Here is a 57671-nt window from a genome sequence, read left to right as displayed (position 1 = left end):
GGTTGATCCACACCGTTCCAGCCTGGATGCGGGCGGCGACTTCCCGGGCCGCAGCCAGGTCGGGGGACCATACGGAGGCGCCCAGGCCGACGTCGAGCCCGTTGGCCTTTTCCACCGCCTCATCGACCGTGCTGTAGCGGATGATCGGCAGCGCGGGCCCGAACTGTTCCTCGGCCACCAGCGGGTTGTCGTTATCAATGTCCGCCACGAGGGTGGTGGGGTAGAAGAAGCCGGGCTGGCTGGTGTCCGGGTTGCCGCCCAGGAGGATGCGGGCGCCGGAGTCCTTGGCGGCCTGAACGAGGTTGGCAAGGATGTCGTACTGCGCCTTGTTCTGCAGCGGGCCCAGGACGTTGTTTTCGTCCAGCCCGTTACCCATAGGCATGGCTTTGGCCACGGCGATCAGTTCTTCGCAGACGGCGTCGTAGATGGAGTCGTGGACGTAGAGGCGCTTGAGGGCTGCGCAGGTCTGGCCGGTGTTGAGGAACGCGCCCCAGAAGACGTCCTGGGCGATGGCCTTGGGGTCGGCGTCGGGCAGGACGATGCCGGCGTCGTTGCCGCCCAGTTCAAGGGTGAGCCGCTTGACCGTGTCGGCAGAGGATTTGATGATGGCGCGGCCGCCGGCGGTGGAGCCGGTGAACATGATCTTGCCGATTGCGGGGTGATCGGTCAGGCGGGCGCCTACTTCGCGGCCGCAGGAGACGGCGGAGAGGATGCCTTCGGGGAGTTCCTCGTTGAGGACCTTGACCAGGGCCAGCACGGACAGGGGAGTGTTGCCGGAGGGCTTGACCACCACGGCGTTGCCCATCCGCAGGGCGGGGGCGAGCTGCCAGACGGCGATCATCATGGGCCAGTTCCACGGGCCGATGGCCGCGACGACGCCGATGGGCCGGTAGTGCAGCTCGGCCCGGGTCTCGCCGTCGTCCACGATGGTTTCCGGTTCCAGTGGAAGGCCGGCCGTCGCGCGCAGCCAGGCGACGCAGGCGCCGACTTCGAAGCGGGCGTTGGGGCCGTTCAGCGGCTTGCCCTGCTCCCGGGAGAGGAGCCGGGCCAGTTCCTCGGCGGACCGTTCGACGGCGTCGGCTGCTTTGAGGAGCGCGGCGGACCGGGCGGCGTGGCCCAGGGCAGCCCAGGCCGGCTGGGCGGCGACGGCGGTGGCCACGGCATTTTCCAGGTAGTCGAGGTCGTGAATGGGGGCCTCGCCCACTGCTTCGCCGGTTGCCGGATCAAAGATGGTGCGGCCGGTGCCGGCTGCGGGGGCAATGGACGCGAGGAGCGCATCGTAGGTTTCCAAGGGATACTCCACTTCGAGTAGGCAGGACGCCAGCCGGTCGGCGTAGCGGGTTACTTCAAGTCTGGTTTGCACCCCGTCCGGGCTCTTGTCTCTGGGCGCAGGACAGTTGTGCGGGAGCGAAGGCTGAGCAGCCGGACGGAGCCGGACGGGTGCCAGCAACGGAGCACCAAGAGAACGCGAATTTCGTCCTACCCCTTGTGAAAGCGCTTTCCGACTGCTTGAATCGATTCATCGTCGTGATGGTGCCGGATTCTGACTCCACCCATGCTGGGGGTGGCTGGGCGCCAGGGGGCCGACGCCATGAATCGACATACAAAGGAGTCATGTCCGTGAAAAACTCAAAGCGAGCGGCTGTAGCAGTGGCCGGCGTCTGTGTCCTGGGAGCCTTCGGCATCACAGTCCCTGCCCATGCGGCGTCAGTGGACCGTACCCAGGATTCGGCACTGTCGGTGCTGGGTGCGTTGAAGGTGGTCCCCTCTCCAGATGCCCACGTTTGGTTCATCTCGCCGGAAGGAAACGACGACAACGCGGGTACGCAGGACGCGCCGTTCAAAACGCTGATGAAAGCGCAGGCAGCAGCAGCGGCCGGAGACACCGTCTATATCCGGGGCGGCAGCTACAACCAGTTCGAAGTGCGCGAAACCGATAACCCGTTCGAAGACGTTTATCACTACGTCAATGACATTTATAAGAGCGGGATCACTTACGCCGCGTTCCCGGGGGATAATCGGCCCGTCTTTGATTTCAGCAGTGTGCCCACCGATCAACGTGTGGCCGCGTTCTACGTGGAAACGCAGGTGACCGACGTGAACTTCGTCGGCTTTGACGTAACGGGCGTCAAGGTGGGAGACCAAAAGCAATCAGAGGCTTTCAGGATTGCCGGTGGTGCCAACTTCGTAAACATGGCCGCCCATGACAACGAAGCCATCGGCTTCTACTACACCATGGACGGGACCGGGGTGGTACTGAACAGCGACGCCTACAACAACATCGGTCCCACGGCCCGGTCAGCGGGCAATACGGACGGGTTCGGTGCCCACGCAAAAGACGTGTGGTTCATCAACGACCGGGCATGGCATAACAGCGACGACGGCTTCGACAGCATCACATCGGAGGGACGGGTCGCCTACGTCAACGACTGGTCCTTCGACCACCATGGCAACCAAAACGGGGTAGGCGACCAAAATGGATTCAAGGTTGGCGGATATGCCTACCGCACCACAGGGCTTCCCCAGCCCATCCCGCTGCACACGGTCATCAATTCCATGGCTGCGGACAACGGTGCCAACAACTTCTATGCCAATCACCAGCCCGGCCAGTCGGCCTATTGGATCAACAACACAGCCTACAAGCCAGGGTACGGCGCCAACTTCAACATGCTGGAGCGCGTAAGCCCCACAAGCCCGGACAACATTCCCGGCTACCGGGAGGTCCTGCACAACAACGTGGCCTACACCGGGGCGCCGACCTCGAACGACAACACTCCGGCAGAAAACGAGACGAACAATTCGTGGACGATTGACGGTGGTCTCCAGGTAGCTGCAGGTGACTTCGAAAGCCTCGACATGCAGCAACTTATGGCACCACGGAAACCAGACGGTGCTCTCCCCGATGTTTCCTTCATGAAGCCGGTGGCCGGCAGTGCGTTGCAAACCCATGGCCTGGGCTACCTCGCTGACCAGGGCAATCCCTATGCAACCTTGCAGAAGCTCGTAGATGTCTATGGCAGCTCAGGTGACATCGACAACCAGGGCCTGCGGGACAGCCTCCTGAACAAACTGGAAGACCACCAGTTGGGCGCGTTCATCCAGGAGTTGAAGGCCCAGTCGCAAAAACACGTCAGCCAGTACGCCGCCAACACCTTGATCCTGGTGGCGAACGCGCCGGCGGGATAGGCGAAACCGAAGGCTGCGAACGTCAGGAAGGCCCGCACTGGCCCAGTTTTGGGGCGCGGCAAACGGCGGGAACCCGGGGTTTCCGAGTTCCCGCCGTCAAAACTGGGCCAGTTTGGCGCTAGTGGCCCGCGTAGGGGTCGGCGATGCCGATGTATTGGGTGGTGGTGTATTCGGCGATGCCTTCGGATCCGCCTTCCCGGCCCAACCCGGACTGTTTGACGCCGCCGAAGGGTGCTGCGGCGTTGGAGATGACGCCGGCGTTGAACCCGACCATGCCGAACTCGATCTGTTCGGCTACGCGCAGGAGGCGGTTGAAGTCGCGGCTGTAGAGGTAGGACGCGAGCCCGTATTCGCTCGCGTTGGCGAGTTTGATGGCCTCTTCTTCGGTGGTGAAGGTGGTGATGGGGGCGACGGGGCCGAAGATTTCCTGGCCCAGGATCGCCGCGTCGTTGGGGACGTCGGCCAGGACGGTCGGCTGGTAGAAGTAGCCGGGCCCGTCCACAGGGGCCCCGCCGGTCACCGCTACCGCCCCGGCATCAACTGCAGCCGTCACGAGGGCGTGGACGTCGTCGCGGGCGCCCCCGTCAATGAGGGGCCCGACCTTGGTGTCCGGGTACGTTCCGCGGCCGGTGGCGAGGGCGCCCATGGCCGCGGCGAACTTCCGAATAAATTCCTGCGCCACCGACTCGTGGACCAGGAACCGGTTGGCGGCGGTGCAGGCCTCGCCCATGTTCCGCATCTTCGCGGCCATGGCGCCTTCGACGGCGGCATCCAGGTTGGCGTCCTCGAACACGATGAAAGGGGCGTTCCCGCCGAGCTCCATGGAAGTGCGGAGCACGTTCTGCGCGGCGTCGGCCATCAGGCGCTTTCCGACCGGGGTGGAGCCGGTGAAGGAGACCTTCCGCAGCCGGGAGTCTTTGAGCAGCGGACCGGAGATCCCGGAAGCAGAGGAGGAGGCCACCACATTCAAAACCCCGGCGGGGAGGCCGGCGTCGAGCATGGTCTGCGCGAAGTACTGCGCCGTCAGCGGGGTGAGCTTGGCGGGCTTGAGGACCATGGTGCAGCCGGCGGCGACGGCGGGGGCGACCTTGCGGGTGGCCATGGCGAGCGGGAAGTTCCAGGGGGTGATGAGCAGGCAGGGCCCGACGGGTTTGTGCTGGACCAAAATCTTGTTCTTGCCCTCGGGGGTGGTGAGGTAGCGGCCGTAGTCGCGGACGGTTTCCTCGGCGAACCAGCGCAGGAACTCCGCCCCGTAGGTGACTTCGCCGCGGGCCTCGGCCAAGGGCTTGCCCATCTCCAGGGTCATCAGCAGCGCGAAGTCCTCGGCCCGTTCGGTCACCAGGTCGAAGGCGCGGCGCAGGATCTCCGACCGCACCCGCGGCGCGGTCCGTGCCCAGGACGCTTGCACGGCGTCGGCCGCGTCCAATGCCGCCACCGCGTCGTCGCTCGTGGCGGACGCGAGGGTGGCCAGCACCTCCCCGGTGGCGGGATCATGCACATCGAACGTGCCACCGTCGGACGCGTCCCGCCACTCGCCGTTGATCAGCAGGCCGGTGGGCACCCACGCGAGCAGGGAAGCCTCGCGCTCCGGTGAATGGGCAGGGGTAACCGCAGAAGTGACTGTCATTGCATAAGTCCTAAAAGTTGGTCAGTAGCTGGGCGGGGTGTCGCCGTCGGTTGGCTTCACGAACTTGGCAGCAAGGGCTTCGGAGCCGCGGGCGAGGAGGGCGACGTCGGCGCCCACCAGGATGAAACCGGCGCCGTTCGCGAGGTAGCGCTTGGCGGTGTCGGGGTTGAAGGCGTTGACGCCGGCGGGCTTGCCGGCTGCTTTGGCGGCGGAGAGGCAGTGCTCGACGGCGGCGCGCACCTCCGGGTGTTCCTGCTGTCCCAACAGGCCCATGGAGGCGGCGAGGTCGGAGGGTCCGACGAAGACAGCATCCACTCCGTCCACCTTCAGGATGTCCTCCACTGACTCCACTGCGGAGGTGGATTCGATCTGGACGGTGACGCTGATGGTCTCATTGGCGCGGGCCAGGTAGTCCGGGACCCGATTCCAGCGGGCGGCCCGGGCCAGGGCGGAACCCACCCCGCGGACGCCCTGCGGCGGGTAGCGGGTGGCGGCCACCGCGGCTTCGGCCTCGGCCACCGAGTTGACCATGGGGATCAGCAGGTTCTGCACGCCCAGGTCCAGGTACTGCTTGATCAGCACGGTGTCGTTCACGGGCGGCCGGACCATGGCATGGACCGGGTGGCCGTGGATGGCCTGGAGCTGGGCCAGGATGGATTCGAGCCCGTTGGGGCTGTGCTCGGCGTCCACCAGCAGCCAGTCCAGGCCGGACCCGGCGCAGAGTTCGGCGACCAGCGGGCTGCCGGAGCAAACCCACATGCCGGCGAGGGGCCGGCCCGCCTGGGCTAAGGCGTCCCGGAAGGTGTCCTCTATTCGAAGCGGCATGTCACACTCCCCAGGGGGCCGTAGTCGGCGTGGACGGTGTCGCCCTTGTAGACCCACATGGGCCGGGTGAAGGACCCGGCCAGGATGATGTCCCCGGCCTTCAGGGCGTCACCGTGGGCGGCGATCTTGTTGGCCAGCCAGTGCACTCCGTTGGCGGGGTGGTCCAGGACGCCGGCGGCCACGCCGGTCTCCTCCACGGTCTGGTTCTTGTAGAGGATGGCCGAGACCCAGCGCAGGTCCACAGCGTCCGGCTTGACCGGGTTTCCGCCGATCACCATGGCACCCATGGCCGCGTTGTCGGAGATGGTGTCCACGATGGTCCGGCCCTCCATCTCGATCCTGGAATCCAGGATCTCGAGGGCCGGAACCACGTAGTCGGTGGCATTCAGGACATCGAAGATGGTGACGCCCGGGCCCTTCAGCCCGTCCTTCAACACGAACGCCAGCTCCACCTCCACCCGCGGGTGCGTGTACCGGTCCCACTGCACCGAGCAGCCGGTGTCCAGCACCATGTCATCGAAGATGGCGCCGTAGTCCGGTTCGGTGATGCCGGTGGCGGCCTGCATGGCCTTGGACGTGAGGCCAATCTTGCGCCCCACCAGGGTCCGGCCGGCGTCCTCGTTGCGGCGCCGCCACAGCTGCTGCACCGCGTATGAGTCCTCCACCGTCATCTCCGGGTAGCGGGCGGTCAGGCGGGGAACAGGGGTGCGGGTCCGGCCGGCTTCCACCAGCTCGTCTGCGATGGCCTCAATCGTCGTCGGCTCCAGCATGGCTAGACCTGGACTCCCAGCTTGAAGCCCGTCCGGTCACCTTCCGGCGAGCCCTCCTTGCGGGTGTAGGAGAAGCCATCGGCGCCCACGGTGACTGCCATCTCGGACTTTTCCTCGCGGACGATCACCGGCTGCGGGTTGCCATCCAGGTCCAGGACCAGGGAGGCCTCGGTGTACCAGGACGGGACCACGGGGTTGCCCCACCAGTCGCGGCGCTGGTTGTCGTGGACGTCCCAAGTGATGGTGGGGTTGTCCGGGTCGCCGGTGTAGTAGTCCTGGGTGTAGATCTCGATACGGTGGCCGTCGGGGTCCAGGATGTAGAGGTAGAAGGCGTTGGAGACGCCGTGCCGGCCGGGGCCGCGTTCGATCCGGTCGCTGATGCGCAGGGCGCCCATCTTGTCGCAGATCTGGATGATGTTGTGCTTCTCGTGCGTGGCGAAGGCAACGTGGTGCATCCGCGGGCCGTTGCCGCCGGTCAGGGCGGTGTCGTGGACGGTCTGCTTGCGGTGCATCCACGCGGCGTAGGTGACGCCGTCGGAGTCCTTGATGTCCTCTGAGACGCGGAAGCCCAGGTCTTCCAGGTATTTGCGGCCCTTGGGGACGTCCGGGGTGACTTGGTTGAAGTGGTCCAGCCGGACCAGTTCACCGGCGGAGTAGAGGTCGTAGCGCTGGGTGAGGCGTTCCACGTGCTCCACGTCGTAGAAGAACTCGTAGGGGAAGCCCAGCGGGTCCTCGACGCGCACGGAGTCGCCGATGCCCTTGGTGAAGCCTTCCTTGCGGCGCTCCACCCGGCAGCCGAGTTCCTTGTAGTAGGCCTCGGCGGCGTCCACCTCGGCGGGGGACTTCACCCGGTAGGCGAAGGCGGCGACAGCGGCGATGGGGCCCTTGCGCAACACCAGGTTGTGGTGGATGAACTCCTCCAGGGAGCGTAGGTAGATTGCGTTCTCGTCCTCTTCGGTGACGTGCAGGCCCAGGACGTCCACATAGAACTCGCGGGACTTGGCGAGGTCGGTGACCACGATTTCCATGTAGGCGCAGCGGACGATGTCCGGAGCCGGGACGGTGGGGGTGGGAACGAAGTTGGTCATTGGATTCTCTCTTCTTTGAAAGGGGGCTTGGAAAGTACGACGGCGGCCGGCTGGCTTAGGCGCCGAACTTAGGGGTGTGGACGGAGCCGAGCGTGATGTGCACGGCCTGCTGGTCGGTGTAGAAGTCGATGGAACGGTAGCCGCCCTCGTGGCCCAGGCCCGAGGCCTTGACGCCGCCGAACGGGGTGCGCAGGTCGCGGACGTTGTGGCTGTTCAGCCAGACCATGCCGGCCTCCACGTTCTGGGAGAAGTTGTGCGCCCGGGTCAGGTTCTGGGTCCAGATGTAGGCGGCCAGGCCGTACTTGGTGTTGTTGGCCAGGGCGAGGGCCTCGTCATCGTTCTCGAACGGGGTGATGGCCACGACGGGTCCGAAGATTTCCTCCTGGAAGATCCGGGCGTCAGGGGCGACGTCGGCAAACACCGTGGGTGCGATGTAGTTGCCTTCGGGCAGGTGGTCCGGGCGGCCGCCGCCGGCCAGGAGCCGGCCCTCGGACTTGCCGATCTCCACGTAGGATGCCACCTTCTCGTAGTGCTCCGGGTGGACCAGGGCGCCCACCTGGGTCTTGGGGTCGTGGGGATCGCCCACCACGATGTTCTTGGCCCGGGCGGCGTATTTCTCGCAGAACTCGTCGTAGATGGCGCGCTCAACCAGGATGCGGGAGCCGGCGGTGCAGCGCTCGCCGTTGAGGGAGAAGACGCCGAACAGCGCGGAGTCAATGGCGGCGTCCAGGTCCGCATCAGCGAAGACGACGCAGGGGGACTTGCCGCCAAGCTCCATGGACAGGCCCTTGAGGTTCGCGGCGGCGTTGCGGAAGATCGTCTGGCCCGTGGTGGTCTCGCCGGTGAAGGAGATCAACGGAACGTCCGGGTGCTTGACCAGCGCGTCGCCGGCTTCCTCGCCAAGGCCATTGACCAGGTTGAAGACACCGTCCGGGAGGCCGGCGTCCTTGAAGATGGTGGCCCACAGGGAGGCGGAGAGCGGGGTGAACTCGGCGGGCTTGAGAACCACAGTGTTGCCGGTGGCCAGTGCCGGGGCGAGCTTCCAGGACTCCAGCATGAACGGGGTGTTCCACGGGGTAATGAGGCCGGCGACGCCGATCGGCTTGCGGTTCACGTAGTTGATCTGCGAGCCGGGGACCTTCATCGCGTCATCGAACTGGGCCACGATCAGGTCCGCGAAGAACCGGAAGTTCTCGGCTGCGCGCAGGGCCTGCCCCTTGGCCTGGGTGATGGGCAGGCCGGTGTCGAAGGTTTCGAGTTCGGCCAGGCGGGCTTCCTGCGCTTCGACCGCGTCGGCGATTTTGTTGAGGACGCGGGCACGCTCACGCGGCTTCATCTTCGGCCAGGGGCCGTTGGTGAAGGCTTCGCGGGCAGCGGCGACGGCCAGGTCGATGTCTTCCTTCTGGCCTGCTGCGGCGGTGGCGTAGTTGCGGTTGGAGACCGGGTCCAGGACGTCGAACGTCTTTCCCGAGACCGAGTCCACGAACTGGCCGTTGATGCAGTGCTGGATGTGCGTGGGCAGATCCTCGGGAACGTAGTGCTTGGCGGTTTCTACAGAGGCAGTCATCGTTGAAGTCCTTACTGTGTTCTTTGCGTACAGGTGGTGTGTGCGTTCTGCCGGGCAGAGCGGCTAGGTGGTTTGGGCGAGGTAGGCGTCGAGAGTGGCGGTCCGGTGGAGGCGGGCTGCTTTTTCGATGGCGTCTGCGTCAGCTCCGGTTTCGATGAGCTTCAGCAGGTTCTCGTGTTCGTCCACGGAGTCGCGGGCGCGGCCGGGGACGAAGCGGAAGGTTGAGGAACGGATGGCTGCGAGCCGATTCCAGCCGCGGTGGACGAGGTCCAGGATGTGCGGGTTGGGGCAGTGCTCGAACAGGACGCTGTGGAAGTCCTGGTTGAGCTGGGTGAACCGGACGGGATCGAAGTGCTCAAGGCATTCGCGCATCTCCTGGTTCACGGCGCGGGCCCGGGCTACAGCGCCGGAGTCGATCAGCGGAGCGGACATTGCGGTGGCGGCACCCTCGACGATGCTGAGTGTCTGCATCGTGTACAGATACTCGGTGGGGTCGATCCCCGCCACCGTGGCGCCGACATTCCGTTCGAAGGTCACCAGGCCCTCGGCCTCGAGCCGCCGGATGGCTTCCCGGACCGGGACCACGCTGAACCCCAGGTCCTTGGCGATCGAACCCAGGACCAGCCGGTAGCCGGGGGTGTACGTGCCTTCCACGATCCGGGCCTTGACGGCCTGATAGGCCTGCTCCGCCTTGCTGCCGACCGCGGCGTTGGAAACCGGCACCCCGGTCAATGTTGTGTCAGTCATTGGTGTTCCCTGCCCACTGCTTGTACCTGTTCTGCCATTCGGCGTTCATCGGGTAGAGGCCGTCCACGCTGTTGCCCTGCTTGACCATCTCGAAGATGAAGGCCTCTTCCTTCTCCTGCTGGATGCAGTCGTCCACCAGTTCCTCGGCGACGGCCGGCGGGATCACCAGGATGCCGTCCGAGTCGGCCACGATGATGTCGCCGGGCTGCACGGTGGCGCCGCCGCAGGCGATGGTGATGTCCGTGTCCCAGGGGATGTGGCGGCGGCCCAGGACGGCTGGGTGCGGGTTGGCGAAGTAGGTGGGCATCTCCAGGTCCGCCACGGCTGAATAGTCGCGGACGCCGCCGTCGGTGATGATGGCGGCTGCGCCGCGGACCTGGGCGCGCAGGGCCAGGATGTCCCCTACCGTGCCGGTGCCCTTTTCCCCACGGGCCTCCATGACCAGGATTTCGCCTTCGTTGACGGAGTCGATGGCCTTCTTTTGCGCGTTGAAGCCACCGCCGTGGGTCTTGAACAGGTCCTCGCGGTTGGGGACGTAGCGCAGCGTGCGGGCCAGGCCCACCACGCGCCGGTCCGGTCGGGTGGCCTGCAGCCCGTCGATACTCACGTTGTTAAGGCCGCGTTTGCGCAGCTGCGAGGACAATGTTGCGGTGGCCACCGACTCAAGCTTGGCCTTCAGCTCGGGGGAGAGGGCAGGAGAAACTGTGGCAAGTCCTGCGGCTTCGCGGGACCCGTAGGCCTCCTCCCGCTGCAGGTCATCAACCTTGGGCCGGGCACCAAAGTCAGCGAACGGCGTCGTGCCTTCCTCAACAGTGGTGACCAGGCGGCCGGTGGACAGCGCACCATCAAAAGTGTCCACCTCCACCTCCAGGATGTCTCCGGGCTTTGCGACGGAGGCGCCGGCTGGGGTGCCGGTAAGGATGATGTCCCCCTCTTCGAGGGTGAGCAGCTGGGACAGGTCCGCCACAAGGCGGGCGAACGGGAAGAGCAGGTCTTCCGTGGTGTCGTCCTGGACCGGCTCGCCGTTATGCCAGGTGCGGATGCGCAGCTTTGAAGGGTCGACGGCGTCTGCCGGAATCAGTGCCGGGCCCACCGGGGTGAACCCGTCCCCACCCTTGGACCGGAGGTTGGAACCCTTGTCCGCGTAGCGCAGGTCGTAGACGCCGAGGTCATTGCTGGCGGTGACGGCGGCGACGTGGCTCCAGGCGTCCTCGATCGAAACGCGGCGGGCGGCCTTGCCGATCACCAGGGCAATCTCGCCCTCATAGCCGAGCAGTTCACAGCCGGCCGGCCGCTCAACAGGGCTTCCGCTCACGGCCAGGGAGCTGGAAGGCTTGAGGAAGTAGGAGGGCTGCGCCGGGGCACGGCCACGCTGCGCCGCCCGGCTGGGGTAGTTGATGTGCACCGCGATCACCTTGCGTGCTGCTGCCAGGGTGTCGCCGTTGACCTGCTCCAAAGCCTTCTCCTCATCAGGTACGAAATCGTATACGATCACTATTACCGCTTTCGCGGGATCCGTCAACCCCTAAATCCCGGGAGATTTCAGGCCTGATTGTTGCCACTTGTCGCCCTCGTCACATGCGGCGTACAGTGGAAATCAAGTTAGTTTTCGATTATCGAATCGTCTGTTCAGATATAGAACACGCTCTGCTGAGAACAAGCCACAACGAAGTGAGGAAAGCCCGTGCAGTTCCACCACCACGGATACGTATCCGGAGACCCCCGCGTCCAACCGGCCGCCGGCGTCGGACTTAACCGCCCCGAGGAGCTCCCGGAGGAAGTGGACGTCCTCATCGTCGGCTCCGGTCCGGCTGGGATGCTCGCCGCCGCGCAGCTGTCCATGTTCCCCAACGTGACCACGCGCATCGTCGAACGCCGTCCCGGCAGGCTTGCCATCGGCCAGGCCGACGGCATCCAGGCGCGCAGCGTGGAGACGTTCCAGGCCTTCGGTTTCGCGGAGCGGATCATCGCCGAGGCGTACCGCATCACCGAAATGGCGTTCTGGAAGCCGGACCCGGCCAACCATGCCAACATCATCCGGACCGCCCGCGCCGTCGACGACGAGATGGGCATCAGCGAGTTCCCGCACCTGATCGTCAACCAGGCCCGCGTCCTGGACTACTTCGCCGAATTCGCCGCAAACTCACCCACCCGCCTCAAGCCCGATTACGGCTACGAGTTCCAGGGCCTGGAGGTGGCGGACAGCGGCGACTACCCGGTGACCGTCACGCTCCGCCACACTGCCGGACCCAACGAAGGCCGGGACCGGATTGTCCGCGCCAAGTATGTGGTGGGTTCCGATGGTGCCCGCAGCAAGGTCCGCCAGGCAATCGGCTGCACCCTGGCCGGCGACCAGGCCAACCACGCCTGGGGCGTCATGGACGTGCTCGCCGTCACCAACTTCCCGGACATCCGCACCAAGTGCGCCATCCAGGGCGAAAAGGGCAGCATCCTGCACATTCCACGCGAGGGCGGCCACCTGTTCCGTATGTACGTGGACCTGGGCGAAGTTGATCCCAACAGCCAGCACTCGGTGCGGGACACCTCCATCGAGGAGATCATCGCCAAGGCCAACGAGATCCTGCACCCCTACACCCTGGACGTACGGAACGTCGCGTGGCACAGCGTCTACGAAGTGGGGCACCGCCTCACGGACAGGTTCGACGACGTCCTGCCGGCGGAGCGCGGCACGCGCACCCCGCGCGTGTTCATCACCGGCGACGCCTGCCATACGCACAGCGCCAAGGCCGGCCAGGGCATGAACGTGTCCATGCAGGACGGCTTCAACATTGCCTGGAAACTGGGCCACGTCCTGGAAGGCCGCAGCCCCGAGAGCCTGCTGAGCACCTACTCCGAGGAGCGCCAGGTGGTGGCCAAGAACCTGATCGACTTCGACAAGGAATGGTCCACCATGATGGCCAAGAAGCCGGAGGAGTTCGAGCACCCCTCCGACCTCGAGGACTTCTACGTGCAGACGGCGGAATTCCCGGCCGGCTTCATGACCCAGTACACGCCGTCGCTGATCGTTGGCAGCAGCGACCACCAGGACCTGGCTGCCGGGTTCCCCGTGGGCAAGCGCTTCAAGTCCGCACCCGTGATGCGGGTGGGCGACACCAACCCCATCCACCTGGGCCACCACGCCACCGCCGACGGGCGCTGGCGGATCTACGTCTTCGCCGATCCCGCCTTGCCCGGCACCAACTCCGCCACGGACAAGCTTGCCGACTGGTTTGCAAACTCGCCCGAGTCCCCGCTGGCCGCCACCCCCGCCGGCGCGGACCTGGACGCCTGGTTCGACCTTAAGGTCATCTACCAGCAGCCGCACACCGCCGTCGACATCAACGCCGCGCCCGCCGTCTTCAAGCCACAGGTGGGCCCGTTCAAGCTGACCGACTACGAAAAGGTGTACGCCACAGATCCCAAGGCCGACATCTTTGACCTGCGCGGCATCGACCGCAACGGCGCCGTAGTGGTGGTCCGCCCGGACCAGTACGTGGCCAACGTCCTGCCGCTGACGGCAACTGCTGAGCTGGGGGCGTTCTTCGGCCCCCTGCTCAAGAGCGGGGAACCGGGCGCGCAGCCGCGTCAGGCGGTGGCGGCCGCCCGGTAGTCCGCTGCCGGGTACACGCCGAGGATCCGCACCTCGGTGGTGAAGAAGTCCAGTTCCTCGAGGGCCAGCTTCAGCGGCAGGTCCTCGGGGTGGCCTTCGACGTCCGCCATGAACATGGTGGCGGCAAACTCGTTGCCCACCATGTAGCTTTCCAGGCGGGTCATGTTGACCCCGTTAGTGGCGAAGCCGCCCAGCGCCTTGTAAAGGGCGGAGGGAACGTTGCGGACGCGGAACAGGAAGCTCGTCACTGCCGGGCCGGGAAGTTCATCCCGGGCCGGCAGTGCCGTTTCCCGGGCCAGGACCACAAAGCGGGTGGTGTTGGAGGGGTCGTCCTCAACGCGGGACGCCAGGACATCGAGGCCGTAGATCTGTGCGGCCAGCGGGGGAGCGAGGGAGAGCTTGCGGGGATCGTTCCACTCGGCCACCTCGCGGGCGGACCCGGCGGTGTCACCCGCGATGACCGGCTTGAGCCCGTGTTCGCGGATCAGCTTCCGGCACTGGCCCAGCGCGTGGATGTGGCTGTGCACCTCGGTGGCGCCGTCAATGGTGCTGCCCGGGATGCCCAGCAGGTCGAAGTGGATGGGCAGGAAGTACTCGCCCACAATCTGCAGGTTGGACTGCGGCAGCAGGATGTGGATGTCCGCCACCCGGCCGGCGATCGAGTTCTCGATGGGGATCATGGCCAGCTCCGCCTCGCCGCTGGTCACCAGCTCAAAGGCGTCCTCGAAGCTGGCGCACGGGACGCTTTCCATGTCCGGGAACATCTGCTGACACGCGATATTGGAGTTGGCGCCGGGCTCACCCTGGTACGCAATCTTGGAGTTGGCGCCGGGCTCACCCTGGTACGCAATCTTGGAGGCCATGATCCGTATGGTTTCACGCGCCGGCGTCCGATACGAAAACAGGCCCCGTGATGCTACGCGGGGGTGACGCGCAGCCAGAGGTATTGCCGGGGAAGGAGCGTCACGCCGTCGTCCAGCTGCAGGGCTGCCTCGGAGAGAAGGTCGACGGCGGCAGGGGAGTACCCGCCGAAGGTTTCCGCCGGGAGCGTCTGGGCTGAGTCGCTGAAGTTGGCGAGGGCCAGGACGTTGCTGCCGCCCTCTTCCCCACCCGGCCGCTGGTACGCCAGGACCGACCGGTTGTTCGTGGCGAAATCGATAAGCGTGGTCCCGGCGAGCTCCGGGGTGGCGCTCCGGACTTCGATCATCCGCTTCAGGCCCGCGTAGACGGCACCTTCCGGCGTGGCCGGGTCCAATCGGCGGGCGTATTGCTCCGTGGGGAAGTGCGGGCGGTGCACCCATCGGCTGTCCTCGCCGTGGCCGGGTTCGGATGCGTAACCGTAGTCGTTGACCTGCCCCACCTCATCACCCAGGTACAGCAGGGGGATGCCGCCGGTGCTGAACGGCACCGAGTGGGCCAGGAGGATCCGCTCCACCGCCTCAGCCGGGGCAACCTCCATGCCGCACAGGGACGCCGTCGTGCCCGAAATCCGGCAGTCGCCTGTCTTGGGGTTGTCCTGGAAGGGGACGCCGCGGGCGAAGCTGCCGGGGAACCGGTTGACGTAGAAGGAGTTCAGGAAGCGCCTGTGGTCGAAGCCGTTGATGCCCAGCTCGGCGGCGTCCTCGTCCGCGAAGGTCCAGCCGATGTCGTCGTGGCTGCGGACGTAGTTCACCCACGCCGTGCCGTCCGGGATGTTGTGCCGGCGTTCCAGTGCCTGGGCCAGGAGTGAGCCGTCCCGTGTGGCCAGCGACTCCCAGATCAGGGCCATCTGCAGCGGGTTGTAGGAGAGCTGGCACTCCTTGGGGTCGATGTAGAGAGCCACCTCGTCCGGGTGCACGATCGCCTCGGACTTGAACAACAGCGACGGCGCCGCCAGCCTGCACACGGCGTTGAAGGCGCGCAGCAGCGTGTGCGCCTGCGGAAGGTTTTCGCAGGGCGTGCCCAGCTGTTTCCAGATGAAGGCCACGGCGTCCATGCGCAGGATGTCCACGCCCTGGTTGGCCAGGAACAGCATCTCGGCCGCCATGGCCCGGAAGACCTCAGGGTTGGAGTAGTTCAGGTCCCACTGGTACGTGTGGAAGGTTGCCCACACCCACCGGCCGTCGTCCATTTGGATGAAGGAGCCCGGGTGGTTTTCCGGGAAGATTTCGCGGACGTTTGCCTCAAAAGCATCCGGCATGGTCCGGTCCGGGAAAATCCAGTAGTAGTCGCTGTACTCCGGATCGCCTGCCGCTGCCTTCCGCGCCCAATCGTGCTCGTCCGAGGTGTGGTTGAAGATGAAGTCCACCACCAGGCTGATGCCGTTGTCCTTGAGCTCCGCGGCCAGGGAGCGCAGCTGCTCCATGGTGCCCAGTTTGGGGTTGACCTCGCGGTAGCTGGACACCGCGTAGCCGCCGTCCGAGTGCGGTTCGGGTGCCAGGAACAGGGGCATGAGATGCAGGTAGGTCAGGCCCAGCTCCTTGAAGTACGGGATCCGGGCCCGCACCCCTTCGAGGCTTTCGGCGTAGCGGTCCACGTAGCAGACGCCGCCCAGCATCCGGTTGGACTGGAACCAGTCCGGGTTGCCTTCCCGCTCTGCATCGGTGGCCTTCAGCTCGGCGGAACGCTCCTGCCACGACCGGGCGCACTGGAGGACCAGGTCAGTGAGCTGGTCCAGCCAGTCGTTGCGGTCGCCGTACAGGGAGTGGAACAGGCTGCGGAGCGTGGGGAAGTGCTCCTCAAGGCGCCGGTCGAAGTCCGGGTCCGGGTGCAGCCCAAGGCCCCGTTCGCGGGATACGGCGGACAGCACATGCCGGCGCGCTTCCTGGTCCTCGTTCACCGTTTCCTGCATGTTGACCGGCCTTTCCGCACTTCCACCGGCCTCCCTGGCCGCGCACCTGTAGGGAAGTATTCCACGTCACAAGCGGAAGGCGTTCGACGGCGGCGGGACAGTTACGTTCATTGGATCCCGGGCGGGCCGGAGGCAGGGGATGCCCGCCCCGGGCCTAAGCTTTACCCAGACCCACGAACGCCGGAAAAGACAGGAAAAACATGACGCGCACCTACACCATCGATTCCATTCCCGGTGACGGCATCGGCGTTGATGTCACCGACGTGGCCATGGAGTGCGTGGACGCGGTAGCCGGGCTGCACGGTTTCTCTGTTTCGTGGCGGGTCCGCGACTGGAACAGCGACCTGTACGTCAAGACGGGCCGGATGATGCCGGTTGACGGCATCGAGCAACTGAGCAGCGGCGACGGCATTTATTTGGGAGCCGTGGGAACGCCCGACGTCCCGGATGACGTGACCCTGTGGGGACTGCTGATTCCCATCCGCCGCGAGTTCGACCAGTACATCAACCTTCGCCCCATGAAGCTGCTGCCCGGCGTGAAGGGGGCGATGCCAGGGATCGAGGACCTGGACATCGTGGTGGTGCGGGAGAACGTTGAGGGCGAATACTCTCAGATCGGCGGCCGCTTCGGCGCGGGGACGGATGCCGAATTCGCCGTCCAGGAGAGCGTGTTCACCAAGGCAGGCGTTAGAAGGGCGGCTCGCTACGCTGCGGAGGTCGCTGCCGGACGCGGCGGCACGCTGGTCTCAGCCACCAAATCCAATGGCATCATCCACACCATGCCGTTCTGGGACGAAGTGGTGGCCCGGACGGTGGCAGAGTTCCCGGGCGTCACCGTGGACAAGGTGCTGATCGATGCGCTCGCGGCACGACTGGTCATGAAGCCCACCAGCGTCCGCACGATTGTGGCGTCGAACCTGTTCGGCGACATCCTGTCCGACCTGGTGGCCGGAGTTGCCGGCTCCATCGGCATCGCTCCCAGCGCCAACCTGAACCCTGAACGCCGATACCCTTCAATGTTCGAGCCGGTCCACGGTTCTGCCCCGGATATCGCCGGCAAGGGCATCGCGAATCCCGTGGGGGCCCTGTGGGCCGCGGCCATGATGCTGGACCACCTGGGGGAGGAGGCCGCGGCGCGATCCCTGAGCTCCGCTTTCGAGTCCACGCTCGCGGAAGGGATTGCGACGCCGGATCTTGGCGGTTCAGCCACCACGCTGGAGTTCGCCAAGGAAGTACGCAGCCGGTTGCGGTAACTGCGCCTGAAGCACCACCACTAAAGCACGTTGCGGATGGCCTGTTCGAAACTGGTGACGTGCTCCAGGGCGAGCTTGCCGGCCCGGTCCGCATCGCCGTCGGCCACTGCTTCCAGCAGTCCAACGTGCTCGGCGATGTGGGATGCGACGGAGGGCACCTTTTCCAGCACCATGCACCAGATCCGTGTGGCGAGGTTGTCGTAGCGGATCAGGACGTCCTCGAGGTGCGCGTTGGCCGCCGCCCGGTAGATCAGGCGGTGGACTTTGATGTCGTACCGCATGAGGTCGTAGGGGTCATAGTCGTCGCCCATCCGGGAGATCGCTTCCGCGGTCTCCCGGATTTCCGCCCGAAGTGCCGGCGTTGCCAGCTTGGCTGCCCGGCGCGCGGCCAGGGGTTCCAGGGATTCGCGCAGTTCGGAGACGTCGGCGAGCTCGGTGATGTCGACGATGGTGGCGAACGTTCCGCGGCGCGGGTAGGAGACTACAAGGTGGTCGCTTTCCAGGCGCTTGAGTGCTTCCCGGACCGGCGTCCGGCCAATCCCGAGTTCGGCGGCGAGCTTGCCGTCGTTGATGGCCTCGCCCGGCCGGATGTCCAGCATGATGAGCCGGTCGCGGAGGTGCCGGTAGGCCTGTTCGGAGAGCGAGAGGTCGCCCTCCCCGGCGAGGTGGTTCTCTAATGTGACGCTCATTCCGAGCCTTCCCAGGAGTGCTATTGACGTCCAAGTGATCTGGAACATACTATTACGACAGTTCTAATATATCAGTTACAGATCAGTTATAGGTCAGTAACTCCGAAGGGCTTTGAAGGAGAACAATGCAGGACGTACTGAACGCCTCGCTCGCCACAGTTGACGCCGACGTCGCCGCCGCTGTGGCACGTGAACTGCACCGCCAGCAGTCCACCCTGGAAATGATCGCGTCGGAGAACTTCGCTCCATCCTCCGTCATGGAGGCCCAGGGCTCGGTCCTCACCAACAAGTACGCCGAGGGCTACCCGGGCAAGCGCTACTACGGCGGCTGCGAGCACGTGGACGTCATCGAGCAGCTGGCCATCGACCGCGTGAAGGCCCTGTTTGGCGCCGAATTCGCCAACGTCCAGCCGCACTCCGGCGCGCAGGCCAACGCCGCCGCCATGTTCGCCCTGCTGAACCCGGGCGACACCATCCTGGGCCTCTCCCTGGCCCACGGCGGCCACCTGACCCACGGCATGAAGATCAACTTCTCCGGCAAGCTCTACAACGTGGTCCCGTACCACGTCCGCGAAGAGGACCTCCGGATCGACATGGCCGAGGTGGAAGCCCTTGCCCTCGAACACAAGCCCAAGCTGATCGTGGCCGGCTGGTCCGCCTACTCCCGCCAGCTGGACTTCGCCGAGTTCCGCCGCATCGCAGACCTCGTAGGCGCCTACCTGATGGTGGACATGGCGCACTTCGCCGGCCTGGTCGCCGCCGGGCTGCACCCCAACCCCGTCCCGTACGCGGACGTGGTTACCACCACCACCCACAAGACCCTGGGCGGCCCCCGCGGCGGCGTTATCCTGGCCAAGGAAGAGTACGCCAAGAAGATCAACTCCGCTGTCTTCCCGGGCCAGCAGGGTGGCCCGCTGGAGCACGTTGTCGCCGCCAAGGCCGTGGCCTTCAAGCTCGCAGCAGCCCCCGAGTTCAAGGAGCGGCAGGAGCGCGTTCTGGAAGGCGCCAAGCTGCTGGCCGACCGCCTCCTCCAGGGAGACGTCGCAGCCGCAGGCATTTCGGTGGTCAACGGCGGTACCGACGTCCACCTGGTCCTGGTGGACCTCCGCAACTCCGAACTCGATGGCCAGCAGGGTGAGGACGCCCTCCACCGCATCGGCATCACCGTCAACCGCAACGCCGTCCCGTTCGACCCCCGCCCCCCGATGGTCTCCTCCGGCCTCCGGATCGGCACCCCCGCCCTGGCCGCCCGCGGCTTCGGCGCCGCCGAATTCACCGAGGTTGCAGACATCATCGCCACGGCACTGATCGCGGCTGCCGCTTCTGGCACAAACAGCACGGGCACCCTGCCCGGGGACACCGCCGTCGAACTCCGCGCACGCGTGACCACCCTGGCCGAAAAGTTCCCCCTCTACCCGCACCTCACCGCCGACGCCACCCTGGCCGACGCCGAGGCAGACCTGATTGGAGCCGCACAGTGAGCGCCCCGCACCTTCCTGAGCACCCGGACTTCCTCTGGCGGAACCCGGAACCCAAGTCCTCCTACGACGCCGTGGTTGTCGGCGGCGGCGGACACGGCCTGGCCACCGCCTACTTCCTGGCCAAGAACCACGGCATGACCAACATCGCCGTCCTGGAAAAGGGCTGGCTGGCCGGCGGCAACATGGCCCGCAACACCACCATCATCCGTTCCAACTACCTCTGGGACGAAAGCGCGGCCATCTACGAGCAGGCCCTCAAGCTGTGGGAGATCCTGCCGGAAGAGCTCGAGTACGACTTCCTCTTCAGCCAGCGCGGCGTGATGAACCTGGCCCACACCCTGGGCGATGTGCGCGAAAGCATGCGCCGCGTGGGAGCCAACAAGCTCAACGGTGTGGACGCCGAATGGCTGGACCCGCAGCAGGTCAAGGAACTCTGCCCCATCCTGAACATCAGCGACAACATCCGCTACCCCGTCATGGGTGCCACCTACCAGCCCCGCGCCGGTATCGCCAAGCACGACCATGTTGCCTGGGCCTTCGCCCGCAAGTGCGACGAGCTGGGCGTTGACATCATCCAGAACTGCGAGGTGACCGGCTTCCTCAAGGACGGCGACCGCGTGGTGGGCGTCAAGACAAACCGCGGCACCATCAACACCGAAAAGGTGGGCCTCTGCGCCGCCGGCCACAGCTCGGTCCTGGCCGAGATGGCCGGATTCCAGCTGCCCATCCAGTCCCACCCCCTGCAGGCCTTGGTGTCCGAACTGCACGAGCCCGTCCACCCCACGGTGGTCATGTCCAACCACGTGCACGTCTACGTTTCCCAGGCGCACAAGGGTGAACTGGTCATGGGTGCCGGCGTGGACTCCTACAACGGCTACGGCCAGCGCGGCTCCTTCCACGTCATTGAGCAGCAGATGGCCGCCGCCGTCGAGCTCTTCCCGATCTTCGCCCGGGCTCACGTGCTCCGGACCTGGGGCGGCATCGTGGACACCACCCTGGACGCCTCGCCGATCGTCGGCACCACCCCGGTGGAGAACATGTTCGTGAACTGCGGCTGGGGAACCGGCGGCTTCAAGGGCACCCCCGCCGCCGGCCTGACCTTCGCGCACACCATCGCCACCGGCGCTCCGCACAAGCTGAATGCGCCGTTCTCGCTGGAACGCTTCGAAACCGGCGCCCTCATCGACGAACACGGCGCTGCCGCCGTGGCCCACTAGCCGCCGCCACCAGAAAAGGACTAACGCACATGCTGCTGATCCCATGCCCCAACTGCGGCCCGCGGGACGAAACCGAATTCCACTACGGGGGACAGGCCCACGTCGCCTACCCCGAGAACCCCAACGAGCTGACCGACACGGAGTGGTCCCGCTACCTCTTCTACCGGGAGAACCCCAAAGGCATCTTCGCTGAACGCTGGGTCCACAGCACCGGCTGCCGCCAGTGGTTCAACATGCTCCGCGACACCGTGAGCTACGACATCAAGGCTGTCTACCCGATGGGATCGAAGCGGCCTGACCGCTCCCCGGACGGCGCACCCGAAACCGGGACTGCCAGCACCGGCCCCGAGAGCACCACCACGGGAACTGCCGCACCCAGCACCTCCACCACGAGCATCCTCAGCACCACCGCCCCGGAAGGAGCGACCAAGTGACTTCGCAGAACGCCCGCCTGGCTACCGGCGGCCGCATCGACCGCACCATCTCCTGGCGCTTCACCGTGGACGGCGAGGAGTTCACCGGCCACCCCGGCGACACCCTGGCTTCCGCGCTGCTGGCCAACGGCCGCATCGCGGCCGGCAACTCCCTGTACGAGGACCGCCCCCGCGGCATCATGTCCGCCGGTGTTGAAGAAGCCAACGCGCTGGTCCGCGTGGAAGCCCGCTTCCCCGGCCACGTGGCCGAGTCCATGCTCCCTGCCACCACCGTTTCCTTGGTGGACGGGCTCCAGGCCCTCCAGCTGAACGGCCTGGGCAAGCTCGATCCCGCTGATGACCGCGCCGAATACGACAAGAAGTACGTCCACACGGACGTCCTGGTGGTCGGCGGCGGCCCCGCCGGCCTCGCCGCGGCCCGCGAAGCCGTCCGCACCGGCGCCCGCGTCATGCTCCTGGACGACCAGCCCGAACTGGGCGGTTCCCTGCTCTCCGGTTCCACCGCCGAAGGGCTGGCCGAAACCATCGAAGGCAAGCCCGCCCTGGAATGGGTGGCCGACGTCGAAGCCGAACTGGTCTCCGGCGCCGAGTCCACGGTCCTGAACCGCACCACGGCGTTCGGCGCCTACGACGCCAACTACGTCATCGCCGTCCAGAACCGCACCGACCACCTCACCAGCCCCGCAGCCCCCGGCGTCTCCCGCCAGCGGATCTGGCACATCCGTGCCAGCCAGGTTGTTCTGGCACCGGGTGCCCACGAGCGCCCGCTGGTGTTCGAGAACAACGACCGCCCGGGCATCATGCTCGCCTCGGCCGTCCGCACCTACCTGAACCGCTACGCAGTAGCTGCCGGCAAGCGCGTGGTCATCAGCACCACAAACGACAGCGCCTACGCCGTTGCCGCCGACCTCACCGCCGCCGGCGTGAAGGTGGCTGCCGTCGTGGACGCCCGCCCCAAGCTGACCGCCGTGGCAACCGCCGCCGTCGAATCCGGAATCCGCGTGCTGATCGGCAGCGCGGTGGCCAACACCTCGGCTGACTCCGCGGGCCGCCTGGACGGCGTGACTGTCCGCAGCATCAACAACGACGGCGAGCTCACTTCCGGCGTCGAACAGATCGCAGCAGACCTGCTGGCTGTGTCCGGCGGCTGGAGCCCGCTGGTCCACCTGCACTCCCAGCGCCAGGGCAAGCTGCGCTGGGATGAGGAGCTGGCAGCCTTCGTGCCCAGCACCGAGGTTCCCGCCCAGCAGACCATTGGTGCCGGCCGCGGCTCCTTCGCCACCGAAGACTGCGTCGCCGAAGGCATCTCCGCCGGCGCGAAGGCGGCCATCGCCGCGGGCTTCGAGTCCGCCGTCGAACCGTCCGCGTTCGGCGACCCGAAGGCCTCCGCCCCCACCCGCCAGCTGTGGCTGGTGCCGGGTGAGAGCGGAACCCCTGATGACTGGCACCACCACTTCGTGGACTTCCAGCGTGACCAGTCCGTGGCGGACGTCCTCCGTTCCACGGGTGCCGGCATGCGCTCCGTGGAACACATCAAGCGGTACACCTCCATCAGCACCGCCAACGACCAGGGCAAGACCTCTGGCGTCAACGCCATCGGCGTCATCGCCGCGGCCTTGCGCACCGCCGGCGAAGCCTCCCGCGGAATCGGCGACATCGGCACCACCACCTACCGCGCCCCGTTCACCCCGGTGGCCTTTGCCGCACTGGCAGGACGCCAGCGCGGGGAACTGTTCGACCCCGCCCGCATCACCTCGATCCAGCCGTGGCACGTTGCCAAGGGCGCACTCTTCGAGGACGTCGGACAGTGGAAGCGCCCCTGGTACTACCCGCAGGGCGGGGAGGACATGGACGCTGCAGTGCTGCGTGAATGCGCCGCCGTCCGCGACTCCGTGGGCTTCATGGATGCCACCACCCTCGGCAAGATCGAAATCCGCGGCAAGGACGCGGGCGAGTTCCTGAACCGCGTTTACACCAACGCGTTCAAGAAGCTCGCCCCGGGCTCGGCACGCTACGGCGTCATGTGCCTGGCTGACGGCATGATCTTCGACGACGGCGTGACCCTCCGCTTGGATGAGGACACCTTCTTCATGACCACCACCACCGGCGGTGCCGCGAAGGTGCTGGACCACCTGGAGGAATGGCTGCAGACCGAATGGCCCGAGCTGGACGTGCAGTGCACCTCGGTGACCGAACAGTGGAACACCATTGCCGTCGTCGGGCCCAAGTCCCGCGAAGTGATAGCCAAGGTGGCCCCGGAACTCGCCGCCAACGGCGGACTGGACGCGGAGAACTTCCCGTTCATGACCTTCCGCGAAACCACCCTCGCCTCCGGCGTCCGCGCCCGGGTCTGCCGGATCTCCTTCTCCGGTGAACTCGCCTACGAGATCAACGTTCCGGCCTGGTACGGGCTGAACACCTGGGAGGCAGTGGCCGCCGCCGGTGCCGAGTTCAACATCACCCCGTACGGCACCGAAACCATGCACGTGCTGCGCGCCGAGAAGGGCTACCCGATTGTCGGGCAGGACACCGACGGTACCGTCACCCCGCAGGACGCCGGCATGGAATGGATCGTTTCCAAGGCCAAGGACTTCATCGGCAAGCGCTCCTACACCCGGTCGGACGCCCAGCGTCAGGACCGCAAGCACCTGGTCAGCGTCCTTCCCGTGGACGGCTCGCTGCGCCTGCCGGAAGGCACCCAGCTCGTGGAAAAGGGACGCTCCACCAACCCCGCCTACGGCCCCGTGCCGATGGAAGGGTTCGTCACCTCCAGCTACCACAGCGCAGCGCTGGGCCGCTCGTTCGGCCTGGCCCTGATCAAGAACGGACGCAACCGCATCGGCGAAACGCTGGTGGCAGCCGCCGGCGACCAGCTGGTGGACGTGGTTGTGGCAGAAACAGTGCTTTTTGACTCTGAAGGGACCCGTAAAGATGGCTGAGACAGCAGCATCCCCGACCTCCGCAAAGACCAATGCCGAGAAGAACCTCGCCGCCCGCGTCAGCCCGGCCCGCCAGCTGGCGGACGAGTTCGCAGCAGGCTCCCTGGCCGGCACCGTTGAAATCTCCGAGGTGCCCTTCCTGACCATGGTGGGCCTCCGCGCACCGGCCGGATCCGCCGCGGCGGAGCGCCTGGCCGGCGTCACCGGCGGCCTCCCCTCCGGCTCCGGCGCGGTGGCCGGCAACGGCGACGTGTCCGTGCTGTGGCTTGGCCCCTCCGAATTCCTGGTGGTGGCACCCACCGAGGCGCACGAATCCCTCGGCGGGGACCTGATCCCCGCCCTCCGGGAAGCGCTGGGCAGCGACGCGGGCCAGGTGGTGGACCTGTCCGCCAACCGGACCACGTTCGAACTGACGGGCCCCCGGGCCCGCGCCGTCCTGGAAAAGGGCAACTCGCTGGACCTGCACCCGCGGGTCTTCAAAGCCGGCACCGCCTTCTCCACCGAAATCGCGAACATCCCCGCCATCCTGTGGAAGACCGGTGAGGAGTCCTTCCGGATCTTCCCGCGCGCTTCCTTCGCCGAGTTCCTGGGCCGGTGGCTGCTGGACGCCATGCGGGAGTACGCCTCGCCAGAGGTCCCCTGATGGCGCTCAGCGTCCTTGACCTCTTTTCCGTCGGCATCGGGCCCTCGTCGTCACACACGGTGGGCCCGATGCGGGCGGCCAAGCTGTTCGCGGACGGGCTGAAGGGCGACGGGCAGCTGGCCTCCACCGTGCGCGTCCAGTCGGAACTTTTCGGTTCCCTGGGCGCCACGGGGCGCGGCCACGGCTCGGACAAGGCCGTGGTCCTGGGACTGCAGGGCCTGGAACCGGAGACCGTGGACACTTTCACTGCCGACGACCAGGTGGCGGCCGCGGCCCTGAACGCTGAACTGCACGTTGCAGGCAGCCACCGGGTGGACTTCAACTGGGAAGAGGACGTGGTGCTCCACCGCCGCAAGTCTCTTCCCGCCCACCCCAACGGCATGACCTTCCGGGCCCTGGACCACACCGGAGCAGTCCTGAGCGAGCGGAGCTTCTACTCGATCGGCGGCGGCTTCGTGGTGGACGGCGACGCCGAGGGTGCGGACAAGGTGGTGCCTGACGACACCGTGCTGCCGTACCCGTTCTCCACGGCGGATGAACTCCTGCAGATCTGCAGCCGTGAAGGTATATCCATCTCCGAGGTCATGCTGGCCAACGAACTGACCTGGCGCAGCGAAGCGGAACTCCGCGAACAACTGCTGGGGCTGTGGGCCGTCATGCGCGAATGCGTGGAGAACGGCTGCAACGCCGAAGGCATCCTGCCGGGAGGACTGAACGTCACCCGGCGGGCGCCGGCCCTGTTCCGCACCCTGACGGCTTCGGCCGCCACCGCCGAAGCCGCGGCAGCGTCGCCGTCGCCCGTCCAGGCACCGGCGGATCCGCTGCTCGCCATGGAATGGGTAAACCTCTTCGCCCTGGCCGTGAATGAGGAGAACGCCGCCGGCGGCCGGATCGTCACCGCCCCCACCAACGGAGCCGCTGGCATCGTCCCGGCCGTCCTGCACTACTACGTGAAGTTTGTTCCAGGGGCTAACGACGACGGTGTGGTCCGCTTCCTGCTGGCGGCGGCCGCCGTCGGAATCCTGTTCAAACTGAACGCCTCCATCTCGGGCGCCGAAGTGGGCTGCCAGGGCGAGGTGGGCTCCGCCTGCTCGATGGCTGCGGCCGGTCTCTGCGAAGTGCTCGGCGGAACGCCGGCACAGGTGGAGAACGCCGCCGAGGTGGGGATCGAGCACAACCTGGGCCTTACCTGCGATCCCGTGGGCGGCCTGGTGCAGATCCCGTGCATCGAGCGGAATGCGATCGCCAGCGTGAAAGCGATCAACGCGGCCCGGCTGGCCCTGCACGGAGACGGCAGTCACAAGGTCTCGCTGGACAAGGCGATCAAGACCATGCGCGACACCGGAGCCGACATGAAAACCAAGTACAAGGAAACCTCCCGAGGAGGCCTCGCCGTGAATGTGATCGAGTGCTGAGCCATGACTGTTACTGAAACCCATCTCCCCGCATCAAAGGCGCCCGCCACCGTGGAACACGTCCTGACCCTGGACTGCCCGGAAGGCCCCGGCATTGTGCACGCAGTGTCCGGGTTCCTGCTGGAACACGGCTGCGACATCATCGACAACAAGCAGTTCGGTGAGCGCTCCGAAGGCCACTTCTTCATGCGCGTGCACTTCGTCTCCGAAGGCGACGATTCCACGCTGGAGGAGCTGCGGACCTCGTTCGCCCCGGTGGCGGAAAAGTTCGGCATGCGCTGGCAGCTGGAACGCCAGGGCTCCAAGCGTAAGGTCCTGATCATGGTGTCCAAGTTCGGGCACTGCCTCAACGACCTGCTGTTCCGGTCCCGGATCGGCGAACTGCCCGTGGAGATCGTTGCGGTGGTGTCCAACCACCGGGACCACGAGGCCCTGGTGGAGTGGCACGGCATCCCGTTCCACCACATCCCGGTTACGGCCGACACCAAGCCCGCCGCGGAAGCGGCACTGATGGCGCTGGTGGACGGACTGGACGTGGAACTGGTGGTGCTGGCCCGTTACATGCAGGTGCTCAGCGATGACCTGACCCGGAAGCTGGACGGGCGGGCCATCAACATCCACCACTCGTTCCTGCCCAGCTTCAAGGGTGCCAAGCCGTACCACCAGGCCTACGCCCGCGGCGTCAAGACGGTCGGTGCGACCGCTCACTACGTCAACGCCGAGCTGGATGAGGGACCCATCATCTCCCAGCAGGTGGTGGACGTGGACCACACCTACGGGCCGGAGGACCTGGTGGCCGCCGGCCGCGACACCGAATGCAAGGCCCTGTCCAACGCCGTGAAGTGGCACTGCGAAGGCCGGGTCATCCTGCAGGGCAACCGCACCGTGGTGCTGCGGTAGCGGAACAAGCCTCCACACGAAAGCGCGGCCGGCTGTCCCAAGGGACAGCCGGCCGCGTTGCTGTATTACCGGCCCATTTTGCATTGCCGCGGGACGGGGCGGGAGAGTTGGGGAAACACCAACCCCTTTGAGGAGATCCCAGGATGAATGACCGGCCGATGGGCGACCAGGTACTGGAACTGGACGACGTTTCGTTCCGCCGGGATGGCAGGGAAATCATCAGCGGGATCTCGCTCTCGGTCAAAGCCCGAGAACACTGGGCATTGCTGGGTGCGAACGGAGCCGGGAAGAGCACCCTCATGGCGCTGTGCGGGGCTGTCAACCACCCCAGCTCCGGCACGGTCTCTGTCCTGGGCGAACGCCTGGGCCGGGTGGAAATGAAGGCGCTTCGCCGGTCCATCGGCCATGTAAACCCGCGCCACCAGATCCTTGCACCTCTCACCATCCGCCAGGTTGTACTGACCGGGCTGACCGGCAGTAACGAACTGTCGCCGCGATGGGAGCCCACCCATGCCGAGCTGGCCAAGGCTGACGCCCTGGTGGAACAGTTCGGCCTGGCACCCAAAGCCGGACTGCGCTGGCCCACCCTCTCCCAGGGCGAGCGTGGGCGTGCGCTGATCGCCCGGGCGCTCATCTCCTCCCCGGAGTTGCTGCTGCTCGATGAACCCTGCACCGGTCTGGATATCGCTGCCCGGGAGCAACTGCTGGAGACCATCGACGACCTCGCTTACACCCACCCGCGCATGGCGTCCGTCCTGGTCACCCACCATCTCGAGGAACTGCCTGCCACCACCAGCCACGCGCTGCTGATCACAGCCGGGCAGGCCGTGGCCGCCGGGCGCGCTGCCGAGGTCATCACGAGCGAAAACATCACTGCCGCCTTCGGGCACCCCATCGACGTCGAGTACCGGCACGAGCGCTGGACCGCCCGCACGGGCCGCAGCAGCAGGCACGGAAGCCACCGGCGGCATGCGGAAGAAGTCGCTGTTCCCTGAGAACCACCGACTCGTAAACCGAAAGACCCCTGCCGCGAAGCCACCCAGCTTACGGCAGGGGTCTTTTTCGTGTGCAGCAATGCCTTACCGCTTCCGCCGGGAGCAGGCACTGCGCTGACATACAACAACTGGGCGCTGGCGGACAACGGGCTGCCGCGCCGCGCTGCCAGTCTGGATTCCATAGCAATTTTCCCCAACTCATGACCGTTAAGAAGGATCAAATGAGTATTTCGAATTCCGAGCCCCGGACCACTGACGCTCCGGTCAAGGAGCGCTCAACTGCCCTCCGCGCCGGCAGCATCGGCGTCCTGGGTATCCTCTTCTTCGTCCTGTCGGCACAGGCGCCCCTGACGGGGATCGTGGGTGCCTCGCCGCTTGCCGCCGCGCTTGGCAACGGTGCCGGCGCACCCGGCGCCTACCTGATCGTGGGCATCGTCATCGTGATCTTCGCAGTGGGCTTCGTGGCCATGAGCCGCAAGATCCAGGCCAACGGCGCGTTCTACGCCTACGTCACTGCTGCGTTCGGCAGGAAGACGGGTGCCGGCGCCGCCTGGCTGGCCCTCCTTGCCTACAACACCGTCCAAGCCGCCATGTACGGGCTTTACGGTTCCGCCTTTTCGGGACTGCTGGCCTCCATTGGACTTCAGGTTCCGTGGTGGCTGCTGGCCCTGGCCACCATGGCCGGGGTCCAGGTGCTCGGTTCCCTGAACATTGAACTCGGCGCCCGCGTCCTGGCCCTGCTGGTGGGGCTCGAGGTGGCAATCCTGCTGCTGTTCGGCTTCACCGTCCTGTTCAGTGGCGGCGGCCCCGAAGGCATCAGCGTGGCCGCGTCCTTCTCGCCCGAAGCGATCGGCGCCGGTGCGCCCGGCGTGGCCATCATGTTCGCCGTGGCGTCCATGTTCGGCTTCGAGTCCACCGCCATCTACTCGGCGGAAGCCAAGGATCCGCACCGCACAGTGGCCCGGGCAACCTACCTGTCCGTCGGCGTCATCTCAATCTTCTTCGCCTTCATTTCGTGGATGCTGGTTAGCTACTACGGCCCGTCCCAGGTGATGGGTGCTGCAGGTGCCGCCCTCGAATCAGGGGACGCCACCTCGTTCGTGATCGGCCCCCTGGTGGAGCTGTTCGGCCCGTGGGCGGGCGTCGTGGCGGGCATCCTGCTGGTCACGTCGCTGCTGGCGGGCATCATCGCGTTCCACAACGGCATCAACCGCTACCTGCACTCCCTGGCCCTGCAGGGCTCCATGCCCGCCGTCCTGGCCCGGACCAACCGGCACCGCGCACCCGCCGTCGCTGCCTGGATCCAGTCCGCTGCCGCCGTCGTGCTGGTGCTTCCGTTCGCCATCCTTGCCCTGGACCCGGTCCTGACCCTCTTCTCCTGGTTCAGCGGCCTGGCCGTGGCTGCGCTGCTGGTCCTCTACATGCTGTGCTCGGTCGCCGTGGTCAGCTTCTTCCGCCGCGAACGTGCCGGCGCCCAGCTCTGGCAAACCAGGATCGCCCCGGTGCTGGCAACGGTGCTGCTCGGGTGGGTCCTGTTCCTGGTGGTCAGCAACTTCACCGCCCTGATCGGTGGCAGCGCTGAAACCGCCACCGCCCTGCTGGCCGTCGTACCGGTGGTCTTCCTGGCCGGGGTGCTGGTGGAATCCGTGATCGAGCGGCGGAGCCACGCCACCGCCGCCCGTCCGGTGCTCAGCCGGCCGTAAGGCGTTCCTGCCCCACCGCCTGTTCCGAAGCGCCTGCACCGGCCCGGCGCGGACCACCACGTCCGCGCCGGGCCAATGCGCGTGCTGCCAGGAAGACCGCGGCCACGAGCAAGGCGGCCACCCCTGCAGCCCAGGAACTCCGCGGCCAGGCCCCGGCCAGGCCCAGGAATGCCGGAACCGTGGCCGTCACCTGGCTTGCCAGGACCAGCGCCCAGCCAGCGAACGGTTCCAGCCGTACCGCGCCCAGGGCTGAGGAGGCGAACAGCAGACCCCACAGCACCGACCAGCACACCCAGAGCACGGCGAGCAGCGGGTCGGTGCCCAGCCAGGTTCCCGCCAGCAGCAGCCCCACGAAAGCCACCATGCCGCAGAACCAGCCCAGTCCCTTCGAACCCAGCCCCAGCAGGACGTCCAACCCGGCATAGACGTAGGTCAGTCCGAACAGGAACATGCCGGCCGCCGTCATGAGGGCTTCGGTGCCGGTGCCGGCGCCGGAAAGATGCACGACGCCGAGCACCAGTTGGGTACCGCCGAGCACCAGGCTGAACGCGGCTCCGTCGCGGCGGGGGAGCTGCCCGAGCGCCGCCAGCCCGTTGACCAGCAGCGCGGCGCCGGAGAGGAGAAGGCAAATGTAGGGCATCAGTGCCTCCTTCCGGTGCTAGGGCGAGGCTTGGCGGTTATCGAATAATGGAATTTTGCTGTCACATTACGGAGGTTAGTGGAGCTGGGGGGATCGGCCTACTGGTGCCCGGTCGTAATCGGATAGGTTGAAACGTGAACCTTCGAAGCGACGGTGCTTTCCTGTGCCGTCTTTCATGTCGGCAAAGTTAGGAACTGTTCATGGACGCACGGCTCGAATCCATCAAGGACACTGTCCTCGCGCGGAACCCCGGCGAAGCGGAGTTCCACCAGGCGGTGGTAGAGGTGTTCGAAAGCCTTGGTCCGGTCCATGACAGGCACCCCGAATTCCTTGAGGCTGCCATCCTGGAGCGCCTCTGCGAGCCCGAACGGCAGATCATCTTCCGCGTTCCCTGGACCGACGACTCCGGCCGTGTCCAGATCAACCGCGGCTTCCGGGTGGAGTTCAACTCGGCGCTGGGCCCCTATAAGGGCGGCCTGCGCTTCCATCCGTCGGTATACCTGGGCATCGTCAAGTTCCTCGGCTTCGAGCAGATCTTCAAGAACGCCCTCACCGGCATGCCCATCGGCGGCGGCAAAGGCGGCTCCGACTTCGATCCCCGCGGCCGCAGCGATGCCGAAGTCATGCGGTTCTGCCAGTCCTTCATGACCGAGCTCTACCGCCACATCGGCGAGTACACGGACGTGCCGGCAGGCGACATCGGCGTGGGCGGCCGTGAAATCGGCTACCTCTTCGGCCAGTACAAGCGCATCACCAACCGCTACGAGTCCGGTGTCCTTACCGGCAAGGGCATCTCCTGGGGCGGCTCCCTGGTCCGCCCGGAGGCAACCGGCTTCGGAACCGTCATCTTCACCCAGGAAATGTTGAAAACCCGCGGCACGTCCTTGGACGGCCAGCGCGTGGTGGTCTCCGGGTCCGGCAACGTGGCCATCAATGCGATCGCCAAGGCGCAGACCCTCGGCGCCACCGTTGTGGCCTGCTCCGACTCGTCAGGCTACGTGGTGGACGAGGCGGGGATCGACGTCGACCTCCTCCGCGAGGTGAAGGAAGTGGAGCGAGGCCGCCTGAAGGACTACGCGGAACGCCGCGCCGGAGTCTCCTACGTGGACGGCGGCTCAGTCTGGGACGTGGACGCCACGGTGGCGCTGCCGTGCGCCACGCAGAACGAGCTCGACGGCGATGCTGCCGCCCGCCTGGTGCGCGGCGGACTGCTGGCGGTCGGCGAAGGGGCAAACATGCCCTCCACCCGCGACGCAGTGGCGGTGTTCCAGGAAGCTGGGGTGCTGTTCGGACCCGGTAAGGCTGCCAATGCCGGCGGCGTGGCCACGTCGGCCCTGGAGATGCAGCAGAACGCCAGCCGCGATTCATGGTCCTTCGAACACACGGAGGAACGGCTCACGGAGATCATGGTGGGCATCCACGACCGCTGCGCCGCCACCGCCGACGAGTACGGCGAACCCGGAAACTACGTGCTGGGTGCGAACATCGGCGGGTTCGTGAAGGTGGCCGACGCGATGCTGGCGCAGGGGCTGATCTAGGCGGGTTGCTTCAGCCGTCCCGCCGCCACTGGCTGGGCGAAACACCAAACGCGTCCCGGAAGGTGCGGCTGAAATGGGCGGCATCCAGGAACCCCCAGCGCGCTGCTACCGCCCCTACCGGTTTGCCCGCGTGCAGCGGGTCCCGGAGTTCGCGCCGGGCCCCTTCGAGCCGCTGTGTCCGGATCCAGCCGGCCACCGTGGTTCCGGACTCATGGAAGACGTTGTGCAGGTGCCGGGTGGAGATGAAATGCGCCGCGGCAATGCTCGCGGGGGAGAGCAGGGGGTCGGAGAGGTTCGCTTCGATGTACTCCCGGACCGAGACGGCCAGCAGCGCCTGCGGCTTCATCCGGTCCGGGATGATGTCCATTTCCGCGTGCAGCATGGTGGACACCAGATCCAGGGCGTTGGTGGCAAGCCGGGCTCCGCTGGGCCCGTTCAGGACGTCCAGGTTGGCTGACAGCTCCCGGATGAACTGGCCAACTATTCCGCTGAGGCCCCCGCTGCCCATGCGGACCGCTGCGAGCTGTCCCACATAGTCGGTGGGCAGGGACAGTGCGTCGCAGGGGAACATCAGCACCATGATCCGGGTCTGTTCCTCGAATGCGAGGGTGTATGGCCTGTTGGTGTCATAAATGGCCAAGTCGCCGGGTTGCAGGACCGCTTCGCGGTTGTCCTGGATCAGCAGGCCGGTGCCCTCCAGTTGCAGGTTCAGCTTGAAATAGCGCTCGTGGGCCTGGGCGATCAGCGCCGGCGTGCGGTGCACCTCATGCGAGGTGGCGGTCACCTCCACGACGGACATCCGGTCCAGCACGCGGGAGCGCATCCGGCCCCGGAAGCCGTCGACGTCGGCCGTCCGGGCGTTGAGCGGCACAAAGGACTCGGCCACCATGTGCTTCCAGTGATCGAATGACGTGGCCACGCTGGATGTCAGATCCTGGCGTGGGGGACTGGCGGTTGCGCCGGTTTTTGCGGTTGCTGGCATGGATCTTCCTCGCGACGGATGGCCACTCGACGTTCCCCGTTGGCGTGCCCTGCGACACAGTGCTTTCAGGTTAACGCCCGGCGAAACGTTTTTCAACGGTTGGCGAAAATAAGAAGTCGTGCTCTTCCAGCCACGCTTCAGCCTGCCGTGCCATGATCGGGCAATGAAGTCCACGACGGTTACCGGCGACCATCACCGGAACTTCAACTCCCGGGCGCACCATTCGCGGCTTCGGGTGCTGGTCATGCTGGTCATTGGCCTCGCTGCGGCGCTGTTGGTCGGCCCTTCGGGGGCCTGGGCCTACGCGCCAGCGCTCGGGTGGGCAGCGGCCTCGGCCACCTACCTGGTCTGGGTGTGGAGCGTCATCGGGCGGCTCGGGCCCGCGGCCACCGCCGCCCATGCCCGGCGGGAGGATCCGGGCCGCGTCTTTTCGGACGCCCTGGTGCTCACTGCCACGGTGGCCAGTTTTGCGGGGGTGGCCTTGATCCTGCTTGACGCCTCCAATGAGCAGGGCGGAGCAAAGGACGCCACGGTCGGCATGGCACTGGGCAGCATCGCCCTGTCATGGTTCCTGGTGCACACGCTGTTCACCCTCCGGTATGCCGCCATCTACTACCGGGACGGCACCGGCGTCGATTTCAACGAGGAATCCCAGCCCCGCTACTCGGACTTTGCGTACCTGGCCTTCACTGTCGGCATGACCTTCCAGGTCTCGGACACCAACCTGAAAACCAATGCCATCCGCTCCACGGTCCTGCGGCAGGCGCTGCTGTCCTACCTCCTGGGCGCCATCGTCCTGGCCACCACCATCAACCTGGTTTCGGGGCTCATTCACTAGCCGATAGAAGCTGCGCCCTCAGGAGCCGGCCTGCCTGGGGCCGGGGATTTATCCTGAGCGCATGGTTGAGATGAGAGTGAACTGGCACCGGCAGCACAAAGAGGGCCTCAGTGCGGGCGACAGGGCCGCGGACAGGCTCCGGAACGGCATGGGCAGTTGGCCATTCGTGGGCATCTTCGTGGGCTTCATGGTGCTCTGGGCGGCGGTGAATTCCTACGTCCTGGCCACTAATGCATGGGACCCGTACCCCTACATCCTGCTGAATCTGTTCCTGTCAATGCTTGCTGGGCTGCAGGGTGCCATCCTGCTCATTGCGGCCAAGCGCCAGGATGCCATCGCCTCTGCCATGGCCCAGCATGACTATGAGACAGATGTGCGCGCGGCCGCCCAAATCGAAATGCTCATGGACATCAACGCCGAACAGCTGAAGTTGTTGCAGGAGCTCCGGGACTTGCGCGACAAACCCTAGAAACGCCAATGGGTGCAGCCCCCGCTGGAGCTGCACCCATTGTTGTAAGACGCGGACTAATCCTTCTTGAAGGCGTCCTTGACGTTCTCGCCGGCCTGCTTCAGGTCCGATTTGGCCTGGTCGGTCTTGCCTTCGGCCTTCAGGCTCTCGTCACCCGTTGCGCTGCCGGCAGCTTCCTTGCCCTTGCCGCCAAGCTTCTCTGCGGCGTTGCCGATCTTGTCATCCAAACCCATGGAGGTGCTCCTTACAGTTGGTGCTCTCCCTGGCCAAAGCCAGAGCCTGACCCCTCCATACTAAGCATGCTTTCGACTTTGGTGCCCATCCGGCGTCGTACTTTTTTGTGAAACGGGTCAGGAGCATCCCAGAAGTGCCAGGTAGCCCTCGAGTTGTTCCGCGTGGCCAAAGTCCAGCCGTCCGTCCGATGCCAGGGCTGCCTCGATCTGCGCTCCGAGCAGCATGTTGAGCAGTTGGCCGGCAAGGACGGAGTCGTCGACGGCGGCGCTCACGTCCCCGCTGTCCCTCGCCTCGGCGAGGAAGCGGCGGATGGAGGCCAGCCATTCGTCCATGGACTGCTGGTGGATCGCGGCTTTCTGGCGGTCATTGATGGCCCTTTGCCAGAACGGAACCACGATCCTCGCCTCGTTCACGCGTTCCTCGTCAAGGGGGAGGACTTCGAGGCAGAAAGCCCGCAGCGCGTCCAACCCGGCCTTGCCCGCAGTCACCCGAGCGATGCGCTGATTGGTCCGGTTGAACACGTGGCTGAACGCAAATTCCAGCAGCGTGTCCTTGGTGGGGAAGTACGGCTTCAGGGCACCGTTGGCGAAGCCTGCCTCCGTGGCGATCTCCCGCATGGTGGCGCTTTCCAGGCCCTGACGGGCAATGATCCGCCAGGTGGCATCCACGAGTTCCAGGCGGCGCTCGTCATGGTCAACAATCTTCGGCACCGCGGCCACTCCCCGGAAATATTCGGCTCAACCTCTTGTGAGCCATGTTACGGACCTTTATTCTCTACAACTATAGAAAATAAACCAGCGGCCGGTGACGGCCCTGACAAAAGGCTCTCCCATGACTCTTGCACCCACCGAAACTGCCTCCGCCTTCCGCCTGGCATCAGCGCCGGAAATCCTGGATGTGCGTTCCATCCTGCACGCCGAAGGCCATCTGGGCCCGCAGCACCGGATCGCCTACCTGGGCCTGCTGGACCCCGCCCGGGGTGGTGGCCCTGCCACGGCGGACCGGCGCTTCCGCGTCTTTATCCACGACGTTTCCGGGGCTGCGCCGCGCGACGCCGTCGTCTCCACCGCCCAGCAGAAGGTGCTCTCCGCCGTCGAACTCGACACCGCGGTGACCGGCGAACTGCCCGTCCTGGAGGAGGAGTTCGAGGTGGTGGAGTCGCTCCTGGCCACCGATGAGCGATGGCTCAAGGCGCTGGCGGACCGCGGGCTCGCTGTCGAAAAAGTCCGGGTGGCCCCGCTGTCCGCAGGCGTCTTTGAGTATGCGGAGGAAAAGGGCCGGCGCATCCTTCGCGGGCTGGCCTTCGTGCAGGACTTCCCGGAGGACAGCGCCTGGGCGCACCCCGTCGACGGCCTGGTGGCGTACGTGGATGTGGTCAGCAAGGAGGTCACCCAGGTGATCGACCTCGGCGCCATCCCCATCCCCGCCGAACACGGCAACTACACGGACCCGGAGCTGACCGGCCCCATCCGCGAAACCCAGAAGCCCATCAGCATCACCCAGCCCGAAGGGCCGAGCTTCACCGTCACCGGCGGCAACCACGTGGAGTGGGAAAAGTGGAGCGTGGACGTCGGCTTCGATGTCCGCGAAGGCGTGGTGCTGCACAACCTGGCCTTCCAGGACGGTGGCCGGAAGCGGCAGATCATCAACCGCGCCTCCATCGCCGAAATGGTGGTCCCGTACGGCGACCCGTCGCCCATCCGGTCCTGGCAGAACTACTTCGACACCGGCGAATACCTGGTGGGACAGTACGCCAACTCGCTGGAACTGGGCTGCGACTGCCTGGGTGAGATCACGTACCTCAGCCCCGTCATCAGTGACGCGTTCGGAAACCCACGCGAAATCCGCAATGGCATCTGCATGCATGAGGAGGACTGGAGCATCCTCTCCAAGCACTCCGACCTGTGGAGCGGTGTCACCTACACCCGCCGCAACCGCCGGCTGGTGATCTCCTTCTTCACCACCATCGGCAACTACGACTACGGCTTCTACTGGTACCTCTACCTGGACGGCACCATCGAATTCGAGGCCAAAGCCACCGGCATCGTCTTCACCTCCGCGTTCCCCGACGGCGGCTCGGACAACATCTCCCAGCTGGCCCCTGGCCTGGGTGCGCCCTTCCACCAGCACCTGTTCAGCGCCCGGCTGGACATGGCCATCGACGGGTTCACCAACCGTGTGGAGGAAGAGGATGTGGTCCGGCAGCCAATGGGCCCCGGCAACGAGCGCGGCAACGCCTTCTCCCGCAGGCGCACGGTGCTTTCGCGCGAATCCGACGGCGTCCGTGAAGCCGACGCCCGCGCCGGCCGGACCTGGATCATCTCCAACCCCGAATCCCGCAACCGGCTGGGCGAGCCCGTGGGCTACAAACTGCACCCGCACAACCAGCCCACGCTGCTGGCGGACCCGGAATCGTCCATCGCCCGCCGCGCCGCTTTCGCCACCAAGGACGTGTGGGTCACGCGGTACGCGGACGACGAGCGCTACCCCACCGGCGACTTCGTGAACCAGCACGCCGGCGGTGCCGGACTGCCCGCCTACGTGGCGCAGGACCGGGACATCAACGGCCAGGACATCGTCGTCTGGCACACCTTCGGCCTCACCCACTTCCCCCGGGTGGAGGACTGGCCCATCATGCCCGTGGACACGGTGGGCTTCAAGCTCCGCCCCGAGGGCTTCTTCGACCGCAGCCCCGTTCTGGACGTCCCCGCCAACCCCAACCAGCAGGCGTCCTCCTGCCACAGCGAGGGCGGCAGCGGTGGTTGCCACTAGCCTTGTACCTGCTCCGGCAGGGAGTACGACGGCGGCGGGACGGGTCCGTGCCAATGGTCCCGTCCTGCATCCCCGGCTGGTGGCCGTGGTCACCACGGTGTCCTGCGCGGTGCACCTTTGGGTGGCCGTCTCGGGGCATCACGGTGTGTGGCTGGGCGTCCTGATGGTGGCGCTCGCCGCCGTCTGCCTGCCCTGCACGGGCCACATCTGGCGGCACTGCAGGCTGGGCGCCCTGCACCAGGTCACGGTGGCCGCCGTGGCCATGGCTGCACTGCACGCCGTCCTCCTGCTCGGCGGTGGTGCCGGGCATGTCCATGGCGGGGCGCCGCCGTCGGCTGCTGCTGCTGACCCCGGCGGCACCCAACTGCTGCTGGTGATCGCCCTGGAACTGGCAAGCGCGCTGCTCGCCGCCACGCTGGTGGCCCGGCTGCGGCGGCTGCCCGGGCCACCGGCGCCGACCCTTACCGGCGTTCGACGCGGCTGACCACCAGTGGACCCTCGAGAACCAGCCGGAACACCTCCATTCCGGCGGTGAGGTGGGGGTCCAGCGGAATCACCAGCTCCCCCGTGAAGCCAGGGCTGCAGGAGGCGCGGCCCGCTGTGGTCCAAGTGTCGCCCGGCCCGGTTACCTGAATGCGGGCGGTTCCGGCTCCCTGCCCACCGGTGCGGGTGCCCACCACGTCCAACAGAACCTCGTTGCACGGTTCATCAGCCGGCCTGTCCCACCCGGAGTACGTTGCCCACGCCGGCCGCGAAGTGTCGGCTGGACTGATGGCAGTCCCGGCGAGCGGGGTTTCAGGGACGAGGGCAAGGTTGCCGCAGGAATCGTAGTTCTGTGAGCTGAACCAGCAGCCCGTTGCCCGCACCGGTCCCTGATGTCCCGGCACTTCGAGTTCCGCATGCAGCGGCAGGTTCTCTGCCGAGGCACCCACCAGGAGCTGGTACGTACCCGGTTCCACAACCATACGTTCCTCCACCACGCTGAAGGTGGCCAAGCGCTCCAGGGGTACCTGCACAGTGGCGACGGCCGTTCCGGGTGCCGGCACATCGATTCTGGTGTGCGCCACCAGCCGGCGCCGGGGGAAACCGTGTCGGTGGTTCGGCGCGGTGGCGTATACCTGCACCAGCTCGGCTGCGGGACGGGTGCCGGCATTACGGAGGGAAACGTTCACCCCCACGCTGCCCCGTGCCTTGTCTCCCGGGACTGAAGGTGCCGCCACCGTCATCGACTCGTACTGCACCTGCGCGTAGGAGAGGCCGTGTCCCAGGGGATAGAGGGGTTCCGCCTCGCTGTACAAGTAGGTGGCCCGGGACGTGATGATGTCGTAGTCAAGGATGTCCGGCAGGTCCTCAGTGCGTGCGAACCAGGTTTGCGGCAGCCGGCCGTAGGGTTCGGCGGCCCCCGTCAGGACCTCCGCCACGCCGTTGCCCAGCTCCTGGCCGCCATGCGAGGTCCACGCAATGGCAGGGGTGTCGGCCAGAGCTCCCAGCGCATACGGGTAGGAGGAAACAATCACCAGCACGGTCCGGGGGTTGGCCTCGCGTACGACGCGCACCAGTTCCTGGTCGGCGAGGGGAAGATCCAGCGTAAGGCGGTCAAGCGTTTCGCGGCCGCCCAGATGGGGGTCGTTGCCTACAACCACGACGGCGGTAGCGGCCTTTTCGGCGGCCCGGCGCGCCGCCTCGTGGCCTGACTTAAGTGTCCGCAGCAAGAACCGGTCAGCGCTGCCGGAATCCGGGACAAGCCCGGCACTGCCGGTTCCGGCTTCGATGCGCACCCAGCGTCCACTGCCCACGTGCTGCAGGGCCGCAGTGCCGTCCTGCGCATAGTCCAGCCGGAAGGTTTCCTGCACCACCCATCCGCCAATCCGGTCCGCCGTGGCACGCAGGTATCCGTCCCCTGTATGGGTGACAAACTTCACGCTCTCCGGCGATTGGAGGGTCAGTTCTCCACCGCCCCAGTCCTTTACGGCGAACGCTTCCTGCCTGCCTACTTCCGGGGCCGTGGCCGTCAGGACCTCCCCGCCGTCCGCGCCGAGATACCCGTCCGTGCGCACGCACCTGAATGCCACAACGTCTACGCCATCTTCAACCAGGGTGCCGCTGCCTTCGTCCCCCGTTCCATGGGTGAACGCTTCCGCGATGCTGACGGGGTCCTGCAATGTTCCGCTGTACCAGTCGCTCAGCACCCGGGAACCCAGTGTGCCGATCACGGCAACGGACCCGGAGACGGGATGCAGGGGAAGAAGCGGCTCCGATTCTCCCAGCGCTGCTTCGTTGCGGAGGAGCACTACGGACTTGGCGGCTGCCTCCCGGGCCAGTGCCACGTGCTCCCGGGCTCCAATGGCCTCGGGTCCTATGGCCGAGTACGGGTTCTCCTGCCCTGCGAACTCCCCGGTCCTCGCCCTCAGGGACAGCAGTCGGAAAACCGCACGGTCCACGTCCGCCTCGGTGATCAGACCCTGCCGGAACGCTTCCGTGAGGTAACCGACGGACGGTTTGGAGTCCTCGCCGTCGTCGGTGAAGTTGTCCACTCCGGCTTGCAAGGCAGCCGCATAGGCGGACGGGCCGTCGGAGAAATACTTCTCGGCACGGAAGAGGGCGCTGGGGGCGCCGGCATCGGTGACGACGGTAATGGAGTCTCCGTTGCGCCACTGCCGGAGCTGGGACTGGACGAGGTCGGAGACGTGGGCAGGCCGGCCGTTGATCAGGTTGTAGGAGAGCATGACGGCGCCCGCCACGCCTTCCTCGATGGGGGAGCGGTAGGCGGGCAGCTCGTACTCGTGCAGAACCCGGGGACTGAGGTTGCTGGAGGTCACGTTCCGGTCGCGCTCATTGTTGTAGCCCAGGAAGTGCTTGAGCGTGGGTACGGTGAGCCAGACCGAAGGGTGTTTTCCTTTCAGGCCCCGGCAGTAGGCGCCGGCCAGTTCTGCGGTGAGGTGCGGGTCCTCGGAAAACCCTTCCTCGTTCCGCCCCCACAGCGGGTGGCGCAGCGGGTTGACCACCGGGGCCCAGGCGTTAAGCCCGACTGCGGGATCATCAGCTTTCTTTGCCCGCAGCTCGCGCCCCGTGGCCCCACCCAGTTTTTCGATCAGGCCCGGATCCCAGGTGGCAGCCATCCCAACGGGTTGCGGGAATACGGTGGCCGGACCCAGCCAGGCCACCCCGTGTGCCGCCTCCGCGCCGGTGTGGAAAGGGGCCAGGCCCAGTTCAGGAACCGCGGGAGCATGCTGGTGGAGCATCGCGATCTTCTGTTCAAGGGTGAGGGAGCGGAGCAGCACAGGCGCTGGGTCCGGGGCCTGTGGCGGGGCGGGAATGGCGGTGGCGGGTTGGCTGTGCACGAAAATCCAATCGGACGCTATCGAATCGCTTATACAAATCCTTGGGATGAACTCCAGTCTTACAGGACTGCATGTGAGGCGCAACACGTTTTCTATTGCCCGAACTGGAACGTTGTCGTAGCCTAGTGCAAGTCGAACCGGTTCGACGGTTCTGTAGATTTTCCCCCTTGCCCACACAAAGGAGTGCCGCAATGCCACGTTTCCAGGTTGATCCAGCAGAGGTTGACCCCCGCAGAACAGGGACTCTGCCGGCGGCCGGGCCTGGCCGTTTCAACAGGCGGTCATTCCTGGGCGCCCTCGGCGGCGCGGTCTTCCTGGCCGCCGCCCCCACGGCGCTGACCTCCTGCTCCGGAGGTTCCACACCCAAGGCGACCACCTCAGGCAGCCTCGCCGATACCGTGGCCAAACTGGTCCCGGCCTATAAGCCGCTCGATCTCGCCAAGCCGGACATTCCCTCAGTCAACGGTTCCACCCCCGGATTCACTTCCATCCCCTCCCTGGTGAAGTCCGTGACCAGCACGCCCGGCCGGGGCGGAACCTACACGGCCATGACGCCGGCCTGGTGGGCGGTACCTCCGGCGCTGCCGCAGAACAGTTACTACAAGGCTGTCAACGATCGGCTGGGGGCCAACATCAACTTCCAGGTCAACGACGGGAACGCCTACGCCGACAAAGTGCAGACGGTGCTGGCCTCACCCAAGGATGTCCCGGACTGGATGGTCATTCCGAGCTGGAACCTTCCGCCGCGCTTTGACCAGGCCGCCGCAGGAGTCTTCCAGGACCTGTCCCAATTCCTGGCGGGGGATAAAGTCAACAAGTACCCCAACCTGGCCAACATCCCCACCGCGGCCTGGAAGATGGGCTGCTTTGGCGGAGGGCTCTACGGACTGCCCTACCCGGGCGCCCTGCTCTCCGATGCCATCTTCTACCGCGCCGACCTTTTCGAGGAACTCGGAGTCGCCCCGCCCAAGTCCGCGGACGAATTCCGCACCACCGCGAAGAGACTGACAGACGCTTCCAAGAACCGCTGGGCCTGCAACGACATGTGGGTAGGAGCGCAGCTCATCCATGGCGTCGTCCCCAAATGGAAGAAGGTGGACGGCAAGCTCCAAAACAAGTTTGAGACTGACGAATACCGTGCCGCGCTTGAGTGGACCACCAAGCTCTTTGCGGACGGATCCGTTCATCCGGACGCAGTGGCAGGAAATTCACAGGGCAAGCAGCGTCTGGAGTCCGGGTCGGTGCTGATGTCCGCTGATGGAACCGGCTCATGGCACGAATCGCTGGCCCGGGTCCTGCCGTCGAATCCGAAGTTCAACCTGCAGCCACTCGATTTCTTCGCTCCCGACGGCGGAAAACCGACCCTTTACCGGGCCCAGCCTGCAGCCATCTTCAGCTTCATCAAGAAAACCGATCTCGCCAAGGTGGAGGAAATGCTCGCATTGGCGAACTTCATCGCCGCACCGTTTGGCAGTGAAGAACAGGTGCTCATCAACAACGGCGTTGAGGGAGTGCACTTCACCCGGGATGCACAGGGCGTACCGCAGGCAACGGCCAAGGGGACTGAAGAGGTCACCAGTACCTACGCATTCCTGGTCAATCCGCCCATTGTGAACTCGATGATCCAGTACCCGGGGCTGGTGAAATCCCAGTCGGAATGGGAGGCGCGGCAGGCGCCCAACGTCCAGGAAGACATCTTCTTCGGCATGCAGATCCAGGAACCGGCCAAGTTTGCTTCATTGTCCAAGCCGTTTGACGATCTGGCCAAGGACATCGTCCGCGGACGCAAGAGCATGAAGGACCTCGACAGTGAGCTCGCGTCCTGGCGCAGCAAGGGCGGCGATGAGCTCCGCGACTTCTACGCCGGATTCCTGGCCTAGGAGGAACCTGGTGAGTACCGGAACAGAGCACCAGGCAGCCCCTCCGAGCGCCCATGCCGTCCGCAGAATGGCGGCCCCGAAGGCTGCGGCAGGGCGCGGCGGGAACGGAACGGACCAGGCCGCCGCCCTGGCCCGTCCAAAAGCAAACCTGAAGCTGCGGTTCGCCAGGGACCGGTCGCTGGTATTCATGGTCCTGCCGGCCGTGGTCCTCCTGGGAATTTTCGCCTACGTACCCATGCTGGGCAACGTGGTGGCTTTCCAGGACTACTCCCCCTACATAGGGATTCCTGACAGCCCCTGGGTGGGGTTGGAGAATTTTGCCCGGGTGTTCGCCGACGGGGACTTCTGGCTTGCCGTCAAGAACACGCTCACCATCACGGCCTTCCAGCTCCTGTTCTTCTTTCCAATTCCCATAGCCCTGGCCCTGTTGCTCAACTCGCTGGTCAACCCGGGCCTGCGTGCCGTCATCCAGTCAGTGGTGTACCTGCCGCATTTCTTTTCATGGGTGCTGGTGGTCTCAGTCTTCCAGCAGATCTTTGGCGGGGCCGGTCTCCTCAACCAGGCCCTGCGGGCAAACGGGTGGCAGCCCGTGGACATCATGACCAACCCGGATACCTTCCTGTTCCTGCTGACGTCCCAAGCGGTGTGGAAAGACGCAGGATGGGGAATCATCGTATTCCTCGCCGCCCTCAGCGCCATCGATCCCGCCCAATACGAGGCGGCAGCGGTAGACGGGGCAGGCAGATGGAAACGTATGTGGCACGTGACCCTTCCGGGACTCCGCAGCGTCATCGTGCTGCTGCTGATTCTGCGGCTGGGGGATTCGCTCACCGTGGGATTCGAACAGATGATCCTCCAGCGGGACGCAGTGGGAGCGCAGGCTTCCGAAGTGCTGGACACCTTTGTCTACTTCACCGGCGTGCAAAACGGCGACTGGAGCTACGCCGCCGCCGCCGGACTTGTGAAGGGTGTGGTGAGCCTGGCCTTGATCCTGGCAGCCAACAAGATAGCCCATGTCTTCGGTGAGAGCGGTGTCTACTCCAAATGAGCATATTTTCCAGCAATAACTCCCTGACTGCCCGTTCATCCCTGCTGCGCAGGCAGCCTGGCAGCGGGCCCCAACGGCCAAGCTGGGACGAAGAGCCCGGAGCCGCCACCAAAGCCGGAACGGCGGTGGTACTCGCAGTGGTTGTGCTGGCAGTCCTCGGGCCGCTGTACACCATCGTGCTGACCAGCTTTTCCTCGCAGGCCACCATCACCCAGGCCGGCGGCCTGGTCCTGGTCCCCGGTGAAATGTCACTTTCGGCCTACCAGCAGATCCTCAGCGGCGGCGTGGTCACCCGCGCGGTGCTGGTGAGCATCGGCGTCACGGCCACAGGCACGGCACTGAGCATGGTGGTGTCCGTCCTTTGCGCCTACGGACTCTCCCGGCCCGGGTCGTTCGCCCATACCCCGATCCTGTTTACTCTGCTGGTCACCATGTTCTTCAGCGCCGGTATTATCCCGGCCTACCTGCTGGTTTCGGGGCTTGGATTGATCAACACGTATTGGGCGTTGATCCTCCCCAGTTGCATCTCCGTCTTCAACATCATCATCCTGCGGGGCTTCTTCATGGGGATGGACCGGGGGATCCTGGACAGTGCACGGATTGATGGCGCCAGCGAATGGCGCACCCTGACCCAGATCGTGCTGCCGATGTCGAAAGCAGTTACCGCCGTTATCGCGTTGTTCTACGGCGTGGGTTATTGGAATGCGTTCTTCAATGCGGTCCTCTACATCAATGACAGCTCAATGAATCCGCTGCAGGTAGTGCTCCGCTCCTATGTCCTTCAGGGCGTCTCCGTGGCGGGCCAGGTGGATGTGGGCTCGGGTGCCGCAGCTGGTCCTGCCCTGCAGATGGCAGTCATCGTCCTGGCAATGGTGCCCATCCTGATCGTGTATCCCTTTGTGCAGAAGCACTTTACCAAGGGCGTCATGATTGGAGCCGTCAAGGGATGAGCCGGCGCATACCAGGTGCCGGGCCGCGCTCAGCCAACGGCAGCGGTGGTGGCACCTTCCGTCAGGATCGGCGCAATCAGCCGCTGTTCCGCGGGCCTGGCCAGGCTCAACCGGTCCATCACCATCTCCACCGCAGCCCGGCCTATGTCCAGGGCGGGAATGGAAACGGCAGTCCATGGACGGAAGGCGGCCCTGGCAACATCAGAGGGGGCAATGACCACCACCGAGACATCCTGCGGCACAAAACGGCCGTGCGCCTCGAGGTTCTCCCGGAGGATGGGAAGCAACCCTTCGTTGTGCACCAGGAGAGCCGTGATGGGCTCCGTGCCTCCGAAGACCCGGTCAAGGGCTTTGGCCAGATCTTCCGGGTCGGCTTCGCAGGCCACCGAGACATGGCTGATGCCCAGGGTGCCGCAGGCGTCCTCAAAACCCCTCAGGGCCCGGTCGGCGTAGGTGGCGTGACGCCGAAGCGAGGCGGGAGGGGAACCGATAAAGGCGATGCCCTTGTGGCCCAGTTCGGCAAGGTGCCTGACGGCGGTCCGGGACGCGCCGGCGAAATCGAAGTCGACGCAGCTAAGGCCGCGGGGGTCGTCCGGCATCCCGATGAGGACGGCAGGCTTGTCCAACTTGGCCAGCAGGGGGATGCGCGGATCCCGGGCCTCGATATCCATCATGACAAGACCGTCAACCATGGACTGGGAAGTTACGCGCTCGATGCTTCCGGAATCGTCCTGCGTCAACAGCAATACGTCCTGATTGAACCGGCGGGCGGTGGTGACCACGGCGGTGACAAACTGCATGACCACGCCCACGTTCACGTCCGCACGCAGCGGCACCACCAGGCCCAGCACGCTGGAGCGGCTGGAAGCCAGGGCACGCGCGCTGGACCGGGGGCTGTACTTCAGCCGGCGCATGGCTGCTTCGACGATTTCGCGGGTTTCTTTCGATATAGGTCGGTTCCCGCTCATCACGTAGGAAACCGTGCTTGTCGAAACTCCGGCCTCCCGGGCCACGTCGCTGATGGTGGCAGCCGTTGAAGCCTTTCGATTGCTCATACGTTCCATTTAACCAAGGATTTCCATGCTTCTTCCCAGCCGCGGCCTTGACACCATAACCAGCCGGTCAGGCTTGCTTTTCGGCGCCGACTACAACCCGGAGCAATGGCCCGAGGATACCTGGGCCGATGACATCAACCTCATGCACAAGGCGGGCATCAACCTGGTTACCCTGGGCGTGTTCAGCTGGGCCAGGCTGCAGCCGTCTGAAGGCAGCTGGGACTTCGGGTGGCTGGACCGTATTTTCGCCCTGTTGGCCGAAGCCGACATCAGGATCTGCCTCGCCACCCCCACTGCCTCGCCGCCGCCCTGGCTGGGGCACCGCTACCCGGACACGCTGCCCACCGATCCTGCCGGTACTACGCTTTGGTACGGCTCGCGCAACCAGTTCTCGCCGTCGTCGGCCGTCTACCGGCGCGCGGCGCTGCAGGTGACCGCGGCGCTGGCCGAACGCTACGGCAAGCATCCCTCACTGGTCCTTTGGCATGTGGGCAATGAACTGGGACAGATCAGTTACGACGACGAGACGGCAGACGCCTTCAGGACATGGCTGCTGCGCCGGTACGGTTCGCTCACCAAGTTGAACAGGGCCTGGGGGACCACCTTCTGGAGCCAGGGGTACGGCAGCTGGGAGGAGATCCTCCCGCCGCGGACGGCCCCGTACCTTCATAACCCCACGCAGGTCCTGGACTTCAAGAGGTTTACCTCCGATGCGCTGCTCCGGCTGTACACCGCCGAACGAGACGTCATCCGCAAGTACTCTCCGGACGTGCCTGTGACCACCAACCTGATGGGGTTCTTCCGTGGCGCCGACTACTTCGGTTTTGCCGGCGAGACGGACCTCGTGGGCAACAACTGGTACACGGACCCGGCGCAGCCACAGACGTGGGAGCTAGGCGCGCTGACGCACGACCTGTGCCGCGGCCTCTCCGGCGGCCGTCCGTGGCTCCTGATGGAGTCGGCGGTCTCAGCCGTGAACTGGCGGGCGCACAACGCGGCGAAGGAACCCGGTGCCCTGCGTACGGATTCCCTTTCCGCCGTGGCCCGCGGCGCGGACGGCATCTGTTTCTTCCAGTTCCGCCAGTCAGCCTTCGGTGCCGAGCGCTTCCATTCCGCGGTTGTGCCCCTTGCCGGGGAAGACACCCGGACGTTCCGGGAGGTCGCCGACCTGGGCGGGGAGTTGCAGGCGCTGCGGTCCCTCGCCGGGACCACCGCGCAGTCGGCGGTCGCCATCCTGTTCGACTGGGAAAGCTGGTGGGCGGCTGAGTCACCGGACTGCCCCACTGAACGGATTGGGGTGATGGACCAGCTGCTGGCGTATTACCGGCCCCTCCTGCGACGGGGACTGTCCGTCGAGGTGGTGCACCCGGGCAGTCCGCTCGCCAGGTTCGACCTGGTCCTGGTTCCCAGCCTTTTCCTGCTGCGGGAAGAACACGCCGCACAGCTGGAGTCATGGGTGCATGCGGGAGGAACTGCCGTCGTAGGGCCCTTCACCGCTGTGGCGGACGCGGACGGCCACCTCCGGCAGGGCCGCTTCCCCTCCGTGCTGGCGGACATGCTGGGAGTGACCGGCGAGGAGTGGCGGCCCGTTGCTGACGCCGTCGGAATCGACTTCCGGGATTCTGAAGGAAACCTGGAAGCGGGCCTGCCGGAAGGGGTGAACGCGGCCGCCTGGTCGGAAGACCTGTGCCTCCACGGCCCGAAGGCCCGTGCCAGGGCGACCTTCACATCCGGTGCGCTCGCAGGGCAGCCCGCCGTGGTGCGCAACGGCTTTGGAGCCGGCACCGCCTGGTATGTGGGCGCCGACCTGCCGCCGGCCGCCCTGCAGCACATAGTGGGCGCCGCCGTCCGCGACGCAGGGCTCATCCCGCCGGTACCGGACCTGCTGCCGGCCGACGTCGAACTGGCCATTCGCGGTGAGTGGCATTTCCTGCTGAACCACAGCAACGAATCACACGCAGTGCGCCTGCGCCACCAGTCCGTGGACCTTCTGACGGGCCAGGCACACGGACCGGACCTGGTGCTGGAACCCCACGGCGCCCTCATCCTCAAAGCAACCCCTGACACGACGAACGGAACGGACACCCCATGAAATTCACCGACGGATACTGGTTGCACCGCAAAGGCTTCTCCGCGCTGCACCCGCGCGACGTGTCCGACGTAGTAACTGACGCCCGCACCCTGACGGTGTACGCACCCACGAAACGGATCAACTCCCGGGGCGATGCCCTCAACCTGCCGCAGTTGACGGTCACGTTCGACGCGCCCCTGCCGGACGTCATCGGCGTGACCATTGAGCATTTCCAGGGTGCCGTGGACAACGGGCCGCATTTTGAAATCAATCGGTCGGGGCCGGCCCCCACCTTTTCCCGTGACGCCGGCACGGCGAGCATCACGTCCGGCAACCTGACCGCAAGGGTCAGCACCACAGGCGACTGGGGCGTGGATTTCCTGGGCAACGGCGGCCTGCTGACCAGTTCAACGCCCCGCAGCGTGGGCGTCATAACGGACGACGGCGGGCGGTCCTTTGTGCACGAACAGCTCAGCCTGGGCGTGGGAACCAACGTGTATGGGCTGGGCGAGCGCTTTGGCGCCTTCGTGAAGAACGGGCAGTCGATCGACATTTGGAATGAGGACGGTGGCACATCCAGCGACTTGGCCTACAAAAACATCCCGTTCTTCATGACCAACGACGGTTATGGCGTGTTCGTCAACCATCCCGAAAAGGTCTCCTTTGAAGTGGGATCGGAGGTGGTGTCCCGCACCCAGTTCAGTGTCGAGGGCCAGAAGCTGCAGTACTTCATCATTCACGGGCCCACCCCCAAAGAGATCATGCGGCGTTACACGGAGCTGACCGGGCGGCCGGCACGGATCCCGGCCTGGTCCTACGGGCTCTGGCTCTCCACCTCGTTTACCACTGACTATGACGAAGCCACCGTTAATTCGTTCATCGATGGCATGGACCAGCGCAACCTGCCGTTGTCCGTGTTCCACTTCGACTGCCACTGGATGCGTTCCTTCCACTGGAGCGACTTCATCTGGGATCCGGCCACCTTCCCTGACCCTGAAGGCATGCTTGCCCGGCTGCACGACCGGGGCCTCAAAGTCTGCGTCTGGATCAACCCCTATATCGCCCAGCGGTCGTATCTGTTCCGTGAGGGGCTGGAGCGGGGTTATCTGGTGAAGCGGCCGGACGGTTCGGTGTGGCAGTGGGACATGTGGCAGGCCGGCATGGGCCTGGTGGACTTTACGAATCCCGATGCGGTGCTCTGGTACCAGGACAAGCTGCGGGCCCTGCTGGGCCAGGGCGTGGACTCCTTCAAAACCGATTTTGGTGAACGCATTCCCACTGATGTGGCCTGGCACGACGGCTCTGATCCGCAGAAGATGCACAACTATTACGCCCAGCTCTATAACCGGACGGTGTTCGACCTGCTGTCCAAGGAATTGGGCGCGGGCGAAGCGGTGGTCTTTGCCCGCTCCGCCACCGCCGCCGGGCAGACCATGCCGGTGCACTGGGGCGGGGACTGCGAGTCCACGTTCGCAGCGATGGCCGAGTCATTGCGCGGCGGGCTGTCCCTGGCTGCCTCCGGGTTCTCGTTCTGGAGCCATGACATCGGCGGTTTCGAAGGCACTCCGGAACCGGAGATCTTCAAGCGCTGGATTGCCTTCGGCCTGCTGTCTTCCCATTCGCGGCTGCATGGCTCCAACTCCTACCGGGTCCCCTGGTTGGTGGACGAGGAATCGGTGGACGTTCTGCGGCAGTTCACCGAGCAGAAGATGCGGCTGATGCCTTACCTGGCAAAGTCGGCCGAGGAGTCCTACACGGAGGGCATTCCATTGATGCGCCCCCTGTTCATGGAATTCCCGGAAGATCCCGGCTGCGCCCACCTGGACCGGCAGTACATGCTGGGACCGGACCTCCTGGTGGCGCCAGTCATGGACCCCTCGGGAACCGTGTCCTTCTACCTTCCCGAGGGCACCTGGACCCATCTCCGCTCAGGTGAACAGCTGGCCGGGCCGCGATGGCACCGCAAGGCCTACTCGGTTATGGAGGCCGCAACATGGGTGCGGGAGGGTGCGGTGCTGCCCCTGGGCACGGTCACCGACCGCCCGGATTATGACTGGGCAGGAAACGTTGAGTTCAAGGCTTTCGCGGCTCCCGATGGAGCCAGGCGGATAACTGTTCCCAGTCCTGACGGGTCGTGGACGGAGTTCGAGGTGACGGTCCGGGACGGTGCCGTCCGCGCCGCCTCCGCCCGGCAATAGACTGCAGGAGCTCTGGCGAAGCGGACCCCGGACTTTTACTCCACGCCGGCGGGCGCGCCCAGCGGGCGGGCGACATGCAGTTGGCCGTGGTCAACGAGCCACTCGACGGCTTCAAAGATGGCCTGCTCCGGCTCGTATCGCGGAGCGTAGCCCAGGACTGAGGCCGCCTTTTCAATGCTGAAACACTGGCTGCGGTAGAGGTGGCCCCAGCTGGACTCGGCGTAGTCCCGCGTCGTGTCTTCCCGGAAGCGGTCCCACGTGACCGTCTCCAGCACCGCGGCGTGGCCAAACCAGGCCGCAGCGATGTCCGCGTAGCCGCGGACGGTCAGTGCGGTGGGGGCGACGATGTTGAAGTCCTCGCCGGCAGCAGCTTCCCGCTGTGCGATGGCCTTCTCAAAGGCCTGGGCCACGTCATCGGCATGCACGTGGTGCATGAGCTCGGCGCCGCTGCCGGGAACCCGGAGGGGCTGGCCGGCGGAGATGGTCTGCCAGACTGCGGGGTCGAGGTTTCCCAGCGGGCCGATCGGATGCCAGCCCGGTCCGACGATATGGCCTGGGTGCAGCGACGTGGTGGCCAGTCCGCCGCGCGCCGTTTCCTCCTTCAACATCAGGGCGATCCGGTTCTTCTGGACGCCGTACTCGCCGAAAGGCTCCGCGGCCGAGTCCGATCCTTCCCTGATGGGCAGCTTCAGGCTTTGACCGTACCGCCAGACGGAGCCGCAGTGCAGCAGGTGCCCCACCTCGCCGCGCAGGCTTTGCACCAGCGATGCTGCCGCTTCAAGGGTGAAGCAGACCAGGTCCACCACAGCATCCGGTTTCAGGGCGGCCACCCGGTCCCCGAAAGTCCCGTCGCGGTCCTCCGCCTCCCGGTCTGCGGTGACCTGGTGCACATCCTGCCACTCGGGTGCCTCGCTGTAGGGCTTGCGGCTGCCGCGGCTGATGACGGTGACGTCGTGGCCCGCACGGACCAGCCGGGGAACCAGGAACGACCCGATGTGGCCGCTGCCGCCGATGACGGTGACTTTCATTGTTCTCCGATCGTTGTGTTCCCTCCACCGTAGGGCCACAACAGCAGTTAAGGGAGGTCCTGGCGGACCTCCCTTTCCTGGCGATACGTGGGAACCTTGGGGTCAGGCGGGCTTGGCGAATTCTGCTGCGCTCATCACTTCATAGCAAACGTAGGTCTCGCTGCCTTCCACCCAGGCGTCGTGGCCTGCCGGAATGGAGTACGCGTCGCCGGCCTGGATGGTCATGCCGGTTCCGTCGGCCATCTGCACGGTCAGGGTCCCGGCGGCGCAGACGCCCAGGTGGTTGACCTGGCAGGTGTCCGTCTGGACCACCGTCTTGACGGTTTCCGACCAGCGCCAGCCGGGCTCGAAGGTGAACCGGCCAAGGGTGGCGCCACCAATGTTTACTACGTCCACCTGAGTCTTGGGAGGGCGGCGCTTTTCATCCGGTTGGTCAAATGATTTGGACTCCAGGTCCTTCACCGTTACTGCGGGCATTGCTGGCTCCTTCGTAAGGAGTGGTTATTGAGTTCGTCCGGGGCTGTGCGCGGCCGGGAATCGGGGCCGGCAGGGCGGGATGTGCCCCGTCCAGAGCCTGCCGGACCCATGGATCAACGCTCTCAATCTGCTCTTGCGGGCACCCGATGTCAATGACGGTTTTCGGCCTGGAACCACTCCCGCCCGGGGTTGGTCACCGAGGGGGCGGAACGGTCAAGGCCCGGCTGCGCCGCCCACTTCGCACCGTTGGCCAGAACGCGCTGGACCTGCGGGTGGTGGTACACCGGGTACTCCTGGTCGCCCGGGCTGAAGTAGAAGATGCGGCCCTTGCCCCGGGTAAAGGTGACGCCGGAGCGGAACACCTCACCGCCCGCGAAGGAACTGATGAAGATCAGGTCGTCCGGGTCCGGAATGTCGAACAGCTCGCCGTACATCTCCTGCTCGGGGATGACGATGGGGCTGTCCACGCCGTCCGCGATGGGATGCGAGGGCTTCACGGTCCACACCAGTTCGCGCTCGCCGTCGTTCCGCCAGGCAAGAGAGCAGCTGGTCCCCAGCAGTTTGGTGAAGATCTTCGAGAAATGCCCCGAGTGGAGCACAATCAGCCCCATCCCGCCCAGCACGTGCCGGTGGACGCGTTCGACGACGGCATCGCTGACCTCGGCATGGGCTATGTGGCCCCACCACAGCAGGACGTCCGTGTCCGCAAGCACCTCCTCCGCAAGCCCATGCTCATCATCTGTGGCGAGTACCGCCGTCGTGACCTCCGCATCCGGAAGATGGAAGCGAAGCCCGGCGGCGATGGCGCCGTGGATGCCTTCCGGGTAGATCTCCCCGATGTGGGACGGCTGGTTGTTGGCCTCATGCACGCCCTCGTTCCACACCAGGATCCGCAGTTTTCCGTTCATTAGAGCCGAACCTCCCTCTGCTCCAGTGCTGACTGGTAGCAGGCATCGATGATCTGTGCCCGGTACAGCGCCAGGGAGCCATCATGCCGGCCCCATACCTGCGCGCCGCCGCGCACCGCGGTGACGAAATCCTCCACCACTGCATCGTGGGCGCGGCCGGGTATGACGGCGGGCATGTAGTCGGCGGATTCGCCGTCCTTGTCAGTGAACACCCGGAGTTCGCCGATGGGTGGAAAAGGAGCCCCATGGGCCTTGAGCTCGGCGCCGCCGTCGGTGCCGTAGACCGTGAACTCCAGCTGGTCGTCCGCTTCCCGGTATGTGGCCCAGCTTGCTTCGACCACAAGCGTTCCGCCGCCTTCAAGCCGCAGGAAGGCCGAGGCAAAGTCCTCCACCTCGAACGCGTGGCTGGAGGCCTGGGCCGTAAACCGGGTTCCGCCGCCCCTGCCCTGCGGCCCGAGCTCCGAGTGGGTGGCGGCGGAGACAGCCACAACTTTCGGTTCGCCCAGGAGGTACAGCGCGTAGTCCAGTGCGTGGACACCGATATCGGCGAGCGGTCCGCCGCCGGACAGCTCAGGGTTGGTGAACCAGCTGCCCAGGGTGGGGATGCCCGAGCGGCGCAGCCAGGATGCCTTGGCGTAGTAGGGGCGGCCCAGGCCGCCGTCGTCAATGACCTGCTTGAGGGCTTGGATGTCCCCACGGCGGCGGTGGTTGAACGCAACGTCCAGCACGCGCCCGGCCCTCCGCGCCGCGTCCACCATGGCCTGGCCTTCCACGGCATTGCGCGCAATCGGCTTCTCGCTCAGCACATGGAGCCCGCGTTCCAGCGCGGCGATCGCGACCGGCGCGTGCAGGAAGGTGGGAAGTGCCACGCTGACGGCGTCCAGGCCGCCGTGGTCCAGCATCTCCTTCCAGTCGGCGAAGCCGTTCGGGATGGAGTATTCGGCCCGCAGTGAGTCCCGGAGCTCATTTTCCATTCCTGCGAGCGAGACGATGCGGACGCCCTCGATGGCGGCGTAGGCCTTCAGGTGCTGCTGGCCGGCCCAGCCGATGCCCACCACGCCCACCCTGAGCTCAGTGGGAGGCATGCGGGAGGGCTGCGTGCTGTTCAAGGGCTGGCTCCTTCGGGGTGGGTTGCTGCCCGGATTTCCCCAGCCTAGCCCCGCAACCGCCTAGTACTGCGCTGCCACGTCGTCCTGCCCCTGAAACATCAGGTGCTCCTGCGCCTTGCGTTACACCTGAAACCCCGGCGCAAATGAAGGAAACCATCATTTAACACCCCTGAAACCCAACCAGAAATGGCCGCCATAGATTGAGACCAGACGGCAAAAGCCGCCCCTCCGCCGCACGTGGTTTCTCCGTCCACGTCCCTCCGGCGAAACGGCTCTGACGGCAACTCACCGCTCTGTTCGCATCTTGAAAGGGGTTTCCCATGGACTCGGGAAATGTCGCTTGGATTTTGGCCAGCTCGGCGCTGGTTTGCATGATGATCCCCGCCCTGGCCCTGTTTTACGGGGGCATGGTGGGGTCGCGCCGCATCCTCAACATGATGATGATGTGCGTCGGCGGCGCCAGCCTGGTGGCCGTCCTGTGGGCCCTGTTCGGGTACTCGATGGCCTTCGGCAACTCCGTCGGCGGCCTGGGCCTGATCGGTGACGTCACCGAATTCCCCGGCATGGGGCAGCTGCTGGCCAAGGATGATTCGGCGTCCATCCCGGTCATCCTGTTTGCCGCATTCCAGCTGTTCTTTGCCTGCGTCACCACGGCCCTGGTTGCCGGAGCCGCCGCAGGCCGGATGAAGTTCGGCGCCTGGATGCTGTTCGCGGGCATCTGGGCCACTATTGTCTACTTCCCGATTGCACACTGGGTCTTTGCGTTCGACTCGGCGGACGGCAGCACCGTGGGCGGTTGGATCGCCAACGGCATCAAGGCCATCGACTTCGCCGGCGGCACCGCGGTGCACATGAACGCCGGCGCCGCCGCCCTGGCACTTGCCCTGGTCCTGGGCAAGAGCTCCGGCTGGCCCAAGGTGGAACACGCCAAGCCGCACAGCCGCCCGCTGGTGCTGCTGGGTGCAGGCCTGCTTTGGGTGGGCTGGTTCGGCTTCAACGCCGGCTCCGCCCTCTCCGCCGGCCAGTCGGCGGCGGTGGTGTTCCTCAACACCGCGGTGGCAGCTTCCACCGGCCTGCTCGCCTGGGCGCTCGTGGAGCGGTTCCGCCACGGCGCGGCCACCAGCATGGGTGCGGCCTCCGGCCTGGTCGCCGCCCTGGTGGCCATCACTCCGGCCTGTGGCGCGGTCAGCCCGCTGGGTGCACTGGCCATCGGTGCGATCGCCGGTGCCGTCTGCTCGCTGGCCATCGAATGGAAGTTCCGCCTGGGCTTCGACGACTCGCTCGACGTCGTAGGCGTCCACTTGGTGGGTGGCATCCTTGGCACCCTGCTGATCGGGCTCTTCGCTACGGACAAGGCTCCAAACGGCGTCAGCGGCCTCTTCTACGGCGGCGGGTTCGAACTGCTGGGCGTGCAGGCCCTGGCCACAGTTACGGTGCTGGCTTACTCCTTCGTCGTCACGTGGGTCCTGGCCAAGATCCTGGACAAGGCCATGGGCGGCCTCCGCATCAAGCCCGAGGACGAACTGCGCGGCATCGACCTTGCAGCGCACTCCGAGCTGGCGTACCTGACGGACGAGGACCCGGTGGAGTTGGGCTCGCCGCAGCGGGTCTGACCCCGCACGTCCAGCGCACCAGTCAGGGCCAAACCTTGGACCGGTGCCGGCAGCCGCCGGCTTATAGTTCCGAGGTTTGGCCCTTCTGCGTGGCCAGGAATTTTGCGCGCAGTGCCTAGTGTTCCGTGCAGATCAGGTTTCCGTCGCGCACTTCCAGCACGGCTGCCCGGACATGGCTGAGATGCGTGCGCGGGTCCGGTGCCATCGTGTCGATGTCCTCGCCGCCCCAGTAGGGATGCGTGAAGTAGACCAGCAGCGCCCGCCGCGTGCCGCCGTCGGACGTTCCACCTTGCATTCCCTCCGGAAGGGGCACCACGTCCGGCAGGGGCACCACATCAGCATGGCGTCCGACGACGGCCCTTCCGTCCACCGATTCCGGCGCCGTGAGGATCAACCCGCCCAGGTGTTCCTGCAGGACCCAGGTGCCCGCCGCAGCATCGGAGCCGTAGACGGCCTGGCCGCGCCATTCGTCCACGATCATCCAGTACTTGCCGCCAAGCTGAAAGACCTTGGGGCCTTCGTGCGGCCGGCCGGGGATGGCGACGCCTTCCAAAACCCACGAGGACGGGTCGTCCGGGGTGTCGCTGACCGCGCTGTACGTGTTGGAGCCCCTGGCCTCGTCCTTGTACCAGAGCCGGTACCGGCCGTCGCCGCAGAGTGCGACGGCGGCGTCGATCACGCGCGGCGAGTCCAGGTCGATGGCCCCCAGGTACTCCCAGTTTTCCAGGTCCCGGCTGGCGAACTGGACAATTTCCGCCTTCCCGGTCCAGTCCGTCCGCCTGCCGCCCAGGATGGTCAGGTACATGATCCACCGGTCGCCGATGCGGACAACGTCGGGCGCCCAGAGGGTTGCCGGCAGTTCCGTTCCGGGTGGGACGAGTCCCTCCACGGTGCCCTGGTAGCGCCAGGTTGTGCCGCCGTCGGACGACCGCGCGACGCCGATGCCGGTGCCGTGCACCCATTCCACTCCGGTCAGTCCCGGGGCGGTGGCGCGGCGCTGGGTATAGAAGAGCACCCACTCGCCCTTGAGGTGGTCCGCCACAAGGATGGGGTCGGTGGGGCCATCCCAGACCGGATCGCGGTAGGGGACGGTGAAGGCGTCCGGGCGCAGGGGCAGCAGCGGCGCTGGTGCGGCGGACTGCACTGCCGTTGATGGGGCTGTCTGCTGGTGGTTCACCGGTTTCTCCAACGTTGTAGTTTTGCGTTGGAACCAGCATATTCGCCCGTTGACGACGCGCAAACGCATCCGCGCTGCGCAGGTTCCCTGGCGCGCCGGATATGTGGGCCGCGAAAAGGAACACGGGCGTCGAATACCAGGAACCGCGTCGAGAACCGCGCCCCGCAGTCCTACTCCTTGAACAACCCCGCCAGGTCCTCGGCCGTGATGGCCCCGCCGGCCAGGGCGTCGCCTTCCATGACGTCCGCGAACAGCTGCGACTTCCGGGTCTTGAGCGCCATGACCTTTTCCTCGATGGTGTCCTTGGCCACGAGCCGGTACACCATGACGTTCCGGTCCTGGCCGATACGGTGCGTCCGGTCCACCGCCTGCGCCTCGGATGCCGGGTTCCACCAGGGATCCAGCAGGAAGACATAGTCGGCCTCGGTGAGGTTCAGGCCGAATCCACCGGCCTTGAGCGAAATCAGGAACACGGGCGCGGTGCCGTTCTTGAACTCGCTGACCACGTCGGCCCGGTTCCGCGTTCCGCCGTCGAGGTAGCAGTACTCGATCTCCTCCTGGTCCAGCCGCTCCCGGACCTTGCCCAGGAATCCGGTGAACTGGCTGAAGATCAGTGCCCGGTGCCCCTCGGCCACCAGGTCCTCGAGCTGTTCGAACAGCACATCCAGCTTCGAGGACCGCACCGCGGACAAGGCAGGATCCACCAGCGAAACGTCCAGGCTGAGCTGCCGCAGCAGGGTCAGCGACTGGAAAATGGTGAACCGGTTCTTGTTGACGTCCTCGATCAGCCCCAGGATCTTCTGCCGCTCGCGTTGCAGGTGCGTCTGGTACACCTTCTGGTGCCGCGGATTCAGCACCACCTCCAGGACCTGCTCCTGCTTGGGCGGCAGGTCCTTGATCACCTGGTCCTTGGTGCGGCGCATCATCAGCGGACGGACCCGGCGCCGGAGCTTCTCCAGCTGCCCTTTGTCGCCGTTCTTCTCCACCGGCTTCTGGTAGTACTCCGCGAAGCGCTTGGGGCTGGAGAAGAGGCCCGGCGCCACGATGGACGTCAGTGACCAGAACTCCATGAGGTTGTTCTCCAGCGGCGTGCCGGTGATGGCCAGCTTGAACGCCGCCGGCAGCTTGCGGGCGCACTGGTAGGCCTTGGACTGGTGGTTCTTCACGAACTGCGCTTCGTCCAGCACCAGCCCGGACCAGGTGCGGGAGGCGTAGGACTCGTAGTCGATGCGGAACAGGGCATAGGACGTGATTACGATGTCTGCGCCGCCCAGGGCTTCCGCCACATCCTGCCCGCTCTTGGCAAAGGTCTCGCCAACAGTCCGGACGGTCAGGCCCGGAGCGAAGCGTGCGGCTTCCGCGGCCCAGTTGCCCACCACGCTGGTGGGCGCCACCACCAGGAAAGGCGCGACGGCGGCAGGCCG

General features: G+C 65.9%; 46 protein-coding genes (2 of these 46 only partly in view). 23 read left to right on the top strand and 23 right to left on the bottom strand.

The genetic code is table 11. The features are described from left to right. Window positions 1-1291 carry the 5' portion of an aldehyde dehydrogenase family protein gene (locus JCQ34_RS17735; RefSeq protein ID WP_286404639.1) on the bottom strand. 119 nt of this gene lie to the left of the window's left edge, so only the first 1291 of its 1410 coding nucleotides appear in the window; it begins with the start codon at window positions 1289-1291; its stop codon lies beyond the left edge, outside the window. Between the two features lie 419 nt (window positions 1292-1710). Here JCQ34_RS17735 and JCQ34_RS17730 point away from each other — a divergent pair, with 419 nt between their 5' ends. After that, complete coding sequence (locus tag JCQ34_RS17730) at window positions 1711-3186, top strand: right-handed parallel beta-helix repeat-containing protein (RefSeq protein WP_286399895.1); 1476 nt, start codon at window positions 1711-1713, stop codon at window positions 3184-3186. 118 nt (window positions 3187-3304) lie between these two features. Here JCQ34_RS17730 and JCQ34_RS17725 read toward each other — a convergent pair whose 3' ends face one another. The 7 genes from JCQ34_RS17725 to JCQ34_RS17695 all read right to left on the bottom strand — a co-directional run bounded on the left by JCQ34_RS17725 (window position 3305) and on the right by JCQ34_RS17695 (window position 11266). Further along, on the bottom strand, window positions 3305-4813 hold the full coding sequence (locus tag JCQ34_RS17725) for an NAD-dependent succinate-semialdehyde dehydrogenase (protein WP_286399893.1): 1509 nt from the start codon (window positions 4811-4813) through the stop codon (window positions 3305-3307). A gap of 21 nt (window positions 4814-4834) precedes the next feature. Continuing rightward, window positions 4835-5638 (bottom strand): HpcH/HpaI aldolase family protein, encoded by an 804-nt coding sequence (locus JCQ34_RS17720; RefSeq protein ID WP_286399890.1) that lies wholly within the window; start codon window positions 5636-5638, stop codon window positions 4835-4837. Continuing rightward, window positions 5623-6408, bottom strand: coding sequence for a 2-oxo-hept-4-ene-1,7-dioate hydratase (gene hpaH / locus JCQ34_RS17715; RefSeq protein WP_286399888.1), 786 nt, complete (start codon window positions 6406-6408; stop codon window positions 5623-5625). Before hpaH ends, JCQ34_RS17720 begins: the two co-directional genes overlap by 16 nt. Before the next feature lie 2 nt (window positions 6409-6410). After that, on the bottom strand, window positions 6411-7496 hold the full coding sequence (gene hpaD / locus JCQ34_RS17710) for a 3,4-dihydroxyphenylacetate 2,3-dioxygenase (RefSeq protein WP_286399887.1): 1086 nt from the start codon (window positions 7494-7496) through the stop codon (window positions 6411-6413). Window positions 7497-7551: 55 nt separating this feature from the next. Continuing rightward, window positions 7552-9063 carry a 5-carboxymethyl-2-hydroxymuconate semialdehyde dehydrogenase gene (gene hpaE / locus JCQ34_RS17705; RefSeq protein ID WP_286399886.1) on the bottom strand — a complete coding sequence of 504 codons (1512 nt, stop codon included), beginning with the start codon at window positions 9061-9063 and terminating at the stop codon, window positions 7552-7554. A gap of 63 nt (window positions 9064-9126) precedes the next feature. Next, entirely contained in the window at window positions 9127-9810 is a 684-nt protein-coding gene (locus JCQ34_RS17700) for a GntR family transcriptional regulator (protein ID WP_286399884.1), read from the bottom strand. Then, on the bottom strand, window positions 9803-11266 hold the full coding sequence (locus tag JCQ34_RS17695; RefSeq protein WP_286404637.1) for a fumarylacetoacetate hydrolase family protein: 1464 nt from the start codon (window positions 11264-11266) through the stop codon (window positions 9803-9805). The genes JCQ34_RS17700 and JCQ34_RS17695 overlap by 8 nt, the downstream gene beginning before the upstream one ends. Before the next feature lie 228 nt (window positions 11267-11494). On the opposite strand from JCQ34_RS17695, the gene JCQ34_RS17690 reads away from it, so the two are divergent. Next, a complete protein-coding gene (locus JCQ34_RS17690) occupies window positions 11495-13420 on the top strand; it encodes an FAD-binding monooxygenase (RefSeq protein ID WP_286399883.1) in 1926 nt (641 codons plus the stop codon). On the opposite strand, the gene JCQ34_RS17685 is transcribed toward JCQ34_RS17690, so the two are convergent. Both JCQ34_RS17685 and JCQ34_RS17680 read right to left on the bottom strand, forming a co-directional pair. After that, the gene (locus JCQ34_RS17685; RefSeq protein ID WP_286399881.1) at window positions 13396-14283 is read right to left on the bottom strand and encodes a prephenate dehydratase; all 888 of its coding nucleotides are present in this window, start codon (window positions 14281-14283) and stop codon (window positions 13396-13398) included. The genes JCQ34_RS17690 and JCQ34_RS17685 overlap by 25 nt on opposite strands. Window positions 14284-14336: 53 nt before the next feature. Beyond that, entirely contained in the window at window positions 14337-16250 is a 1914-nt protein-coding gene (locus JCQ34_RS17680) for an alpha-amylase family glycosyl hydrolase (protein WP_286399879.1), read from the bottom strand. Between the two features lie 200 nt (window positions 16251-16450). Here JCQ34_RS17680 and JCQ34_RS17675 point away from each other — a divergent pair, with 200 nt between their 5' ends. Beyond that, entirely contained in the window at window positions 16451-17503 is a 1053-nt protein-coding gene (locus JCQ34_RS17675; protein WP_286399877.1) for a tartrate dehydrogenase, read from the top strand. A 20-nt stretch (window positions 17504-17523) separates the two neighbouring features. On the opposite strand, the gene JCQ34_RS17670 is transcribed toward JCQ34_RS17675, so the two are convergent. Continuing rightward, window positions 17524-18192: a GntR family transcriptional regulator gene (locus JCQ34_RS17670; protein WP_286399876.1), complete on the bottom strand. Its 669-nt coding sequence runs from the start codon at window positions 18190-18192 to the stop codon at window positions 17524-17526. A gap of 125 nt (window positions 18193-18317) precedes the next feature. Between JCQ34_RS17670 and glyA the strand changes: the two genes are divergently transcribed. The 9 genes from glyA to JCQ34_RS17625 all read left to right on the top strand — a co-directional run bounded on the left by glyA (window position 18318) and on the right by JCQ34_RS17625 (window position 29919). Beyond that, window positions 18318-19673: a serine hydroxymethyltransferase gene (glyA, locus tag JCQ34_RS17665; RefSeq protein ID WP_286399874.1), complete on the top strand. Its 1356-nt coding sequence runs from the start codon at window positions 18318-18320 to the stop codon at window positions 19671-19673. Continuing rightward, window positions 19670-20890, top strand: a complete 1221-nt coding sequence (locus JCQ34_RS17660) for a sarcosine oxidase subunit beta family protein (protein WP_286399871.1) — start codon at window positions 19670-19672, stop codon at window positions 20888-20890. Before glyA ends, JCQ34_RS17660 begins: the two co-directional genes overlap by 4 nt. 29 nt (window positions 20891-20919) lie before the next feature. Continuing rightward, window positions 20920-21324 (top strand): sarcosine oxidase subunit delta, encoded by a 405-nt coding sequence (locus JCQ34_RS17655; RefSeq protein ID WP_286399868.1) that lies wholly within the window; start codon window positions 20920-20922, stop codon window positions 21322-21324. Next, entirely contained in the window at window positions 21321-24263 is a 2943-nt protein-coding gene (locus JCQ34_RS17650) for a 2Fe-2S iron-sulfur cluster-binding protein (protein WP_286399866.1), read from the top strand. Before JCQ34_RS17655 ends, JCQ34_RS17650 begins: the two co-directional genes overlap by 4 nt. Then, a complete protein-coding gene (locus JCQ34_RS17645) occupies window positions 24256-24906 on the top strand; it encodes a sarcosine oxidase subunit gamma (protein WP_286399864.1) in 651 nt (216 codons plus the stop codon). The genes JCQ34_RS17650 and JCQ34_RS17645 overlap by 8 nt, the downstream gene beginning before the upstream one ends. Next, window positions 24906-26321 (top strand): L-serine ammonia-lyase, encoded by a 1416-nt coding sequence (locus JCQ34_RS17640; protein ID WP_286399861.1) that lies wholly within the window; start codon window positions 24906-24908, stop codon window positions 26319-26321. Before JCQ34_RS17645 ends, JCQ34_RS17640 begins: the two co-directional genes overlap by 1 nt. Before the next feature lie 3 nt (window positions 26322-26324). Next, entirely contained in the window at window positions 26325-27221 is an 897-nt protein-coding gene (gene purU / locus JCQ34_RS17635; protein WP_286399858.1) for a formyltetrahydrofolate deformylase, read from the top strand. 143 nt (window positions 27222-27364) lie between these two features. Continuing rightward, window positions 27365-28216 (top strand): ABC transporter ATP-binding protein, encoded by an 852-nt coding sequence (locus JCQ34_RS17630; RefSeq protein WP_286399855.1) that lies wholly within the window; start codon window positions 27365-27367, stop codon window positions 28214-28216. A 221-nt stretch (window positions 28217-28437) separates the two neighbouring features. Further along, window positions 28438-29919, top strand: a complete 1482-nt coding sequence (locus JCQ34_RS17625; RefSeq protein WP_286399852.1) for an APC family permease — start codon at window positions 28438-28440, stop codon at window positions 29917-29919. Here the strand turns inward: JCQ34_RS17625 and JCQ34_RS17620 are convergent. Next, window positions 29906-30559: an AmiS/UreI family transporter gene (locus tag JCQ34_RS17620; RefSeq protein ID WP_286399849.1), complete on the bottom strand. Its 654-nt coding sequence runs from the start codon at window positions 30557-30559 to the stop codon at window positions 29906-29908. The genes JCQ34_RS17625 and JCQ34_RS17620 overlap by 14 nt on opposite strands. 200 nt (window positions 30560-30759) lie before the next feature. Here JCQ34_RS17620 and gdhA point away from each other — a divergent pair, with 200 nt between their 5' ends. Beyond that, a complete protein-coding gene (gene gdhA, locus JCQ34_RS17615; protein WP_286399847.1) occupies window positions 30760-32097 on the top strand; it encodes an NADP-specific glutamate dehydrogenase in 1338 nt (445 codons plus the stop codon). Between the two features lie 10 nt (window positions 32098-32107). On the opposite strand, the gene JCQ34_RS17610 is transcribed toward gdhA, so the two are convergent. Further along, entirely contained in the window at window positions 32108-33079 is a 972-nt protein-coding gene (locus JCQ34_RS17610) for a helix-turn-helix domain-containing protein (RefSeq protein ID WP_286399845.1), read from the bottom strand. A gap of 163 nt (window positions 33080-33242) precedes the next feature. On the opposite strand from JCQ34_RS17610, the gene JCQ34_RS17605 reads away from it, so the two are divergent. Both JCQ34_RS17605 and JCQ34_RS17600 read left to right on the top strand, forming a co-directional pair. Beyond that, window positions 33243-33917, top strand: coding sequence for a DUF1345 domain-containing protein (locus tag JCQ34_RS17605; protein WP_286399842.1), 675 nt, complete (start codon window positions 33243-33245; stop codon window positions 33915-33917). Window positions 33918-33978: 61 nt separating this feature from the next. After that, window positions 33979-34386: a DUF1003 domain-containing protein gene (locus JCQ34_RS17600; RefSeq protein WP_286399839.1), complete on the top strand. Its 408-nt coding sequence runs from the start codon at window positions 33979-33981 to the stop codon at window positions 34384-34386. A 56-nt stretch (window positions 34387-34442) separates the two neighbouring features. On the opposite strand, the gene JCQ34_RS17595 is transcribed toward JCQ34_RS17600, so the two are convergent. Together JCQ34_RS17595 and JCQ34_RS17590 are read right to left on the bottom strand one after the other, a co-directional pair. Further along, window positions 34443-34619, bottom strand: coding sequence for a CsbD family protein (locus JCQ34_RS17595; RefSeq protein WP_214946270.1), 177 nt, complete (start codon window positions 34617-34619; stop codon window positions 34443-34445). 117 nt (window positions 34620-34736) lie between these two features. Then, on the bottom strand, window positions 34737-35330 hold the full coding sequence (locus JCQ34_RS17590) for a TetR/AcrR family transcriptional regulator (RefSeq protein ID WP_286399835.1): 594 nt from the start codon (window positions 35328-35330) through the stop codon (window positions 34737-34739). 121 nt (window positions 35331-35451) lie between these two features. On the opposite strand from JCQ34_RS17590, the gene JCQ34_RS17585 reads away from it, so the two are divergent. After that, window positions 35452-37392, top strand: coding sequence for a primary-amine oxidase (locus JCQ34_RS17585; RefSeq protein WP_286399833.1), 1941 nt, complete (start codon window positions 35452-35454; stop codon window positions 37390-37392). Further along, the gene (locus JCQ34_RS17580) at window positions 37379-37876 is read left to right on the top strand and encodes a hypothetical protein (RefSeq protein ID WP_286399830.1); all 498 of its coding nucleotides are present in this window, start codon (window positions 37379-37381) and stop codon (window positions 37874-37876) included. Before JCQ34_RS17585 ends, JCQ34_RS17580 begins: the two co-directional genes overlap by 14 nt. Here JCQ34_RS17580 and JCQ34_RS17575 read toward each other — a convergent pair. Then, on the bottom strand, window positions 37854-40733 hold the full coding sequence (locus tag JCQ34_RS17575; RefSeq protein ID WP_286399827.1) for a glycoside hydrolase family 3 C-terminal domain-containing protein: 2880 nt from the start codon (window positions 40731-40733) through the stop codon (window positions 37854-37856). The genes JCQ34_RS17580 and JCQ34_RS17575 overlap by 23 nt on opposite strands. Window positions 40734-40924: 191 nt before the next feature. Here JCQ34_RS17575 and JCQ34_RS17570 point away from each other — a divergent pair, with 191 nt between their 5' ends. Genes JCQ34_RS17570 through JCQ34_RS17560 form a run of 3 tightly spaced genes read left to right on the top strand, consistent with a single transcriptional unit; the run spans window position 40925 to window position 44611 of the window. Next, window positions 40925-42613 carry an extracellular solute-binding protein gene (locus JCQ34_RS17570; RefSeq protein WP_286399825.1) on the top strand — a complete coding sequence of 563 codons (1689 nt, stop codon included), beginning with the start codon at window positions 40925-40927 and terminating at the stop codon, window positions 42611-42613. A gap of 10 nt (window positions 42614-42623) precedes the next feature. Next, window positions 42624-43661: an ABC transporter permease gene (locus JCQ34_RS17565; RefSeq protein ID WP_286399823.1), complete on the top strand. Its 1038-nt coding sequence runs from the start codon at window positions 42624-42626 to the stop codon at window positions 43659-43661. Then, window positions 43658-44611, top strand: coding sequence for a carbohydrate ABC transporter permease (locus JCQ34_RS17560; RefSeq protein WP_286399820.1), 954 nt, complete (start codon window positions 43658-43660; stop codon window positions 44609-44611). The genes JCQ34_RS17565 and JCQ34_RS17560 overlap by 4 nt, the downstream gene beginning before the upstream one ends. A 29-nt stretch (window positions 44612-44640) precedes the next feature. On the opposite strand, the gene JCQ34_RS17555 is transcribed toward JCQ34_RS17560, so the two are convergent. Beyond that, window positions 44641-45666 (bottom strand): LacI family DNA-binding transcriptional regulator, encoded by a 1026-nt coding sequence (locus JCQ34_RS17555; RefSeq protein ID WP_286399818.1) that lies wholly within the window; start codon window positions 45664-45666, stop codon window positions 44641-44643. A gap of 25 nt (window positions 45667-45691) precedes the next feature. Between JCQ34_RS17555 and JCQ34_RS17550 the strand changes: the two genes are divergently transcribed. Beyond that, window positions 45692-47758, top strand: a complete 2067-nt coding sequence (locus JCQ34_RS17550; RefSeq protein WP_286399814.1) for a beta-galactosidase — start codon at window positions 45692-45694, stop codon at window positions 47756-47758. After that, the gene (yicI, locus tag JCQ34_RS17545; protein ID WP_286399812.1) at window positions 47755-49935 is read left to right on the top strand and encodes an alpha-xylosidase; all 2181 of its coding nucleotides are present in this window, start codon (window positions 47755-47757) and stop codon (window positions 49933-49935) included. The genes JCQ34_RS17550 and yicI overlap by 4 nt, the downstream gene beginning before the upstream one ends. A 35-nt stretch (window positions 49936-49970) precedes the next feature. Here yicI and JCQ34_RS17540 read toward each other — a convergent pair whose 3' ends face one another. From JCQ34_RS17540 to JCQ34_RS17525, 4 genes are all read right to left on the bottom strand, one after another. Further along, window positions 49971-50963, bottom strand: a complete 993-nt coding sequence (locus tag JCQ34_RS17540) for an NAD-dependent epimerase/dehydratase family protein (protein WP_286399810.1) — start codon at window positions 50961-50963, stop codon at window positions 49971-49973. Window positions 50964-51065: 102 nt separating this feature from the next. Beyond that, window positions 51066-51440 carry a cupin domain-containing protein gene (locus tag JCQ34_RS17535; RefSeq protein WP_286399808.1) on the bottom strand — a complete coding sequence of 125 codons (375 nt, stop codon included), beginning with the start codon at window positions 51438-51440 and terminating at the stop codon, window positions 51066-51068. A 149-nt stretch (window positions 51441-51589) separates the two neighbouring features. Continuing rightward, window positions 51590-52348, bottom strand: a complete 759-nt coding sequence (locus tag JCQ34_RS17530; protein ID WP_286399805.1) for a ThuA domain-containing protein — start codon at window positions 52346-52348, stop codon at window positions 51590-51592. Continuing rightward, window positions 52348-53433: a Gfo/Idh/MocA family protein gene (locus tag JCQ34_RS17525; RefSeq protein WP_286404634.1), complete on the bottom strand. Its 1086-nt coding sequence runs from the start codon at window positions 53431-53433 to the stop codon at window positions 52348-52350. The genes JCQ34_RS17530 and JCQ34_RS17525 overlap by 1 nt, the downstream gene beginning before the upstream one ends. 344 nt (window positions 53434-53777) lie before the next feature. Here JCQ34_RS17525 and JCQ34_RS17520 point away from each other — a divergent pair, with 344 nt between their 5' ends. After that, complete coding sequence (locus tag JCQ34_RS17520) at window positions 53778-55070, top strand: ammonium transporter (protein ID WP_286399802.1); 1293 nt, start codon at window positions 53778-53780, stop codon at window positions 55068-55070. Between the two features lie 115 nt (window positions 55071-55185). On the opposite strand, the gene JCQ34_RS17515 is transcribed toward JCQ34_RS17520, so the two are convergent. Continuing rightward, a complete protein-coding gene (locus JCQ34_RS17515; RefSeq protein WP_286399799.1) occupies window positions 55186-56247 on the bottom strand; it encodes a glycoside hydrolase in 1062 nt (353 codons plus the stop codon). 170 nt (window positions 56248-56417) lie between these two features. After that, window positions 56418-57671, bottom strand: the final stretch of a protein-coding gene (locus JCQ34_RS17510; RefSeq protein WP_286399796.1) for a DEAD/DEAH box helicase. It continues 2232 nt past the right edge of the window; the window shows 1254 of its 3486 coding nt (coding positions 2233-3486); its start codon lies off the right edge, out of view — the gene reads right to left on this strand; the stop codon is at window positions 56418-56420.

Origin of the sequence: Pseudarthrobacter defluvii, from assembly GCF_030323865.1 — a bacterium.
GTDB classification, from domain to species: Bacteria; Actinomycetota; Actinomycetes; order Actinomycetales; family Micrococcaceae; genus Arthrobacter; species Arthrobacter sedimenti.
Note: the sequence above shows the minus strand (reverse complement) of the source record. Positions and strands in the feature narration are given on the sequence as shown.

Excerpts from the sequence above, each read along its gene's own strand:
- JCQ34_RS17725 (WP_286399893.1), bottom strand. The coding sequence starts at position 4,813 with ATGACAGTCACTTCTGCGGTTACCCCTGCCCATTCACCGGAGCGCGAG.
- JCQ34_RS17720 (WP_286399890.1), bottom strand. The coding sequence starts at position 5,638 with ATGCCGCTTCGAATAGAGGACACCTTCCGGGACGCCTTAGCCCAGGCG.
- hpaH (WP_286399888.1), bottom strand. The coding sequence starts at position 6,408 with ATGCTGGAGCCGACGACGATTGAGGCCATCGCAGACGAGCTGGTGGAA.
- hpaD (WP_286399887.1), bottom strand. The coding sequence starts at position 7,496 with ATGACCAACTTCGTTCCCACCCCCACCGTCCCGGCTCCGGACATCGTC.
- hpaE (WP_286399886.1), bottom strand. The coding sequence starts at position 9,063 with ATGACTGCCTCTGTAGAAACCGCCAAGCACTACGTTCCCGAGGATCTG.
- JCQ34_RS17700 (WP_286399884.1), bottom strand. The coding sequence starts at position 9,810 with ATGACTGACACAACATTGACCGGGGTGCCGGTTTCCAACGCCGCGGTC.
- JCQ34_RS17685 (WP_286399881.1), bottom strand. The coding sequence starts at position 14,283 with ATGGCCTCCAAGATTGCGTACCAGGGTGAGCCCGGCGCCAACTCCAAG.
- JCQ34_RS17680 (WP_286399879.1), bottom strand. The coding sequence starts at position 16,250 with ATGCAGGAAACGGTGAACGAGGACCAGGAAGCGCGCCGGCATGTGCTG.
- JCQ34_RS17675 (WP_286399877.1), top strand. The coding sequence starts at position 16,451 with ATGACGCGCACCTACACCATCGATTCCATTCCCGGTGACGGCATCGGC.
- JCQ34_RS17670 (WP_286399876.1), bottom strand. The coding sequence starts at position 18,192 with ATGAGCGTCACATTAGAGAACCACCTCGCCGGGGAGGGCGACCTCTCG.
- glyA (WP_286399874.1), top strand. The coding sequence starts at position 18,318 with ATGCAGGACGTACTGAACGCCTCGCTCGCCACAGTTGACGCCGACGTC.
- JCQ34_RS17655 (WP_286399868.1), top strand. The coding sequence starts at position 20,920 with ATGCTGCTGATCCCATGCCCCAACTGCGGCCCGCGGGACGAAACCGAA.
- JCQ34_RS17645 (WP_286399864.1), top strand. The coding sequence starts at position 24,256 with ATGGCTGAGACAGCAGCATCCCCGACCTCCGCAAAGACCAATGCCGAG.
- JCQ34_RS17640 (WP_286399861.1), top strand. The coding sequence starts at position 24,906 with ATGGCGCTCAGCGTCCTTGACCTCTTTTCCGTCGGCATCGGGCCCTCG.
- purU (WP_286399858.1), top strand. The coding sequence starts at position 26,325 with ATGACTGTTACTGAAACCCATCTCCCCGCATCAAAGGCGCCCGCCACC.
- JCQ34_RS17630 (WP_286399855.1), top strand. The coding sequence starts at position 27,365 with ATGAATGACCGGCCGATGGGCGACCAGGTACTGGAACTGGACGACGTT.
- JCQ34_RS17625 (WP_286399852.1), top strand. The coding sequence starts at position 28,438 with ATGAGTATTTCGAATTCCGAGCCCCGGACCACTGACGCTCCGGTCAAG.
- JCQ34_RS17620 (WP_286399849.1), bottom strand. The coding sequence starts at position 30,559 with ATGCCCTACATTTGCCTTCTCCTCTCCGGCGCCGCGCTGCTGGTCAAC.
- gdhA (WP_286399847.1), top strand. The coding sequence starts at position 30,760 with ATGGACGCACGGCTCGAATCCATCAAGGACACTGTCCTCGCGCGGAAC.
- JCQ34_RS17610 (WP_286399845.1), bottom strand. The coding sequence starts at position 33,079 with ATGCCAGCAACCGCAAAAACCGGCGCAACCGCCAGTCCCCCACGCCAG.
- JCQ34_RS17605 (WP_286399842.1), top strand. The coding sequence starts at position 33,243 with ATGAAGTCCACGACGGTTACCGGCGACCATCACCGGAACTTCAACTCC.
- JCQ34_RS17600 (WP_286399839.1), top strand. The coding sequence starts at position 33,979 with ATGGTTGAGATGAGAGTGAACTGGCACCGGCAGCACAAAGAGGGCCTC.
- JCQ34_RS17595 (WP_214946270.1), bottom strand. The coding sequence starts at position 34,619 with ATGGGTTTGGATGACAAGATCGGCAACGCCGCAGAGAAGCTTGGCGGC.
- JCQ34_RS17585 (WP_286399833.1), top strand. The coding sequence starts at position 35,452 with ATGACTCTTGCACCCACCGAAACTGCCTCCGCCTTCCGCCTGGCATCA.
- JCQ34_RS17570 (WP_286399825.1), top strand. The coding sequence starts at position 40,925 with ATGCCACGTTTCCAGGTTGATCCAGCAGAGGTTGACCCCCGCAGAACA.
- JCQ34_RS17560 (WP_286399820.1), top strand. The coding sequence starts at position 43,658 with ATGAGCATATTTTCCAGCAATAACTCCCTGACTGCCCGTTCATCCCTG.
- JCQ34_RS17555 (WP_286399818.1), bottom strand. The coding sequence starts at position 45,666 with ATGAGCAATCGAAAGGCTTCAACGGCTGCCACCATCAGCGACGTGGCC.
- JCQ34_RS17550 (WP_286399814.1), top strand. The coding sequence starts at position 45,692 with ATGCTTCTTCCCAGCCGCGGCCTTGACACCATAACCAGCCGGTCAGGC.
- yicI (WP_286399812.1), top strand. The coding sequence starts at position 47,755 with ATGAAATTCACCGACGGATACTGGTTGCACCGCAAAGGCTTCTCCGCG.
- JCQ34_RS17540 (WP_286399810.1), bottom strand. The coding sequence starts at position 50,963 with ATGAAAGTCACCGTCATCGGCGGCAGCGGCCACATCGGGTCGTTCCTG.
- JCQ34_RS17535 (WP_286399808.1), bottom strand. The coding sequence starts at position 51,440 with ATGCCCGCAGTAACGGTGAAGGACCTGGAGTCCAAATCATTTGACCAA.
- JCQ34_RS17530 (WP_286399805.1), bottom strand. The coding sequence starts at position 52,348 with ATGAACGGAAAACTGCGGATCCTGGTGTGGAACGAGGGCGTGCATGAG.
- JCQ34_RS17525 (WP_286404634.1), bottom strand. The coding sequence starts at position 53,433 with ATGCCTCCCACTGAGCTCAGGGTGGGCGTGGTGGGCATCGGCTGGGCC.
- JCQ34_RS17520 (WP_286399802.1), top strand. The coding sequence starts at position 53,778 with ATGGACTCGGGAAATGTCGCTTGGATTTTGGCCAGCTCGGCGCTGGTT.